The 57,671-nt window shown below is 66.4% G+C and carries 54 protein-coding genes (1 of these 54 running past the window's edge); 32 read left to right on the top strand and 22 right to left on the bottom strand.

All coding sequences use genetic code 11. From position 1 onward, the window contains the following. The 5 genes in view from NA5_RS09580 to NA5_RS09560 are tightly spaced (at most 21 nt apart) and all read right to left on the bottom strand, a layout consistent with a single transcriptional unit that may run on beyond the window. Positions 1 to 248, bottom strand: partial view of an FAD-dependent oxidoreductase gene (locus tag NA5_RS09580; RefSeq protein WP_062984164.1) — the 5' end (the start) only. It extends 1,219 nt beyond the left edge of the window; only the first 248 of its 1,467 coding nucleotides appear in the window; the start codon lies at positions 246 to 248; its stop codon lies off the left edge, out of view. A gap of 12 nt (positions 249 to 260) precedes the next feature. After that, positions 261 to 701: a carboxymuconolactone decarboxylase family protein gene (locus tag NA5_RS09575; protein WP_062984161.1), complete on the bottom strand. Its 441-nt coding sequence runs from the start codon at positions 699 to 701 to the stop codon at positions 261 to 263. Then, a complete protein-coding gene (locus NA5_RS09570; RefSeq protein ID WP_062984159.1) occupies positions 694 to 1,566 on the bottom strand; it encodes an NAD(P)-dependent oxidoreductase in 873 nt (290 codons plus the stop codon). The genes NA5_RS09575 and NA5_RS09570 overlap by 8 nt, the downstream gene beginning before the upstream one ends. After that, positions 1,563 to 2,315 carry an SDR family oxidoreductase gene (locus NA5_RS09565; protein WP_062984157.1) on the bottom strand — a complete coding sequence of 251 codons (753 nt, stop codon included), beginning with the start codon at positions 2,313 to 2,315 and terminating at the stop codon, positions 1,563 to 1,565. The genes NA5_RS09570 and NA5_RS09565 overlap by 4 nt, the downstream gene beginning before the upstream one ends. A 21-nt stretch (positions 2,316 to 2,336) precedes the next feature. Beyond that, positions 2,337 to 3,860: an aldehyde dehydrogenase gene (locus NA5_RS09560; protein WP_084483991.1), complete on the bottom strand. Its 1,524-nt coding sequence runs from the start codon at positions 3,858 to 3,860 to the stop codon at positions 2,337 to 2,339. 289 nt (positions 3,861 to 4,149) lie between these two features. Here NA5_RS09560 and NA5_RS09555 point away from each other — a divergent pair, with 289 nt between their 5' ends. The 9 genes from NA5_RS09555 to NA5_RS09515 all read left to right on the top strand — a co-directional run bounded on the left by NA5_RS09555 (position 4,150) and on the right by NA5_RS09515 (position 13,181). Further along, positions 4,150 to 5,355, top strand: a complete 1,206-nt coding sequence (locus tag NA5_RS09555; RefSeq protein WP_062984155.1) for a cytochrome P450 — start codon at positions 4,150 to 4,152, stop codon at positions 5,353 to 5,355. Then, on the top strand, positions 5,355 to 6,161 hold the full coding sequence (locus tag NA5_RS09550; protein ID WP_062984153.1) for an SDR family oxidoreductase: 807 nt from the start codon (positions 5,355 to 5,357) through the stop codon (positions 6,159 to 6,161). The genes NA5_RS09555 and NA5_RS09550 overlap by 1 nt, the downstream gene beginning before the upstream one ends. Continuing rightward, complete coding sequence (locus NA5_RS09545; protein WP_062984152.1) at positions 6,158 to 6,373, top strand: ferredoxin; 216 nt, start codon at positions 6,158 to 6,160, stop codon at positions 6,371 to 6,373. The genes NA5_RS09550 and NA5_RS09545 overlap by 4 nt, the downstream gene beginning before the upstream one ends. Next, the gene (locus NA5_RS09540; protein WP_062984146.1) at positions 6,373 to 6,924 is read left to right on the top strand and encodes a Cif family virulence factor; all 552 of its coding nucleotides are present in this window, start codon (positions 6,373 to 6,375) and stop codon (positions 6,922 to 6,924) included. The genes NA5_RS09545 and NA5_RS09540 overlap by 1 nt, the downstream gene beginning before the upstream one ends. Further along, the gene (locus NA5_RS09535; RefSeq protein ID WP_245672169.1) at positions 6,921 to 8,162 is read left to right on the top strand and encodes a hypothetical protein; all 1,242 of its coding nucleotides are present in this window, start codon (positions 6,921 to 6,923) and stop codon (positions 8,160 to 8,162) included. Before NA5_RS09540 ends, NA5_RS09535 begins: the two co-directional genes overlap by 4 nt. 12 nt (positions 8,163 to 8,174) lie before the next feature. Then, entirely contained in the window at positions 8,175 to 9,752 is a 1,578-nt protein-coding gene (locus tag NA5_RS09530) for an acyl-CoA synthetase (RefSeq protein WP_062984141.1), read from the top strand. Between the two features lie 99 nt (positions 9,753 to 9,851). Beyond that, complete coding sequence (locus NA5_RS09525) at positions 9,852 to 11,447, top strand: succinic semialdehyde dehydrogenase (RefSeq protein WP_062984139.1); 1,596 nt, start codon at positions 9,852 to 9,854, stop codon at positions 11,445 to 11,447. A gap of 25 nt (positions 11,448 to 11,472) precedes the next feature. Next, positions 11,473 to 12,699, top strand: a complete 1,227-nt coding sequence (locus NA5_RS09520; RefSeq protein WP_062984137.1) for a cytochrome P450 — start codon at positions 11,473 to 11,475, stop codon at positions 12,697 to 12,699. Continuing rightward, positions 12,696 to 13,181 carry a glutathione peroxidase gene (locus NA5_RS09515; protein WP_062984135.1) on the top strand — a complete coding sequence of 162 codons (486 nt, stop codon included), beginning with the start codon at positions 12,696 to 12,698 and terminating at the stop codon, positions 13,179 to 13,181. The genes NA5_RS09520 and NA5_RS09515 overlap by 4 nt, the downstream gene beginning before the upstream one ends. Positions 13,182 to 13,226: 45 nt before the next feature. Here the strand turns inward: NA5_RS09515 and NA5_RS09510 are convergent, their stop codons facing one another. From NA5_RS09510 to NA5_RS09490, 5 genes are all read right to left on the bottom strand, one after another. Continuing rightward, positions 13,227 to 13,808, bottom strand: a complete 582-nt coding sequence (locus NA5_RS09510) for a TerD family protein (protein WP_062984133.1) — start codon at positions 13,806 to 13,808, stop codon at positions 13,227 to 13,229. A 79-nt stretch (positions 13,809 to 13,887) separates the two neighbouring features. Then, positions 13,888 to 15,243 (bottom strand): lanosterol 14-alpha demethylase, encoded by a 1,356-nt coding sequence (cyp51, locus tag NA5_RS09505; RefSeq protein ID WP_062984131.1) that lies wholly within the window; start codon positions 15,241 to 15,243, stop codon positions 13,888 to 13,890. Between the two features lie 472 nt (positions 15,244 to 15,715). Beyond that, complete coding sequence (locus NA5_RS09500) at positions 15,716 to 16,561, bottom strand: isocitrate lyase/PEP mutase family protein (RefSeq protein ID WP_218020068.1); 846 nt, start codon at positions 16,559 to 16,561, stop codon at positions 15,716 to 15,718. A gap of 163 nt (positions 16,562 to 16,724) precedes the next feature. Beyond that, a complete protein-coding gene (locus tag NA5_RS09495; protein ID WP_062984126.1) occupies positions 16,725 to 18,548 on the bottom strand; it encodes a serine/threonine-protein kinase in 1,824 nt (607 codons plus the stop codon). Positions 18,549 to 18,720: 172 nt separating this feature from the next. After that, positions 18,721 to 19,884: a serine/threonine-protein kinase gene (locus NA5_RS09490; RefSeq protein WP_062984124.1), complete on the bottom strand. Its 1,164-nt coding sequence runs from the start codon at positions 19,882 to 19,884 to the stop codon at positions 18,721 to 18,723. 130 nt (positions 19,885 to 20,014) lie between these two features. Here NA5_RS09490 and NA5_RS09485 point away from each other — a divergent pair, with 130 nt between their 5' ends. From NA5_RS09485 to NA5_RS40230, 5 genes are all read left to right on the top strand, one after another. Beyond that, positions 20,015 to 20,785 (top strand): deoxyribonuclease IV, encoded by a 771-nt coding sequence (locus NA5_RS09485; protein ID WP_062984122.1) that lies wholly within the window; start codon positions 20,015 to 20,017, stop codon positions 20,783 to 20,785. Positions 20,786 to 21,251: 466 nt separating this feature from the next. Next, positions 21,252 to 22,181 carry a TauD/TfdA dioxygenase family protein gene (locus NA5_RS09480; RefSeq protein WP_062984302.1) on the top strand — a complete coding sequence of 310 codons (930 nt, stop codon included), beginning with the start codon at positions 21,252 to 21,254 and terminating at the stop codon, positions 22,179 to 22,181. A gap of 135 nt (positions 22,182 to 22,316) precedes the next feature. After that, positions 22,317 to 23,525, top strand: coding sequence for a CaiB/BaiF CoA transferase family protein (locus tag NA5_RS09475; protein ID WP_062984301.1), 1,209 nt, complete (start codon positions 22,317 to 22,319; stop codon positions 23,523 to 23,525). A gap of 377 nt (positions 23,526 to 23,902) precedes the next feature. Further along, positions 23,903 to 24,835, top strand: a complete 933-nt coding sequence (locus tag NA5_RS09470) for a hydroxymethylglutaryl-CoA lyase (protein ID WP_157110311.1) — start codon at positions 23,903 to 23,905, stop codon at positions 24,833 to 24,835. Between the two features lie 85 nt (positions 24,836 to 24,920). Further along, on the top strand, positions 24,921 to 25,103 hold the full coding sequence (locus NA5_RS40230) for a hypothetical protein (protein ID WP_157110305.1): 183 nt from the start codon (positions 24,921 to 24,923) through the stop codon (positions 25,101 to 25,103). Here NA5_RS40230 and NA5_RS09465 read toward each other — a convergent pair. Beyond that, positions 25,070 to 25,921: a GNAT family N-acetyltransferase gene (locus NA5_RS09465; RefSeq protein WP_062984117.1), complete on the bottom strand. Its 852-nt coding sequence runs from the start codon at positions 25,919 to 25,921 to the stop codon at positions 25,070 to 25,072. The genes NA5_RS40230 and NA5_RS09465 overlap by 34 nt on opposite strands. 66 nt (positions 25,922 to 25,987) lie before the next feature. After that, positions 25,988 to 26,329, bottom strand: a complete 342-nt coding sequence (locus tag NA5_RS09460) for a hypothetical protein (RefSeq protein ID WP_063813270.1) — start codon at positions 26,327 to 26,329, stop codon at positions 25,988 to 25,990. 224 nt (positions 26,330 to 26,553) lie between these two features. Here NA5_RS09460 and NA5_RS09455 point away from each other — a divergent pair, with 224 nt between their 5' ends. Next, the gene (locus NA5_RS09455; RefSeq protein WP_062984116.1) at positions 26,554 to 27,030 is read left to right on the top strand and encodes a superantigen-like protein SSL4; all 477 of its coding nucleotides are present in this window, start codon (positions 26,554 to 26,556) and stop codon (positions 27,028 to 27,030) included. A gap of 51 nt (positions 27,031 to 27,081) precedes the next feature. On the opposite strand, the gene NA5_RS09450 is transcribed toward NA5_RS09455, so the two are convergent. Beyond that, entirely contained in the window at positions 27,082 to 28,203 is a 1,122-nt protein-coding gene (locus NA5_RS09450) for an acyl-CoA dehydrogenase family protein (RefSeq protein ID WP_062984114.1), read from the bottom strand. A 9-nt stretch (positions 28,204 to 28,212) separates the two neighbouring features. Beyond that, positions 28,213 to 29,385, bottom strand: a complete 1,173-nt coding sequence (locus tag NA5_RS09445; RefSeq protein ID WP_062984112.1) for an acyl-CoA dehydrogenase family protein — start codon at positions 29,383 to 29,385, stop codon at positions 28,213 to 28,215. 198 nt (positions 29,386 to 29,583) lie between these two features. Here NA5_RS09445 and NA5_RS09440 point away from each other — a divergent pair, with 198 nt between their 5' ends. Further along, positions 29,584 to 30,342: a hypothetical protein gene (locus NA5_RS09440; protein ID WP_062984110.1), complete on the top strand. Its 759-nt coding sequence runs from the start codon at positions 29,584 to 29,586 to the stop codon at positions 30,340 to 30,342. Here NA5_RS09440 and NA5_RS09435 read toward each other — a convergent pair. Beyond that, the gene (locus NA5_RS09435; RefSeq protein WP_062984107.1) at positions 30,310 to 31,482 is read right to left on the bottom strand and encodes an epoxide hydrolase family protein; all 1,173 of its coding nucleotides are present in this window, start codon (positions 31,480 to 31,482) and stop codon (positions 30,310 to 30,312) included. The genes NA5_RS09440 and NA5_RS09435 overlap by 33 nt on opposite strands. Positions 31,483 to 31,571: 89 nt before the next feature. Between NA5_RS09435 and NA5_RS09430 the strand changes: the two genes are divergently transcribed. Both NA5_RS09430 and NA5_RS09425 read left to right on the top strand, forming a co-directional pair. After that, positions 31,572 to 32,531, top strand: coding sequence for a helix-turn-helix transcriptional regulator (locus NA5_RS09430; protein WP_062984105.1), 960 nt, complete (start codon positions 31,572 to 31,574; stop codon positions 32,529 to 32,531). A gap of 58 nt (positions 32,532 to 32,589) precedes the next feature. Next, positions 32,590 to 32,919: an MmcQ/YjbR family DNA-binding protein gene (locus tag NA5_RS09425; RefSeq protein ID WP_062984103.1), complete on the top strand. Its 330-nt coding sequence runs from the start codon at positions 32,590 to 32,592 to the stop codon at positions 32,917 to 32,919. Between the two features lie 9 nt (positions 32,920 to 32,928). Here the strand turns inward: NA5_RS09425 and NA5_RS09420 are convergent, their stop codons facing one another. After that, entirely contained in the window at positions 32,929 to 33,777 is an 849-nt protein-coding gene (locus NA5_RS09420; RefSeq protein ID WP_245672168.1) for an SMP-30/gluconolactonase/LRE family protein, read from the bottom strand. A 189-nt stretch (positions 33,778 to 33,966) separates the two neighbouring features. Between NA5_RS09420 and NA5_RS09415 the strand changes: the two genes are divergently transcribed. From NA5_RS09415 to NA5_RS09395, 5 genes are read left to right on the top strand one after another with little or no spacing between them, the layout of a single operon-like run. After that, positions 33,967 to 34,689: an alpha/beta hydrolase gene (locus NA5_RS09415; protein ID WP_062984099.1), complete on the top strand. Its 723-nt coding sequence runs from the start codon at positions 33,967 to 33,969 to the stop codon at positions 34,687 to 34,689. Positions 34,690 to 34,736: 47 nt separating this feature from the next. Next, positions 34,737 to 35,114 (top strand): hypothetical protein, encoded by a 378-nt coding sequence (locus NA5_RS09410; protein ID WP_062984097.1) that lies wholly within the window; start codon positions 34,737 to 34,739, stop codon positions 35,112 to 35,114. Further along, positions 35,107 to 36,399, top strand: a complete 1,293-nt coding sequence (locus tag NA5_RS09405; RefSeq protein WP_157110304.1) for a PPE domain-containing protein — start codon at positions 35,107 to 35,109, stop codon at positions 36,397 to 36,399. The genes NA5_RS09410 and NA5_RS09405 overlap by 8 nt, the downstream gene beginning before the upstream one ends. Next, on the top strand, positions 36,381 to 37,253 hold the full coding sequence (locus NA5_RS09400; protein WP_245672167.1) for an ESX secretion-associated protein EspG: 873 nt from the start codon (positions 36,381 to 36,383) through the stop codon (positions 37,251 to 37,253). The genes NA5_RS09405 and NA5_RS09400 overlap by 19 nt, the downstream gene beginning before the upstream one ends. Before the next feature lie 25 nt (positions 37,254 to 37,278). Next, entirely contained in the window at positions 37,279 to 37,809 is a 531-nt protein-coding gene (locus NA5_RS09395) for a gamma carbonic anhydrase family protein (RefSeq protein WP_062984091.1), read from the top strand. Positions 37,810 to 37,815: 6 nt separating this feature from the next. On the opposite strand, the gene NA5_RS09390 is transcribed toward NA5_RS09395, so the two are convergent. Then, the gene (locus tag NA5_RS09390) at positions 37,816 to 38,439 is read right to left on the bottom strand and encodes a phosphoribosyltransferase (RefSeq protein ID WP_062984089.1); all 624 of its coding nucleotides are present in this window, start codon (positions 38,437 to 38,439) and stop codon (positions 37,816 to 37,818) included. An 11-nt stretch (positions 38,440 to 38,450) separates the two neighbouring features. Next, positions 38,451 to 39,305: a carbon-nitrogen hydrolase family protein gene (locus NA5_RS09385; RefSeq protein ID WP_062984087.1), complete on the bottom strand. Its 855-nt coding sequence runs from the start codon at positions 39,303 to 39,305 to the stop codon at positions 38,451 to 38,453. Between the two features lie 62 nt (positions 39,306 to 39,367). On the opposite strand from NA5_RS09385, the gene NA5_RS09380 reads away from it, so the two are divergent. Both NA5_RS09380 and NA5_RS09375 read left to right on the top strand, forming a co-directional pair. After that, positions 39,368 to 41,161 (top strand): DEAD/DEAH box helicase, encoded by a 1,794-nt coding sequence (locus NA5_RS09380; protein ID WP_062984085.1) that lies wholly within the window; start codon positions 39,368 to 39,370, stop codon positions 41,159 to 41,161. Between the two features lie 160 nt (positions 41,162 to 41,321). Then, the gene (locus tag NA5_RS09375; protein WP_245672176.1) at positions 41,322 to 44,717 is read left to right on the top strand and encodes an AAA domain-containing protein; all 3,396 of its coding nucleotides are present in this window, start codon (positions 41,322 to 41,324) and stop codon (positions 44,715 to 44,717) included. Positions 44,718 to 44,836: 119 nt separating this feature from the next. Here NA5_RS09375 and NA5_RS09370 read toward each other — a convergent pair whose 3' ends face one another. Together NA5_RS09370 and NA5_RS09365 are read right to left on the bottom strand one after the other, a co-directional pair. After that, positions 44,837 to 46,024 carry an amino acid deaminase/aldolase gene (locus NA5_RS09370; RefSeq protein WP_157110303.1) on the bottom strand — a complete coding sequence of 396 codons (1,188 nt, stop codon included), beginning with the start codon at positions 46,022 to 46,024 and terminating at the stop codon, positions 44,837 to 44,839. Positions 46,025 to 46,063: 39 nt separating this feature from the next. Further along, positions 46,064 to 46,543 (bottom strand): TetR family transcriptional regulator, encoded by a 480-nt coding sequence (locus tag NA5_RS09365; protein WP_084483990.1) that lies wholly within the window; start codon positions 46,541 to 46,543, stop codon positions 46,064 to 46,066. 418 nt (positions 46,544 to 46,961) lie between these two features. On the opposite strand from NA5_RS09365, the gene NA5_RS09360 reads away from it, so the two are divergent. Then, entirely contained in the window at positions 46,962 to 47,708 is a 747-nt protein-coding gene (locus tag NA5_RS09360) for a tyrosine-protein phosphatase (RefSeq protein ID WP_062984081.1), read from the top strand. Between the two features lies 1 nt (position 47,709). Here NA5_RS09360 and NA5_RS09355 read toward each other — a convergent pair whose 3' ends face one another. Together NA5_RS09355 and NA5_RS09350 are read right to left on the bottom strand one after the other, a co-directional pair. After that, the gene (locus tag NA5_RS09355) at positions 47,710 to 48,978 is read right to left on the bottom strand and encodes a class I adenylate-forming enzyme family protein (RefSeq protein WP_062984079.1); all 1,269 of its coding nucleotides are present in this window, start codon (positions 48,976 to 48,978) and stop codon (positions 47,710 to 47,712) included. Between the two features lie 95 nt (positions 48,979 to 49,073). Next, positions 49,074 to 49,868 carry an enoyl-CoA hydratase/isomerase family protein gene (locus NA5_RS09350; RefSeq protein WP_062984077.1) on the bottom strand — a complete coding sequence of 265 codons (795 nt, stop codon included), beginning with the start codon at positions 49,866 to 49,868 and terminating at the stop codon, positions 49,074 to 49,076. A gap of 102 nt (positions 49,869 to 49,970) precedes the next feature. Here NA5_RS09350 and NA5_RS09345 point away from each other — a divergent pair, with 102 nt between their 5' ends. The 6 genes from NA5_RS09345 to NA5_RS39165 form a co-directional block, all read left to right on the top strand. Beyond that, complete coding sequence (locus NA5_RS09345; RefSeq protein ID WP_062984075.1) at positions 49,971 to 50,996, top strand: glutathione S-transferase family protein; 1,026 nt, start codon at positions 49,971 to 49,973, stop codon at positions 50,994 to 50,996. Positions 50,997 to 51,108: 112 nt separating this feature from the next. Continuing rightward, positions 51,109 to 51,840, top strand: coding sequence for a hypothetical protein (locus NA5_RS09340; protein ID WP_062984074.1), 732 nt, complete (start codon positions 51,109 to 51,111; stop codon positions 51,838 to 51,840). Beyond that, a complete protein-coding gene (locus NA5_RS09335; protein ID WP_062984072.1) occupies positions 51,837 to 52,802 on the top strand; it encodes an ABC transporter ATP-binding protein in 966 nt (321 codons plus the stop codon). The genes NA5_RS09340 and NA5_RS09335 overlap by 4 nt, the downstream gene beginning before the upstream one ends. After that, the gene (locus NA5_RS09330) at positions 52,799 to 53,581 is read left to right on the top strand and encodes an ABC transporter permease (protein WP_062984070.1); all 783 of its coding nucleotides are present in this window, start codon (positions 52,799 to 52,801) and stop codon (positions 53,579 to 53,581) included. Before NA5_RS09335 ends, NA5_RS09330 begins: the two co-directional genes overlap by 4 nt. Positions 53,582 to 53,655: 74 nt before the next feature. After that, on the top strand, positions 53,656 to 57,330 hold the full coding sequence (locus NA5_RS09325; protein WP_062984068.1) for an ABC transporter ATP-binding protein: 3,675 nt from the start codon (positions 53,656 to 53,658) through the stop codon (positions 57,328 to 57,330). Positions 57,331 to 57,444: 114 nt separating this feature from the next. Then, positions 57,445 to 57,671 (top strand): 2-oxoglutarate dehydrogenase E1 subunit family protein (locus tag NA5_RS39165; RefSeq protein WP_169811276.1); only part of this gene is annotated, 227 nt, incomplete at its 3' end.

Below are 57,671 nucleotides of genomic sequence, written 5' to 3'. Positions count from 1 at the left end.
TCCTCGAAGCCGAGCGCCTGCTGCAAGGGCGTGCCGCCACCGAGGTAGATGAATCCGCCCGCCATGGCCGCCGCACCACCCCACCCACCGGTGCGTTCCAGGATCAGCACGTCCGCGCCAGCACGTGCGGCCTCGATGGCGGCGCAGACACCGGCGATGCCGTATCCGGCGACGACGACATCGGCCTGGTAGTCCCACTCGGCGACCGCGTCGGCACGCAGCGGCCGAATCTTTGCGGCATCAGACATGTTTCGTGTTCCTCACTTGCTCGCGTCCTCGGACAACACAGACGATTCGGACTCGCCCACCTGTTCGGACTGCTTGCGCGCCGCCTTTTTCTGTTGGGCGACAATAGTTCCCACCAGCAGGTCGAGTTTGGTGCCGTTCGGCCAGCCGACGTAATAGCAGAGGAACAGCGCGATCTCGTGCAGCTGCGCCTCGGTCAGCTCCTCATTGCGCAGGGCCGCGCCGATCTGGATACCGGCCGTATCCATCGCCCCCTGGGCGGCGAGCGCGCCGAGCAGGAGCAGTCGGCGGTCCCGGATGCTGAGTCCGGGGCGCGACCAGATTTCGGCGAAGAGATGATCGGCCGTCACGGCGAAATGGTCGCTGGGATAGTTCTGGAATTCGGTGCCGTAGACCTCGGCCATCTTGGCCAGCCCGCGCTGACGCAGGGCATCAGCAGATCCGTTCTCACTCATGGGATTCCCTTTCCTTCGGCACACCGAGCCCCGGCCCGAGGCGGTCGAGAGCCAGTTCCGCCAGCGGCAATTCGACGCCGAGTCGCGCGCCGAGATCCAGGGCCAAGCTCAAATCCTTTTCGCCGAGATCGCGCACATGGCTCAGGATCGGCAGCCAGAAATCATTCGGTTCGATAGGCGCCGTGCGGTCGCGCAGCATGATCGCGCCGGGACCGCCGGTCACCGCGTCCGAGTGCCGGACGACATTGCCCAGCACGGTGATATCCAGATCCGCGGCCTCGGCGAGCCGCTGCGCCTCGGTGGCCGCGGTGAATGCGATGAAGTGCAAGAGGTTGCGCGCCAACTTCATTCGGGTGCCCGCGCCGACCGGTCCGGCATGCACGACCAGATCGGCGAAGCAGCCGAAAGGTTCGCGCACCCGCTCGAATGCCGTATCGCTGCCGCCGACCATCACCGCGAGCTTGCCGCGCGTGGCCCCGGCCGCACCACCGCTGATCGGCGCGTCCACCAATTCGACGCCGTGCTCGGCGCATTCGGCCGCCAACTCTTCGGCGGTGCGATCGCTGATGGTGGAGTGCACGGCGATGACGGTGCCAGGGGCGGCCGTCCGCAATACCCCGTCCGGCCCGGTGACCACGGCCCGCACCTGCGCGTCGTCCAGTACGGTCACCGAAATGACGGCCGCCTTCTCGGCGATCTCCGCGGCCGAACCGGCCGATGCCGCACCGGCTTCGGTGAGCGGTGCGACGGCATCTGGTCGCATATCGCAGACGGTGAGTCCGCCGGGCCAGGACAGCAGGCTTTTGGCCATCGGCGCGCCCATATTGCCCAAACCGATAAAGCCGACCGGCAATTCGCTACTCATGATCGGAACACTTGTCCGCCGTCGACATTGAAGATCTGCCCGGTGACCCAGCTCGCCTCGTCCGAGAGCAGATACAGGCAGGCGCCGACCAGATCATCCGGAGTTCCCATTCGCTTGAGCGGCAACCGTTTCACCATATCGTCGACGATGACGCTCGGTGTCACGGTTTTGGTGGCTTCGGTATCGATGGGACCGGGCGCGATGGCATTGATGCGGATATTGGAACCGCCGAGTTCGAAGGCGAGCTGCTGGGTCAGGCCGTTGATGCCGACCTTGGCCAGGCCGTAGAAGCTGGAGTAGGTCCATGCGGCGGTGGAGGATTGGTTGACGATCGATCCGCCGCCCGCCTTGACCATGTGCTGCCATACCGCGCGGGTCATATTCAGCGCGCCGTCCATATTCACGCTCATGAACTTCTTGTAGTAGTCCCATGGCACGCTGAGCAGCAGGTTGAGTTTCATATCGCCATAGATGGCGGCATTGTTGACCAGATGGTCGATCGCACCGAACTCGCGGACGGTCAATTCGGCCAGTGCGGTGGCCGATTCCGGATCGGCCACATCGACCTCGCCGAAGATGGCGCTGCCGCCGTCGGCGGTGATCGCGGCCGCGACGGCTTTACCTCGTTCGGTATTCAAGTCGGCGACAACGACATTGGCACCTTCGTTTGCCAGCGCCTTGGCGTAGGCCGCGCCGATGCCTTGGGCGGCGCCGGTGACGATGGCGGTCTTTCCCGGGAATCGAGTCATGAAATCAGCTCCTGTTGTGGTCTAAACGGCGGTCGCGACGAGCTTGGTTTCCAGGTATTCCTCGAATCCCGCGAGACCCATTTCCCGGCCGATGCCGGATTGTTTGTAGCCGCCGAACGGTGCGTCGGCCGAGTACCAGATGCCGCCGTTGACGCCGATCGTGCCGGTGCGAACGCCATTGGTGACATGCCGAATCCGGTCCGGGTCGGTGCCCCATACCGAGCCGGAGAGTCCGTACGGTGAATCGTTGGCGATCCGGATCGCATCGTCGTCACCGTCGTGCGGGATCACCACGAGTACCGGTCCGAAGATTTCCTCACGGGCGACCGTCGCGGTATTCGGCACGTCTGCGATCAATGTCGGTTCGATGAAATACCCGCGCTCGCGGCCCGCCGGTCTGCCGCCGCCGACCACGATCCGGCCGCCCTCGGCGCGCGCGATCTCCAGGTACCGCTCCACCCTGGCCCGCTGCCGCTCGGAGATCAGCGGTCCGCAGACGGTGCGCGCATCGGCCGGATCACCGGGCACAATGCCCGACAGGGTGGCCGCGGCGGCCTGGATCGCCTCGTCGTATGCCGCGCGCGGCACCAGCAGTCGGGTCGTGAGGGCACACCCCTGTCCGGCGTGCACGGCAACCGAAAACGCCGCCACCGAACAGGCTCCCGCGATATTCGCGTCGTCGAGCACGATGAATGCCGATTTGCCGCCGAGTTCGAGGAAGGTCTTCTTCAAAGTCGTTGCCGCACCGGCCATTACCGATCTTCCGGTCTGCGTCGAGCCGGTGAAGCTGATCATGTCGACGCGCGGATCGGTGGTGAGTTGCGCGCCGAGACCGTGGTCGGTGGAGGTCACGATATTGACGACGCCGGGCGGAATATCGGTCTGCTCGGCAATGATCGTGCCGACCGCCGCCGCACACCACGGGGTATCCGGCGCGGGCTTGAGCACCACGGTATTTCCGGCCGCGAGCGCGGGACCGAGTTTGGCGAAATTGATCTGGTGCGGAAAGTTCCACGGTGTAATGGCGCCTACCACGCCGACCGCCTCGCGGCGCAGCACCCGGTGGCTCTTGATGCCCATGGGCGTAGCGGTGCCGAGATCGGTTTCCCAGCTGTAGGTTTCGGCCAGCGATGCGGAGTAGGAAAGATCGGCGACCGGACCTTCCAATTGCGGCCCTCTGGTCAGCATGGTCGGCGCGCCCGCCTCGGCGACGGTGATCTCGCGCAGCTCATCGACATTGGCCTGCAATGCGCTGCGCAACTGTGCGAGGCAGCGGGCGCGGAAGGCGTGATCGCGCGACCAGTCGGTGTCGTCGAAGGCGGTGCGCGCGGCCGCGATGGCCGCGTCCATATCCGCGCCGTTCGCATTCGCGGCCTGACCGATGACCGCTTCGGTCGCCGGGTTCACGGTCGTGAAGACGCCGTCCCCGCCGGTGACCAGTTTTCCGCCGATCAGCAGGCGCGAACCGTCGGCGGGCAGCAGACCGCGCCCGACCGTCGCCCGACCGTCACCCCTCGTCGAATCGCTGCGCGATGCCGCATCCATAAAAGCTCCGATACTGTCTGGACAGGTGTACGGAATATAGTCTCGGTCTGCTTCCAGGCGCAAGAACTCGTTTCAGAACTGCGCCCGCCAATCAGTCCGACGAGACCAACAAGGGCTACCGGCCATCAATCGCCCCCATGCCACCCACACCCAGATTGTTCAGGGAAACCTCTGTCGAATCCGCTAGGCCGGTGGTACCGTCCAGACACATGTCCAGCTATGTGTCTCCCATCGATGACGCGACACCGGTCACCGATGAGAACTGGTTCTCGAATTCCGGGTTATCGCGATGACGGCCGCCTCACTGGAGCCCCTGACCTTCGACCCCTACGACTACGCGTTCCACGAGGACCCGTACCCCACCTACGAGCGACTGCGCACGGAGGCGCCGCTCTACCACAATGCCGACCTGGATTTCTGGGCGCTGTCGCGGCACGCGGATGTCACCGCGGCCTTCCGCGACAGTGTCCGGCTGTCCAGCGCCAATGGCGTCTCGCTGGATCCGGCGGCCTGGGGTCCGCACGCGAGCCGGGTGATGTCGTTCCTGGCCATGGACGATCCACGGCATATGCGCATGCGCCGACTCGTCTACAAGGGCTTCACCCCCAAGCGGGTGGCCGAGATGGAAGACCGGATCAGGGCACTGACGGTGTCCTACCTCGAACCGGCTCTCGCGACCGGCGAGTTCGACTGGATCGATGAGGTCGCGGGCAAACTCCCGATGGATGTCATCTCCGAACTGATGGGCGTCCCCGAGGCCGATCGCGCGGAGATCCGCAGGCTGGCCGATCTGGTGGTGCACCGCGAGGACGGCGTCCTCGACGTCCCGATGGCCGCCGCGCAGGCATCGATCACGCTGCTCACCTATTACACGGATATGGTCGCCGCGCGAAGGCGCTCTCCGACAACGGATCTCACCTCGGCGCTGTTGGATGCCGAAATCGACGGCGACACGCTGTCCGACGAGGAGATCATCGGTTTCATGTTCCTGATGGTGGTGGCAGGTAACGAGACCACCACCAAGCTCCTCGGCAATGCGCTGTACTGGAGCGCGCGCAATCCGAGCGAATACGCCAAGGTCGTCGCGGAACCCGAGCTGGTCACCGACTGGGTCGAGGAGACGCTGCGCTACGACACCTCGAGCCAGATGGTCGCCCGCTGTGCCGCGGTGGATATCGACCAGCACGGCCGCACCATCCCGAAAGGTTCGAAGGTGCTGCTGCTGATCGGTTCGGCCAATCGGGATCCCGAGGTCTTCGCCGACGGCGACAGCTACCGCATCGGACGCGCCGATAAGGCCGGACTCGCCAGTTTCGGTGCGGGCGTGCACTTCTGCCTCGGCGCGCACCTGGCCCGGCTCGAGGCGGGCGTCGCGCTGCGCGAATTCACTTCGCGCGTCCGGTCTTATGACATCGTCGACGCCGGAATCAAGCGCGTGCACTCGAGCAATGTCCGCGGGTTCGCCAACCTGCCCATCATCGTGGAGGCGAAATAATGCCACGGTTCGAACCGAATCCGGTGCGCCGACCGGCGATTGTGGCCGGAGCGTCCTCCGGTATCGGCGCGGCGACGGCCGAGGCGCTCGCCGAACTCGGACACCCGGTCGCGCTCGGGGCGCGCCGGGTGGATCAGTGCGAGGCGCTGGCGGCCAAGATCCGCGCCAATGGCGGCGAGGCCTTCGCCCACCAACTCGATGTCACCGACCCGGCATCCATCGACGATTTCGTCGCCGCGGCCGAAGAGACCCTCGGACCGACCGAAATCCTGGTCTCCGGTGCGGGCGATATCGAGTTCTCGCTGGTGCACGAGATGGAGCCGGAGCGGTTCCTGCAGCAGGTGCAGGTGCATCTGGTCGGCGCGCACCGGTTGGTGCACCGGGTGCTGCCGGGCATGATCCGCAGGCAGCGTGGCGATTTCGTCCTGATCAGCTCCGACTGTGCCGAGGAACCGCGCCCGCGCACCGGCGCCTATAGCGCGGCCAAGGCCGGGCTGGAGGCGATGGTCCAGCAGATGCGAATGGAGCTGGAGGGCAGCGGAGTTCGCGCCTCGCTGGTGCGTCCGGGTCCGACGCTGACCGGCATGGGCATGAATTCCACTCCCGAGGTGGTCGGGCCGATGCTCGAGGACTGGAAGGCCTGGGGTTTCGCCCGCCACCCGTACATGCTGCGCGCCAGCGATCTCGCGGCTGCGGTCATTGCCGTGGTCTCCGCACCGCGCGGGGCACATCTCGTGCTGGTCGAGGTCCAGCCCGAGGCCCCGCTGCGTCCGTTACCGAATGCCGAGGAAGGGAGCCGACCGTGAGGGTCGTCGCCGATCTGGATCTATGTCAGGGGCACGCCGTCTGCCAGGACGAAGCGCCCTCGGCCTTCACCGTGCCCAAGCGCGGCAAGGTCGAAATCCTCGACCCGACACCGGGTCCCGAAGCCCGCGCCGATATCGAACGCGCGGTGCGCTACTGCCCCACCCAAGCGCTGTCGATCCGCGCGGACGACCCCGCGAAAGGAACACGGTAATGCCAGATTTCGACCGCGCCGAACTCGACGAGATGGTTCGGCGCTGGGTGCTGGAGAATCAGCGCTGCGAGGAAAAGGGCGATTGGAAGCCACTCGCCGAGATGTATACCGAGGACGCCACCTACGGCTGGAATTACGGCCCGACCCAGGAATTCATGGCGGTCGGACGGGCCGAGATCAGGGAACTCGCGCTGGGTCAGGAGATGGAGGGGCTGGAGGGCTGGTCCTATCCGTACCAGCAGTTCGTCATCGATGAGCGCAGCGGCGATGTCATCGGCTTCTGGAAGCAGATCAGCGATAACAAGCGACCCGACGGCCGCAACTACAGTCCCGAGGGCATCGGCGGCAGCTGGTTCCGCTACGGCGGCAATTACCAATGGTCCTGGCAGCGTGACTTTTTCGACTTCGGCAATGTCTCGCAGTTGTTCGTGGAGATGATCCAGAACAATGCGCTCACCGCGGGTATGCAGAAGCGCATCCAGCGGTCGGTCTCCGGAAAGACGCTGCCGGGCTGGTATCGGATCGGCGAAGCACCGGTTCCACTGTGGTGAGCTCGAGCTTCGACCGGTTGTCGCGGGCCCAGCTCGCGACGCTGGTGCCCGAACTGCTGCTGTGCGGTCATCTGATCGACCGGTCCGGAATGGCACACTCCATCGGGGCATTCGGACGCGAGGGCATGGCGGCGGTCGCCATCGAGGAGTGGCAGCTGGCCAGTCCGGTCTATACCCGCCGCATGCGTCGCGCGCTCGATTTCGAGGGCGATGACGTGCCGACGATCTTCAAGGGGCTGCAGCTGGATATCGGTGCGCCGCCGCAGTTCATGGACTTCCGGTTCCGCGTCGACGATCGCGATCACGGCGAGTTCTGGCTGGATCACTGTGGCGCGCTTGCGGATGTGGAACCGCTCGGCGAGGAGTTCGTGGTGTCGATGTGCCACGACATCGAGGATCCGACCTTCGACGCCACCGCCCTGGCCACCAATCCGCATGCCCAGGTCCGGCCGATCCATCGGCCGCCGCGCCATCCGGCGGACCGAAAGCCGGTGTGCGCGTGGACCGTCATTATCGATCCGGCCCATATCCCACCGCCTACGCCGCCGAATGCCGAGGTAGTGGCCAACTCCCGAGCCGCGCTGCTGGAGTTGTCCGCGATCGATAGGAACGATCCAGGCCACAGCGATTACGCGGGCCCTCTGCTCAGTGACCTGCGCTTCGCCGACTTCTCCAAATCGGCCCTCGTGCGCATCGCCGACGAGGTGTGCCTGCAACACCATCTGCTCACCATCGGCTTCATGACGGCCGTGCGCGCCAGGTCCGCCGACACCGCAACCGATATCGGCCGCAAACAATTCACCGGCATTGCTGGAATCACCTCCGAGCGGATTCGCAACGCACTCGGGCTCGGTGACGATCCGGCCGCGCTGGCCCAGGTCCTGCTGCTGCATCCGGCATGGAATCCACTGCCGTACACCAGCATCGACGTATCTATCACCGACGGTGCGGTACGACTGCGGCTGCCGTGGCGCAGCGACGCCGATACCGACCGCGCTTGGCCTTCGATGATCGATCCTGACCATCTCGCGCCGCTGGAAGCCATGGCGCGCGGCGTGAACCCACGGTTCGAGGTGCGCTCCACCAGCTCCGACGAGCACGGCTGGACCGCTGAAATAGCCCTCGCCGCAACGCCGTTCAAGGAGGCGACCGAGGTGGCCATCACCCGGATCAGCACCGGCGCCGCCTTCACCTTCACCGACCGCGGCACTCCGCTGCCGCTCACAGTCATTCACTGAGAGTGAATTGCCATGTCCCACAACTTCGCCGACCTGTTCGAGCATGCCGTCGACGCGATGCCGCAGCGCACCGCGCTGATCGAGGGCGACCGCGAACTCACCTACGCCGAACTCGACGCCCGCGCGAATCGGCTCGCCGATTATCTCGGCTCTACCGGTGTCGGCCCCGGAACGCACATTGGTTTCCAGATGCACAACGGCATCGAGACCATGACCACGCTCATCGCCTGTTTCAAGGCGCGAGCGGTGCCGATCAATATCAACTACCGCTACGGCGTCGAAGAGCTGCGCTACCTCTATGACAATGCCGACCTCGAAGTGCTTGTCTGCCATGAGAAATACGCAGCCACGGCGCGGGAAGCACTCGCCGACGCGCCGTCGATCCAACTGCTCATCGTCAACGGCGACACAAGCACCTACGCGCGGGCCATGCAATCGGGCTCCCCCACCCGCCGCACCATCGACCGCAGCCCAGATGACCTGTTCATGATGTATACCGGCGGCACCACCGGCCGCCCGAAGGGGGTCATGTGGCGGCAAGAGGATATGTGGCGGGTACTCGGTGGCGGCATCGACTTCTACACGAACGAACCGGTTTCCGACGAGTATCAACAGTCCCGTGTCGGCGCACAGGGGGAACCGAGCACCTGGTACGTCCTCCCGCCGCTGATCCACGCCGCCGCGATGATGCCGTCCTTCACCGCCCTGTGGTCCGGCAATGCCGTGATCTTCCAACCCAAATTCGACGCCGACCGAGTATGGCAGGTGGTGCAACAGCGTCGCCCGCAAATCATGGTGATCACCGGTGATGCCATGGCGCGTCCGCTGATCGATGCCTACCGCGCCGCCCCGGTGGACGCATCCTCGCTCGTCGCCATCGGCTCCGGCGCCGCGCTGCTGTCACAACCGGTGAAAAACGCACTGCTGGAACTGTTTCCGTCGACCGTGGTCTCCGATTCCATCGGCTCCTCCGAAACCGGTTTCGGCGGTATCGGTTTCGCGCAAAAGGACGACAATCCGGGCCGCGGTCCGCGGGTGCAGAGCGGGCGCGGCGCGATCGTGGTCGATGATGCGGGACGGCCGGTCGAACCCGGTTCCGAGGGCTGGCTCGCCAAGACCGGCTCGGTGCCGATCGGCTACTACAAGGATCCCGAGAAGACTGAGCGGCTTTTCAAAACAGTCGACGGCAACCGGATCGTGGTGACCGACGACCGCGCCAGGGTCGAGCCGGACGGCTCGGTGACCCTGATCGGCCGCGGCAATATGGTCGTCAATACCGGCGGCGAGAAGGTCTTCGTCGAAGAGGTCGAGAGCGTGGTCAAGGCGCATGACGCCGTCTATGACGCGGTGGTGATCGGGGTACCGCACGAACGCTGGGGGCAGCAGGTAGCTGCGGTCGTATCGGTGGCGGGTGCCGAGATGGATTTCGCCGCGCTGGAGCGTCATGTGCGCAAGCACCTGGCGGGGTACAAAGTGCCGAGGCAGATCTGGCTCGCCGACGTCGTCACGCGCGCCCCGAGCGGCAAGCCCGACTACCGCTGGGCGCGGGAATTCGCGGCGGGTCGCGCACCGGATCATCAGGCCGATTGAATATGCATTCGACCAGGTCATCCCTACCAAGGCCCTAGCAGCCGCGATGAGAACGTGTTCTAATTCGGGGGCAGGTACCGTCCGCACGGAGAAGGTCTGATGAATACAACCGAAGCCAAGAAGAATTCCGCACCGACGCTGCCCGCCCGGATCACCGAAGCGTTGATCGGCAGGCTGACCGAAATGGTCGCGGCCTCGGGTGCCGCGGACCCGTATTCGATGGTCGAGGTCTACACCGGCGCCGTGGTCGGCGAGTTACCGCAGTCGACCCCCGAGGATGTCGCCGCCGCCTACGCGACCGCACGCACGGCCCAGAAGGAGTGGGCCGCCTGGCCGTTGCAGCGCCGTCTCGAGGTCTTCCAACGCGCACACGACCTGATCCTCGCCGAATACGAAACCATCGCCGACCTGATCCAGATCGGCTGCGGTAAGACCCGCCGCATGGCCTTCGAGGAATCCTGCGATGTCCCGATGGTCATCAGCCACTACCTGAAGACCGCACGCCGGGTATTGAAGCCGAAGCGGCGCGGCGGCCCGGTGCCGCTGATCACCACCTCGACCGAGGAGCACCGCCCCAAAGGTGTCGTCGCGGTGATCGCGCCGTGGAATTTCCCCTTCGCCATCGCGCTCTCGGATTCGATGCCCGCGCTGATGGCGGGCAATGGTGTCGTGCTCAAGCCCGATAACAAGACGGCGCTCTGTGCGCTGTTCGGGGTGGAGCTGCTGTATCGGGCGGGTCTGCCGAAGGGGCTGTTCCAGGTCGTCTGCGGTGAGGGCCCCGATGTCGGCCCGACCTTGATCGACAATGCCGACTTCGTCATGTTCACCGGCTCGACCGCGACCGGACGGGTGGTCGGCGAAGGCGCGGGCCGCAATCTGATCGGCTGCAGCCTCGAACTCGGCGGCAAGAACCCGATGATCGTGCTGGACGACGCGAATCTCGACGAGGTCATTCCCGGTGCGTCATTCGCGGTCTTCGCGAATTCCGGCCAGGCCTGTATGCACATCGAGCGGATCTATGTCCAGGACAGGTTGTATGACGAGTTCGTACGCCGATTGGTCACTGCCGCAGAGGAATTGAACGCCGAGATCGGCGCGGCCTACGACTTCACACCGGAATTCGGTTCGCTGGTCTCGGTGCAGCATATGGAACGGGTCGCGGCGCATGTCGAAGACGCACGCGCGAAGGGTGCGACGGTGCTGACCGGAGGCAAGGCGCGACCGGATATCGGCCCGGCCTTCTATGAACCCACCGTGCTCACCGATGTCACCCCCGAGATGACCCACGCGACCGCGGAAACCTTCGGTCCGGTGGTGAGCGTCTACCGGTTCACCGACGAGCAGGAAGCCATCCGGCTCGCCAACGACACCAGCTACGGTTTGAATGCCAGCGTCTGGAGCCGAGATCTGGCCCGCGCCAATCGAATCGGCGCCCAGCTCGAGGCCGGGAATATCAATATCAACGACGGCTTCGTGACCACCTACGCCGCCAAGGGCACCCCGTCCGGCGGCGTCAAACAATCCGGCGTCGGCACCAGGCACGGCGATCAGGGCCTGCTCAAATACACCGACACCGTGAATATCGGCGTGCAGAAGCGTCAGGTGATGGCCGCCCGCGCGGGAATGCCCTACGAGAAGCAGCTGAAGACGACGCTGACCACTCTACGACTCATGCGCCGACTCAGGCTGCGCTGAAACACTTTCACCCCAGGAGGTAACTATGGCAGCGCCCGCGTTCCCGGCAGGCTTCGATTTCACCGATCCAGGGCTGTGGGAAAACCGCATGCCGGTCGAGGAATTCGCGACCCTGCGCCGTACCGCACCGGTCTGGTGGTGCGCGCAGCCGGATGCGACCTCGGGCGGCTTTCGCGACGGCGGGTACTGGGTGGTCAGCAAACATGAAGACGTAAAGGAGATTTCGCGCAGCCCGGAAATCTATTCCTCCGCCGAGAAGGGCGCGATCATACGGCTGCCCGACGATGTCACGCCGGAGCAGATCGAACTCACCGGTGCGCTGCTGGTCAATATGGATGCGCCCAAGCATGCCAAGACCCGACGGATCGTCTCCAAGGGATTCACCCCGCGCGCAGTGGAGGGTCTGCGCGCCGCGCTCACCGAACGCGCGGCGCGAATCGTGCACGAGGCCAAGCGAACCGGCGGCGGCGATTTCGTCCAACAGGTCGCCTGCGAACTGCCGCTGCAGGCCATTGCGGAACTGCTCGGCGTGCCGAATGACGATCGCCACAAGCTGTTCGAATGGTCCAACCAGACGCTGAACTACGACGATCCGGAATACGGCGACGCCACTACCGCCTTCACCGAAATCCTCGGTTATGCCTGGAATATGGCCGAAGAGCGGCGCGCATCTCCGGTCGACGACATCGTCAGCCAATTGGTGCACGCCGATGTCGACGGCGAGGCACTCGGTTCGGATGAATTCGGCTTCTTCGTCATCCTGCTCGCCATCGCGGGCAATGAGACCACCCGCAATGCCATCACCCACGGCATGAAGGCCTTCGTGGACCATCCGGAGCAGTGGGAGCTGTACCGCGAGCAGCGACCGCGCACCGGGCCCGATGAGATCGTGCGCTGGGCGACCCCGGTGAATGCCTTCCAGCGCACCGCGACCCAGGACACCGAACTCGGTGGGCAGCAGATCAAGCAGGGTCAGCGACTGGGAATCTTCTACAGCTCGGCCAACTTCGACGAGGACGCCTTCGAAAATCCGTTCACCTTCGACGTATTGCGCGATCCGAATCCACATGTCGCATTCGGTGGCACCGGTGCGCATTATTGTGTCGGGGCGAATCTGGCACGACTGGAGATCGACCTGATGTTCAATGCGATCGCCGATGTGATGCCCAAGATCAGCCAGGTCGCCGATCCGGTACGGTTGCGATCGGGGTGGATCAACGGAATCAAGAACTGGCAGGTGCGATACGAATGAATATCCGCAACATTCCCCTACGTACGCTCTCCGGCGACCCGGCAACTCTGGGCGAATTGGTCGGAGATAAGGCGGTACTGCTGGTCAATGTGGCCTCCAAGTGTGGGCTGACCCCGCAGTACACCGGACTCGTCGAACTCCAGAAAACCTATGGCGACCGCGGTTTCAGCGTGGTCGGGGTGCCGTGCAACCAGTTCATGGGCCAGGAGCCGGGTACCGCCGAGGAAATCGCGGAATTCTGCTCGACCACCTATGGCGTCGACTTTCCGCTGCTGGAGAAGACCGATGTCAACGGTGACGACCGGCATCCGCTCTATCAGGCACTGATCGAGACCGCGGATGCCGAGGGCACGGCCGGTGATATCCAGTGGAACTTCGAGAAATTCCTGATCGATCGCGAAGGTGCGGTGGTCGGCCGGTTCCGTCCGCGCACCACCCCCGATGACGCCGCGGTCGTAACGGCCGTCGAATCGGTTCTTTAGCAATCGAAGCCGGAGCTCGTCCGAGCTCCGGCTTTCGCTGCCTGCCTACGCCATCGCGAAGCGCAGCAGGGCCTGCTTATCGCCCTGCTTGATCTTGCCCTTGCGGTTGAGCACCTCGAGCTGCCAGCTCGCACCGTTGCGGAACGCCTTGGCCACCGCATTGGCGTTATCCGTGCCGAGCAGCGACGGCCAGATATCGGCCACCTGCTGGGCGCTGCCGCCGGTCGCGTCGTAGACCTTGAAACTGATGTTGTTGGCCTTCTCGAAGGACGAGCCCTTCTTGAATGCCGCGGCCACGAAAATGATCGCGTCGATGGCCTCGGGCACATTCGCGAAGGTGACGTGCACCGATTCGTCGTCACCGGAGGCGGCGCCGGTCTGTTCGTCGCCGGTGTGCTGGACCGAACCGTTGCCGAGCGGGTCGAGGGAGTCGAGTCCGGCGAACCGCACCGGCTCGGAACCTTGCATGAGGATGGCGATCAGATCCAGATCAACACCGCGCTTGCGGCGCAATAATCCGACCGCGCCGCCGCTGGTGCCCCCCGACGGGTCCCAGCTCACCCCGACCGTCAGCTTGGTGATGCCGTTGAGATCAGCGGCGCCATCTTCCTTTTTGAGCGTGATCATGTCTTCACACTACAAGCGAATCCGGAAGTCCATGTGGCACACAATCTTCCCGCTCACGCTCTCGTAACCAGGCGTTTGCCTATGCCTTTCGCCGCCTGCGGTAGCGGACGGCACACGGCTGTTGCAGTTGCACCACCATCTTGCTGTGATCGTTGCGGTAGCTGTCGGATGGTTGCGCCATCTCGAATTCCCAGTCCCGCAGCAGTATCGAGAAAATCGCCTTGAGCTGCATGAGCGCGAAGGCCGCGCCGACACAGCGATGTCGGCCCGCGCCGAAGGGAATCCAGGTCCAGCGATTGACGATATCCGCCTGATTCGGATCGATATAGCGGTTCGGGTCGAACAGATCCGGATCCGGGAAGTCCTCCGGGATCCGGTTGGAAATGGCCGGAGTCGCCGCGACGAGATCGCCCGGTTCGATCCGATGTCCGCATACCTCGAATTCACCCTGAGCGACCCGCATCAGAATGATCAGCGGCGGATGCAGCCGCAATGTCTCCTTGACCACCGCCTCCAGATTCGGAATTCGGCGCAGCGCACCGAAACTGATATCGGAACCGTCGGCGTACAGCTCGTCGAGTTCATCGACCACCCGGCGCAATTGCGCCGGATTCCTGAGCAATTCGATGACCGTCCAGGCCGCGGTGCCGGACGTGGTGTGGTGGCCCGCGAACATCATCGAGATGAACATTCCGGTGATTTCGCTCGCGCTGAATCGGGGCTGGCCCTGCTCGTCCTTGATCGAGATCAGGATGTCGAGCATGTCCCGCTCTTCCTTGTGCACCGGCGGATTCGCGGCACGGCCGTCCATGATGCCCTGCACCAATTCGACCAGTTCGGCGCGGGCGGCATCGCGGCGGCGGAAGCTTTCGATCGGCGCGTACGGGTCCACGTAGGCCAGCGCGTCGGTACCGCGCTCCAGATCGTGATAGAGGTGGGCGAAGCGTTCGTCGAGTTCATCGCGGAATCGTTTGCCGATCAGGCAGGCCGATGAGGTGTAGATGGTCAGCTCGGCGAAAAAGTCGAGCAGATCGATCTGGCCCTCATCACCCCAGTTCGCCAGCATGCGTTCGACCTCGCGCCCGATGGTCGCCGCATGCCCGCGCATTTGCTCCGCGCGCAGCGCCTGATTGTGCAGCATCTCCTTGCGCCGCTCCGGACTGGCGTCGAACACCACGCCCTCGCCGAATATCGGCTTCATGAACGGATAGGCGGCGGCCTGATCGAGATCCTCGTCGCCGGACCGGAAGAAGAACTCATTGGCCTGCGCGCCGGACAGCAGAATCACATGCCGCCCCGCGAGATCGAATGCCCCGACATCCCCGCATTCCGCCCGCACTCGCCGCATCAAAGCCACTGGATCGGCGCGGAATTCCTCGAGATGCCCGTGCTCGTGATCGCCTCCGGACACCCGCAACGGCTTGACCAGGGTCATGAAAATCCTCCTGGGATATCTGTCCACACACGTGATGGACACGTGTCTGGACAGTACTACGAGCGGTGTGGCGCAGGCAAGGTTCAGCGTCGGACTTGGGAGCTGTGCGCGCCGGGGAATGCGCTGCCGCAACAAAACGCATGGGCCGGGGTTTCCGAACCCGGGCAGTCAGACCGCTGTCGCGCATTCCAGCTGTGAACGCGTCCCACTCGTCGGGGTGAAGATCAGCAATGGGCCGGTGCGGTTCTCGGATACGCGCACACCGTTCGAGGAAGCCCACCTCGACGCATTCCTCCCACCCCGATGTGCGTCAGCTGGTGAACTAGCGCGCCGCCTTTGCCTGGGGCGCTGATCAGCGACGGGCCGGTGCGGGGCTTGGAGACGCGGACCGACCAAGCCCCGTTCGAGGAAGCCCACATCGACGCGTTCCTCGACGTGCGTCACCAACGAAACACTGTCACTGAAGCGCTGATCAGCGGCGGAAGAGGTTGTTGAGGTCGGTCTGGGTGAGTTGGTCGGCGGCGTAGGTGAAGGTGCCGAGGTCGGCCAATTCATGTGCGGTGCCGAGCAATTGGCGGTACATGGCGCGGAAGATGCTGCCGCCGACCGTAACTCGACGCACGCCGAGCTCGCGCAGGTCGTCGAGGGACAGTGCGTTGCCGGTCAAACCCATGACGACGTTGAGCGGGCCGTCGAGTTCGCGCACCAGTGTGCCGATGGTGGTCGCGTCGCTGGCACCCGGAACGAACGCGCAGTCGGCACCTGCCGAGAGGTAGGCGTTGGCCCGGCGGACGCATTCATCGAGTGAGCTGTCGACCAGGAGTCCGTCGGTGCGGCCGACCAGGACGAACGGCTCGCCGCTGGCGTCGACGGCGGCGCGGGCAGCGCGAATGCGGTCCGAGCACAACTCCAGGTCGAACAGCGGTCGGGTGCTATCGCCGGTGAAGTCCTCGATATTGCCGCCCGCCGCACCGGCATCGAGCGCCAACGAGATCGTGGTCGCCACCGTCTCGGGTTTCTCGCCGTACCCCTCTTCGAGATCGGCGCTGACCGGCACCCCGACCGCGTCGACGATCTCGCGAACCCGACCCAGCATGGTCTCCCGATCGACCCGCCCGTCCTCGTGCTCGGCGAAGAAGTCGTGATCCGGGCGTCCGAGCGAGAACGCGATACCAGCGCTGGTGGTGGCCACCGCGGGAAAGCCGACCGACTCCAGAATCCGGGCACTACCCGCATCCCACGCATTCGGCAGCAGGAAGCAACCTTCCCTGTGCAACTCGACAAACCGCTGCGCCCGTTCCCGCCGATCGCCGACCACGTCGTCTTCCTCCCTCTCCCGTGTTCCTTCGTCCACCGCGAAGGCCATCGAAGCGCCGCATAAGTATCGACGACCTCACACAACGTATAGCTTGTGCGCCGTACGCACGGCTTATGCGCTAGCTTCCGGCGGGGTCGAGTTGTTTTCGCGCCCGGTTCGGCTGTCAGTTCAGTGGGGCCGAGCGCCACCAGCGCAGGACTTTTTCCTGAGCGCCCGCCAAACCGTCTGCGTACATGAGGAATTGGGCCCGCTTGCTGTCGCCGGTGAAGGCGGTGACGATCTTGGGGCCGTCGTTGACGAACTTGTAGTTGGTGTAGGTCTTGCCGCCGTTGGTGTCGGTCGACTTGGTGGCATCGGAAGGCAGATTGCTCAGCGCCTTCTGCACGTCGGAGGCGTTCTTGTAGACGTAGATCGTGTAGAACGGGTCGTCGTTGTCACCGCCGCCGTAGCAGTCCCACTGCGCGGCCCAGGCGCCGAAGTCCGGCGTGCCCGGCGTCGGCAGGGTCAGGTCGCCGGTCTTGTGGGCATTGCATTTCGCGCCGTTGTAGCCGACCGAGTCGGATTCGCTGGCGGGCACCATGCGCGGGAACTCTTTGCTGATCGCTGCCGCGGTGGCATCCACCGCACCGCCGCCGCCACCATAGGACGAGCTCGACGAGGTCGTGGTGCTGCCGCCACTGGAGCTCGACGAACCGCCGCCGGATACCGCGCCGATGATCGCGACCACGATCACCAGCAGAATCACCAGACCGACGCACAGTGCGACGATCAGTCCGACATTCGATTTGCGCTGCGGCGGTGCGGGCGGGCGCGGTCCGCCCATCGGCGGCGGCGCGAAGCCGAGCGGCTGCTGGTTGTACGGATTGCTCGGATGCGGTTGCTGTTGGGTCGGCGCGGTCTGCATCGGCTGCGGATGTGGGGCGACCTGCGATGCGGGATTGACCGTCGTCGGCGCCAATGACTGCGCCGCGTGCGGTGCGCTCGTCTGTGGATATGGGCCGCTGGTCTGCGGGTACGGTCCGGCGGTCTGCGGGTACGGCCCGTTCGTCACCGGCATCGGCTGCCCGGTGACCGGACGTGGCGCACCCGTCACCGGAATCGCCGGGCCGGTGCCCGGACGCGGTCCACCGACCACCGGCATCGACGGAACGCTCGGATTGGTCAGTGCGTGCTTGGCGGCCTGCGCGAACTCCGAGCAGGAGGCGAACCGGTCGTCGGGACGCTTGGCCATGGCCTTGGCCATCACCGCGTCCAACTGGAAGGGCAAGCCGGGACGAACGCTGCTGAGCGCCGGGGGCGCGGCCTGCAGATGTCCCTGGATCACGGCCGCCGGATTGGTCGCCGCGAACGGACCGGACCCGGTGAACAGCCAGAACAGTGAGCAGGCCAGCGAGTACTGATCCGATCGGTGATCCAGCGAGGCACCGGTGAGCTGTTCGGGCGAGGCGTAGGCCAAGGTGGCGGTGAAGGTGCCGGTCTGGGTGAGGTGGCCGGTGTCGTCACGCAACCGCGCGATACCGAAGTCGGTCAGATATACCCGCTCACCGCGCCCGCCGCCGGAGCGGGCCAGCAGAATATTCGCGGGCTTCACATCGCGGTGCAGTACGCCCATGCCGTGCGCGTAGTCGAGCGCGTCGGCGGTCTCCTTGATTATTTGGACCGCCCGCTCCGGGGGCAGCGACTTGGGATCGACCGATGCGGCATCGATGCCATCGATGTACTGCATCGAGATCCACAGCTGCTCATCCTCGAGGCCGCGGTCATAGACGGTGACGATATTCGGGTGATCGAGCTGGGCGACCAGATCCGCCTCCCGCTCGAACCGCGCCCGCACCTCCTTATCGAAGAACATCTCCCGATTCAGCAGCTTCAGCGCCGTCATCCGCGGCAGCCGCGGATGTTTTGCCAGGTACACCGAACCCATGCCACCGCGACCCAATTGCCGATCGATGACATAACCGGCGAATACGTCACCGCTGGCCAGCATGTCTGCTCCACTTCCCGCCGCCACCGGGACCCACCGATGACAGGCGTACAGCATAAGAATGCGCGATCAGGACCTCCTGACCACGGAAAACATCGAAACCTTAGCAGGATTCGCTTAAGCCCTGGTTATCGTCGACTTATCGGCATCGCATGCGATATCCGATTATTTCCGGCTATGGCGGCGGACGCGGTGCCGGTCCGGGCGGCGTTCTGCCGGGCCGACGTGGGATATCGGGCAGGGCAATGGTGCCGGGTCGCGGTGCACGGCGCGGCGGCAGCGGCAGGCGCGGCTGGGACGTCCGCGGTGGCACGGGGGCGGATCGGTTGGGCGGCTCGGTCGGCCCGGAGGTTCTGGCGCTGCCGACGCGCTCGGAAGTGTTGGGGGGCAACGGGTTTCCAGACGGGACCGGATCGGCGCCGCGAGGCGGTTCGGTATCGGGACGTGATCCGGGCCCCATGCCCATCGGCGGCCGGTGCTGCCCGTTTCCCTGCTGCGGGCGCGGCGCGGACATCACCAGCGCTCGCCGAGCCGCCACGGCGAATTCGGTGCAGCTGACGAAACGATCCGCGGGCCGTTTGGCCATCGCTCGCGCCAGCACCGCATCCAAACCCGGTGGCACATCCGGCCGATACTGGCGCAGCGACGGAATCGCGCCGTACAGATGGCCGTTGATGATCGCCATCGGATTCGCACCGTGGAAGGGCGCGGCACCGGTCAGCATCCAGAACAGCGAGCAGGCCAGCGAGTACTGGTCGGCGAGGTAGTCCGGCGTACCGGTCAGTTGTTCCGGCGCGGCGTAGGCCAGCGTGGCGGTAATGGTTCCGGCCGAACTCAGCGTGGACTCGCCATCGCGCATGCCCGCGATGCCGAAGTCGGTGAGCAGCACCCGTTCCGGCTGTCCGATCGGGGCCTTGGCCAGCAGGATATTGGCCGGTTTCACGTCGCGGTGCAGTACGCCGTTGCCGTGTGCGAAATCCAGGGCGGCCGCCGTATCGGCGATGATCTGCACCGCGCGCCCCGGCGCGAGCACATTGACATCCGCGCAGGACGCGTCCGCGCCGGGCACGAATTGCATCGAGATCCACAGCTGTTGGTCCTCGGCGCCGCGGTCGTAGACGGTGACGATATTCGGATGGTCGAGCTGGGCGACCAGATCGGCCTCCCGCTCGAAGCGGCGCCGGATCTCGGCATCGAAATACAGTTCGCGCTTCAGCAATTTCAGCGCGGTCAGGCGCGGCAGCCGCGGATGCTGGGCCAGGTACACGGTGCCCATACCGCCCTGGCCGAGCACGCGTTTGATCGTGTATCCAGCGAAAACATCGCCAGTTCTCAGCACAGTGGATTCACCCCCCGTATCGGGTCGAGCACCTGGATCCTACCGATGTATCTGCACGCACGGCCCGGACGCAACATGTTCGTTGCGGTGGGCGAAGACGTTGTCGGTGGCAGTCGTTAGGCTCGCCCCCATGCGCATTGGAGCACACGTCCGGCTCGACAGCGATCCGATCGGCTTCGGTGAAAAACTCGGCGCCGATGTCATCCAACTGTTCGTCGTCGACCCGCAGAGTTGGGACAAACCGACCCCGCATCCGCGGACCGAGGAGATCCTCGCCAGTCCGATTGATGTGGTGGTGCATTCGTCCTATCAGATCAATGTGGCCAGCCTGAACAATCGCTTGCGCATGCCATCGCGCAACGCGGTTGCGCAGCAGGCGAAGGCGGCCGCCGATATCGGCGCGTTCGGTCTGGTGGTGCACGGCGGACATGTCCGCTCCGACGGCGAACTGGAAACCGGAATCGACAACTGGCGCAAGCTGTTCGAACGTCAGCAGGACAAGGGCGGCTTCGCGGTGCCGATCCTGATCGAGAACACCGCGGGCGGTAACCACGCCATGGCCAGGCATTTCGATTCGATCGCCCGGCTATGGGACGCGGTCGGCGATTTCGGCGCCGGCTTCTGCCTGGACACCTGCCACGCCTGGGCGGGCGGTGAGGATCTGGTCGGCGTCGTCGAACGGATCAAGGCCATCACCGGCCGCATCGACCTGGTGCACCTGAACTCCTCGCGCGACGAATTCAATTCCGGCGCGGACCGCCATGCCAACTTCGCCGACGGGACGATCGATCCACAGCTGCTCGCGGAGGTCTGCCGGACGGCGGATGCGCCGGTGGTTCTGGAGACCCCCGCTGAGGGCGTCGCCGAGGATCTGGCGTACCTGCGCGAGCACGTCGGCTGATCCGCCCCGCCTTCCGCCTGCGTCCAGGCGCCGAGGGCCGAGGCCAAGGCGGAGGCAGGGGGCCGAGGCAGAGGCAGGGGGCCGAGGCAGAGGCAGGGGCAGGGGGCCGAGGGCAGAGGCAGGGGCAGGGGTGTATCAGCAAACCCAACCGACAGCCCACCGAGAGTAGTCGAATGGTTGCCCAAACTCCGATCACCAGCCGCCACTCAACTACCCTCGGCGAACTCTCGACAACGCCACCACAGCCAGTCGACCGCGCTGACAGCCGCAGGCCTGGCCAGCTGGGCGCGGAAGCCCCATCGAGGGCAGTCGAATGGCGGCTCTGCGACATGCATTGAGCCGCCATATAACTCCGCTCGGTGGGGCGTGGGTTGGGATCAGAGCGACGAAAACCCTGGTTGGGCTGGGTGTTTCGGTGATGTGCTCGGGGAGCATCAACCGATTCGATCCAGCGAAGGTGACTCTCATGACGGTCGACTACGCCCAGACAACCGCCACCGTGACCAAAATCGGCGCTCGTATCGGCGCCCAGGTCGACAATGTCCGGCTCGGCGGCGATGTGGACGCGGCAACCGTCGCGGTGATCCGGCGCGCGCTGCTCGAGCACAAGGTCATCTTCTTCCGCGGTCAGGACCATTTGACCGAGGACGGGCAGTACGAGTTCGCCCAATTGCTCGGCACCCCGACCACCCCGCATCCGACGGTCACCTCGCACGGCGTCAAGAGCCTGGCGATCGACTCCGAGTACGGCCGAGCCAATAGCTGGCACACCGACGTCACCTTCGTCGACCGGATCCCGAAGGCCTCCATCCTGCGCGCGGTCACCCTGCCGACCTACGGCGGCTCGACCACCTGGGCCTCCACCGTCGCCGCCTACGACTCGCTGCCGGAGCCGCTCAAGCGCCTGGCCGAGAGCCTGCGCGCGGTGCACACCAATCTCTACGACTACGCCGCCACCGACGTGGACCGGAGCAACCCGAATACCGACGCCTACCGCGCCGAATTCCAGTCTGATTACTACGAGACCGAGCATCCGGTGGTGCGGGTGCACCCGGAGACCGGTGAGCGCGCACTGCTGGTCGGGCACTTCGTCAAGCGTTTTGTCGGGGTCTCCACCAGTGAGTCCCAAGCCCTGTTCCGCCTGTTCCAGGACCGGGTGACCCGGCTGGAGAACACCACCCGCTGGAACTGGCAGCCCGGTGACGTCGCCATTTGGGATAACCGCGCCACCCAGCACTACGCCGTCGACGACTACGACGACCAGCCGCGCAAGCTGACCCGGATCACCCTCGCCGGGGATATCCCGGTCGGTGTCGACGGCGTCACGAGCACCTCGCATCACGGCAATGCCGAGCACTACTCGATCATCGAGGAAGCTTCCCCGCTGGAAGTGTGACGGTGATCGCACGGCTGCCGCAGTATCGCCGATTGTGCTGCGGCAGTTGAGGGGCCGTGCGGTCGCGATACCAGCACTCGCCGATGTACCAGGTCGGGCCGCTGCCGGGCGGCGCGATAGTACAGACTGATGCCCATGAGTATCAGCCCGCTGGACGGGGTTCGCGTCCTGGAACTCGGCAATTACATCGCCGCGCCGACCGCTGGGCGCATCCTCGGCGATTTCGGGGCCGAGGTCATCAAAGTGGAGCGGCCGAAGGCCGGGGACGAGCTACGCAACTGGCGGCTCTACGGCGGCGATACCTCGATGCTGTACCGCACCATCAACCGGAACAAGAAGTCGATCACGCTGGATCTGCGCACCGAGGCGGGCCGCGGCGTCGTCCTTGATCTGCTGCGGCACTGCGATGTGCTGTTGGAGAATTTCCGCCCCGGGATGCTCGAGAAGTGGGGCCTGGGGCCTGAGGTGCTGAACGAAGTCAATCCGGATCTGGTGATCACCCGGATCTCCGCCTACGGGCAGACCGGGCCGCTGGCCGCGCGGCCCGGTTTCGCCGCGGTCGCCGAGGCGGTCGGCGGGCTGCGCGAGCTGGTCGGGGATCCGGATCGGCCGCCGGTGCGGGTCGGGGTGTCCATCGGTGATTCGATCGCCGGGATCTACGCGGCGTTCGGAACCGTGATGGCGCTGTTCCAGCGGGAACGCACCAACGCATCGATTCCGCTGGGGGAACGCGTCATCGATGTGGCGTTGAACGAGGCGATCCTGTCGGTGATGGAATCGCTTGTGCCCGACTATCTTGCGTACGGCATCAACCGCGAGCGGGTCGGCGGGCGGATGGAGGGCATCGCGCCGAGCAATGCCTACCCGACCAGCGACGGTACGAGCATCATTATCGGCGGCAACGGCGATGCCATCTTCCAGCGCTATATGGAAGTGATCGGCCGCCCTGATCTGGCCGCCGATCCGGAACTGCAGGACAATGCCGGACGCTGGCGCAATCGCGAACGGCTCGACGCGTCGATTGCCGAATGGACCGTGCGGCACACCCGCGACGAGGCGCTGAAACTGTTGGAAGCGGCCGCGATTCCGTGCGGCCCGATCTACACGGCCGCCGATATCGTCGTCGACGAGCAGTACAAGGCGCGCAATATGATTCAGCCGTTCCCGGTTGATGTCGGTGCGCCGCAACCGAAGACGGTCGGCTTTCCCGGCATCGTGCCGGTGATCGGTGAAAAGTCGCTGCCGATCCGCAATGTCGGACCGGACCTTGGTGAGCACACGCGAGAGGTGCTGTCGGAATTGCTCGGAATGAGCGATGCCGATATCGCCGGATTGGAGGCGTGATGCGCGCCGGTATCAATGGAGTGGAGGCGGTATGACGCGACGGGTATACGGCAGGCGTCGACCGCCGGGGCGCAGTGCGCGCGAAGTGAGTGCGCCCGGACACGCGCGTCCGACGGTGCACCCCACCCCCGCTTCGAATGAAAAGCCCTGCGGTGGTGTGATGTGTGTCCCCATGCACGTGCGCCAGGCCCACCCGGTTCGGGACGCGCGGGAGGAAGAGGGATGAGCCCGGCATCGCGTGGCGACTCGACCCAGGGCACCGAAATGATGTGCGTGCGACCGCACGTGAGCCAGGCACAACCGGCCCGAGACGCGCGGAACGAGGAGTGATGAGCGCGGCATCGCATAGCGACTCGACCATGGGCGGCGGTCGGGCGATGAGTCGGGAGTCCATCTTGCGTGATGTCACGCTGCGCGACGGGCTGCAGCTGACCGGCAAGGTATTACCGGTCGAGCGCAAGGTGGATATCGTGCGCCAGTTGCTCGCCGTCGGCGTGCCCACATTGGAGATCGGCTCGATGGCGCGGCCCGATCTGGTGCCGCCGATGGCCAACACCATGGAGCTCATTGCCGCGTTGAGTCCAGAAGAGCTGCAACGCTGTTGGGTCTGGGTGGCCACACCGCGTCATGTGGACAAGGCCGCCGCCGCGGGCGTGCGCAACTTCCAGTACTGCTTCTCCGCATCGGACGCGCACAATAAGGCCAATATCGGCCGCAGCACCGAGGACAGTGTCGCCGCCATGCCGGATGCCGTTCGGCTGGCGCGAGAGGCGGGCGGCGAAATCCAGCTCTGCCTCGCTACCAGTTTCACCTGTCCGTTCGACGGTCCCGTGTCTCCCGAGCGAGTTCTGGCCATCGCCAACGACCCGCGCACCGAGGGCGCTTCCGACATCGTCATCGCCGACACCCTCGGCCAAGCCCACCCCACCCAGGTTTCCGAGCTGATCTCGGCGGTGCGCGAGCGAACCCCACACCGCCGCATCGTCTTCCACGGTCACGACACCTGGGGCATGGGCGTGGCCAACACCCTCGCCGCCCTACAGGCCGGAGCCACCATGGTCGACGGCTCGCTCGGCGGCCTCGGCGGCTGCCCCTTCGCCCCCGGCGCCAGCGGCAACACCTCAACCGAAGACATCCTGTTCGCCACCCGCCCGACCTGGTTCACGCCACCGGTCCTGGCCACCCTGGTAACCCTCACCGAATCCCTACTCGCCGACCTGAACGAACCCAACCGCTCCCGCACCGCCGAAGGCACCCGCTCCAAGGCCTCCGCCTTCGAATGGGTCGCCCCGACCCCTGGCACCGCATAAGCACTGCGAACCTCGCACAAGCAATAGCCTTTGCGAGGTTGCCACTCCTTATGCGAGACCGGATACGCATGGCGGATGCCACGCCGTGAGGAGCCCGTTCGTCCAGCGCGTCACGTTGACTGCTGGCCACCCGCGCCCGCGGCCACCCCTGGCCGAGACCAGCCGCATCGCCGAGGAGCGCGCGGTCGTCGAGGACTTCTTGCAGGCCGTCCGAAGCGCAGGTGGGCCGCCCGGCTACGAATTGGTTGTGGCCGGGGTGAATTGGTAGTGGGTGAAGTCGCGGACTGGTTGGAAGCCGATGGTGCGGTAGATGTGGTTCGCGGTGGGGTTGGCGGTGTCGGCGAAGAGGCAGACGTTCAGGTTTCTCCAGCGCAGGGTGCGGGATACGTGGGCGGTGAGGATGCTGGCGTAGCCGTGGCCGCGCTGGTCGGGTGGGGTGTAGACCGGGCCGATTCGGGACCAGCCGAAGACCGGGACCTGGTGTGCGGCAAGGGAGACGGGCTCACCATCGCATTCCCACAGCCACCAGCGGCCGGTCGCGATGCGGTTGCGGATGGCGATGGCGGTCAGGCCCGGCGGCGGCATACCGGATTCGCGGCGCATGGCTTCGGCCCAGTCGACGCACAGCCCGACGTCGGAATCGGTTGCGCGACGGGCTGATCCGGTGACATTCGGAAAGTTCAGGTCCGCGAGCCGGTAGAGGCGGGTCGAGTACGCCTCCCGATAGCCGACACCGTGCCGTTTGCCCCAGTGCTCGGCGAATTCGGTGGCGTCATCGGTCGTGCCCTCGACTCCGCCCGCGTCCGCGGCGACATCGGCCAGCGCATCCGCAACGGGCACAACACTTCCCGCGGGCAGCTCACCGAGATACACCCCGCGTCCGGCCGCGCGCATGGCGACACCGACCACCGTCGCATCGTCATCATGCACCGACAGGAACCGCGACCGGTCGGCATCGACCTGCATGCCGGTCAGGTGGTTGGCGATTCCGGTGGTGATCACCGTGTGCCGCAACGGATCACGCAGCAGAAACGGCTCGGTCAGTGACCGGAACCGCGCGGCGTCGGCGGTGATCTCGATCCTCATACCGAATCACGCTAGAGCCCGAAAGCCCTGTGCGCTCGCGATTTCCCGCGCCACCGCGGGCGCGGTTCAGCTGGTTCGATCGGCGCGTAGCTTCAACAGCACCAGACCGGCAGTGCACGCCAGAATCAGTCCGGCGACAGTGATTTCGACGTGCAGTCCGGCGATACCGAGCACGGCTCCGACAATGCCGCCGATGAAAATCAGCCAGGCCGCTATCCGCGACAGAATCGTGGACAGGGTGCGCACCGGCGGGTTCGACACGACTTGCTGCGAAGTTCCCTTGGCCGCCGAATCGTCGGCCGTGGCGGAGGCTCGCAACGGAGTTGTCGAGTAAGCTCCCATCATCAACTCCTCGATGACGCCGATCAGAGTGTTGCCGTCGCCCGATTTGCACCGCGCGTCTCTCATCTAGGTACTGGCGTCTCACGCGTAACTTTGATCACACACGCTACGGCCCAGAACGTGGTTCGACCACGACACGTGCCCGCGACACGCCGAAGAGACCAATTCGATATCTGAATCATCACTGTTTAATCCACGCTGGTACCGCGCATGCCCGGCGAGTTCGCTCATCTGGCCGGGTCGACCGGCCTCGATTATTGTGAGCCCACGAACCACGAGGAGTGTCACCGATGGAGAGCAGCAGGGCCAAGATCGCCGGTCCGGTGATCGCCGCGGGCGCGGTCTCACTCGGACTCGTTCTCATCGGCGCCTGCGGACTCGGCAAGCACGACACCTACGTCGCACCCCCGCCGATCAAATCCGCCAATGACGCTGTCCCGGCGGTGCGCTACGGCACCACCACCTCGGCGGCGGCGAAGGTGTTCATCCCGCCATCGCCGAGCTGGCAGGTCGCACCCGCGGGACCGCCGCGCAAAGCGGTCGGATTCACCGTTCCGCCAACCTCGGATCCCACCCCCCGCGGGTCGCGGACCTCTACACCGTCCGCCACTCCGACGGCCGTGCCGCCGCCCGGCTTCACCACCGAGTTCGAGCTGCCCCCCACTCAGCCGCGTCCGACCACCGTCGACCAGCCCACCGAAGAGCAGCCGCCCACGACGCGTCGCGTGCCGACGGCCACCTCGCCGGGCGTGAGCGAGGACGAATAGCAAAACGGCGGCGCGTAACTCGAACGCGCCGCCGTTTCGAACTTCCGGGCCCTACAGCTCCGGCAGGTCGTAATCACCGACCTGTGCACTGAGCACTCGCAGATGCTCCAGCCCACCACCGAGCGTGCGCTCGATCGCGGTGAGCCGCGCGACATAATGGCTCACCGGGTACTCCGCGGTGACGCCGATCCCGCCGTGCATCTGGATCGCCTCCTGGCCGATATGCCGAGCCGAACGGCCGACCTGCAGCCGCGCCCGCGATGCGACCACCGGATCGTCGGCACCGTCGGCGAGCGATGCATTCGCGTACAGGCTCATGCTGCGCGCCAGTTCCAGCGAGACGTACATATTCGCCGCCCGCTGGGTCAGCGTCTGGAACTTCGACAGCGTGACGCCGAACTGCTTGCGCGTCTTCAGATAATCCGTGGTCAGGCGCAGCGCCTCTTCCATCGCACCGATGGACTCGGCGCACAGCGCGGCTTGGGCGTGCCCGATCGTGACCTGCACCGCCTCGGCGGCATCGACATTGTCACCGAGCAACTCGCCGGGGACATTGTCGAATTCGATCTGCGCGCCACGCTGGCCATCCAGCGTCCGGTACGACTTGCGCTGCACCCCTGCGGCATCCACCAGGAACAGTCCGATACCACCGCTCGGCAGCACCGCGCTGACCACCAGCTCATCGGCGCTGTCACCGTGCGGAACCGGATTCTTCAGACCCGTCAGCACCCACGAATCCCCCTGCTGCACAGCGGTGGTCGTGAGTTCGGTGGACGGCCAGCGCACACCGGGCTCGGCATGGGCGAACGCGAGCAGCCTGGTGCCACCGGCCACCTCGGGCAGAATCCGCTGGCGCTGTTCGGCACTGCCGACCCGGGCGACCAGACCGCCCGGCACCAGCACCGCGTCCAGCAGCGGTTCGGGCGCGAGCCGACGCCCGATCTCCTCGAGTACGACCATCGTTTCGACGGGACCGGCGCCGACGCCGCCGTCCTCCTCGGTGAAGCTCAGGCCGAGCACGCCGAGTTCGGCCAGCTGGCTCCAGACATCGCGGCTCCAGCCGAGCTCGGTGTCGGTGATCTTCAGCCGGGTCTCGGGATCGTAGTTACGGGCAAGCAGCTCGCGAACCGTGTCGCGCAGCATGACCTGTTCATCGGTGAGTTCGAAATCCATGGCGGCGCCTCACAATCCGAGGATCGTGGAGGCGATGATGGTGCGCTGCACCTCGCTGGAGCCTCCGTAGATGGTGGTCTTGCGGTAGTTCAGATAGCTCGGACCGCTGCGCTGCGCCCAACCGGGCGAGGCGATATCGGCGGCATCGACCGGGAGTGCGTCCTGTCCCGCGATATCGAGCAGCAGCTCGGTCGCGGCCTGCTGCAGTTCGGAACCGCGCAGCTTGAGCACCGACGAGGCCGGATTCGGCTTACCGTCCGAGGAGTTGGAGACCACACGCAGCTGGGTCAGTTCCAGTGCGAGCAGTTCGTTCTCCAGTTCGGCGATGCGCGCGGCGAAGATCGGATCCTCGAGCAGGGTGCCCGAACCCGACTTGGTCTGGCGCGCGTAATCCTTGGCGACACCGAGCTTGACCTTGGTGCGCCCGACACCGGTGATGCCGGTGCGCTCGTTGCCGAGCAGGAATTTGGCGTAGGTCCAGCCCTGGTTCTCCTCGCCGACCAGCTGATCGGCGGGCACCCGCACATTCTCGAAGAAGACCTCGTTGACCTCGTAGCCGCCGTCGATGAGCTTGATCGGGCGGATGGTGACGCCGGGAGACTTCACATCGAACAGCAGGAAGGAGATGCCCGCCTGCTTCTTCGGTGCGCTCGGATCGGTGCGGACCAGGCAGAAGATCCAGTCCGCGTACTGGCCGAGGGTGGTCCAGATCTTCTGGCCGTTGACGATGTAGGAGTCACCGTCGCGCACCGCGGTAGTGCGCAGCGAGGCCAGATCGGATCCGGCGTCGGGCTCGGAAAAGCCTTGACACCACCAGATATCCAGCGCGGCAGTCGGCGGCAGGAAGCGCTCCTTGATCTCCTGCGAGCCGAACTGCGCGATCACCGGACCGACCATCTGGGCATTGAAGGTCAGCGGCTCGGGCACCGAGGCCAGCTGCATTTCGTCCTGCCAGATATGACGCTGAATCGGCGTCCAGTCCTTGCCGCCCCACTCGACCGGCCAGTTCGGCACGGCCAGACCGTGGTCGTTGAGGATCTTGTGCGAAGTGACGATGTCCTCGCGGGACAGTTCGTGCCCGTATTTGACGCGGTCACGGATGTCGGCGGGGATCTCGGTCCGGTAGAAGTTCCGCAGCTCGTCGCGGAAGCTCACCTCGTCGGGCGTCAGACTTAGTTTCATACACATCTCCCGGTGTGTCTCGTACGTCCGAGTAGAACCTACCCCCCGGTAATTTCGCACTGTCGAGTGGGTCACAGGGACAGGTCGGCTGCGTGTCGCGCGCCGGGCCGCGGCGGTCGGTCGGGAGTCCCTGGGCGGCGTGGGCGGCGAGCTGGTACGTTGCTGCACTATCCCGGTGTTCGGTATCGAGGAGAACGAGTGAACGGCAGATCCATCACACGCGCCGCCGCGGCAGTGACATCTCTGGGCATCGGCGCGGTCCTCGCCCTCACCGGCACGGCGGTCGCCGAGCCGTCCCCGGTCGACACCGGACTAGAGCAGCTCACCACCGATGCGGGAGCCGATCCGACCGCGCAGGCGGGCGTCGGCGCGCTAAGCCAGTTCACCAAGATGGTGGATATCGCCGAACTTCGCAATGTCTCGGCTGCCTTCACACCGTTCGCCTATGCCGCGCCGACCTTCGGCTGCGGCAGCGTCGGCCCGGTCACCACGATCATCGCGGCGGCCTCCACCGACGGTTCCAATCCCTATGGCGCCGCGGATCCGCTGCCCGGCACCCTGCGGTTCAGCGCGACGCCCGCGCATTCGGGCGCGCCGCTGTCCTCCGGTCTCGTCGTGGCCTGGCTGAATGTCAATACCGGCGCGAGCGGCCTGACCACCCTCGACGACCGCACCGAATACAACATGCCGACGCTGTCGAAGACCGTGACCAGCGGTGCCGGCACGGTCATCGCCTCGATGTGGGGCATGATCGACTACCCGTTCGCGCACTGCGTGATGACGCCGACAGTCGGGATGTTCTACGTCCCGGATCGGCCGGTGCTGCCAGCTCCGGCACCGGCCCCCGAGAACCCGGCACCGGCACAGCCAGCCTCGACGCAGGCCCCGGTGGCACCGGCCGACCCGAACCACGCGGGCTCGGTATCACAGGACGAGATCGCGCATCAGAACAACTGAGTCTCGAGCCACCTTGCCGAAGAACGCTCGGATATCGGCGACGTGCATATCCGGCAGTTCCATCGGCACGAAATGGTTTCCGGTATTGCCCTCGGGCCAGTGCGCAATGGTGTTGTCGCGCTCGGCGAGTCGCAGCATGAGTGCGGAGCCGCCCGCGTAGACGCCCGTCGGCACCGCCTTTTGTCCGGTAGGCCAGACGAATCCGCCATCGCCGAGGCCGTCGTACATCGGCCAGGATGAGGTGCCCGCCGTATTGGTGAACCAGTACAGGCTGATATTGGTCAGCAGATGATCACGGTCCATGACATCCTCGGCCAGGTCCGCCAGCGGGGTGAACTCGTTGAATTTCTGCATCAGCCAGGCGAGCAGGCCCACCGGCGAATCGGTCCAGGCGTGCGCGAAAGTCTGTGGCGCGGCACGCAATAGCACGTGGTGGTTCACGCCGCCGGACATCCAGCCCTGCATCTGATCCCATTCCGCGCGTTCCTCCGGCGTCATGGTCGGCACATCGGCCTCGGTCGGCATGCCGATACCGCCATCGATATGCACGCCGACCACTCGATCCGGTGCGATACGGGCGATTTCGGGTGCGACATAGGCTCCGAGATCGCCGCCCTGGGCCCCGTAGCGCCGATAGCCGAGCCGGTCCATCAGCTCCACCCACATCGCGGCGACCCGACGCACCGTCATCCCGGTCTCCTTCGGCCCCTCGGAGAATGCGAAACCGGGGACCGAGGGGACCACGACATGGAAGGCCTGCGCCGGATCGAGCCCGTTGGCACGCGGATCGGCCAGCAGGCCGATGGTCTTGCTGAATTCGACGAATGAATTGGGCCAGCCGTGGGTCAGGATCAGCGGCAGCGCATCCGGCTCGGGCGAACGCACATGAAGGAAATGCACGTCGAGATCGTCGATTTCGGTGATGAACTGCGGGAATTCGTTCAATGCCGCTTCCTGGGCCCGCCAGTCGAATCCAGTGCGCCAGTACTCGGCCAGCTCCCGCAGATAGTCGACCGGAACACCGCGCTCCCAGCCCTTGCCCGGCAGCTGCGCCGACCAGCGGGTGCGGGCCAGCCGGTCGATCAGATCGTCGATATCGGACTGCGGAATATCGATGCGGAAGGGGCGAATCTGGTTCATCGGGATGGCTCCTAGCTCTCGGGGACAGCAGCCACGTTAGAAGGCAAGTAGGACCATTCGTGTCCTAGTTATCTGGAATCCTGAAAATCATGAACGACACCCCCGCTCGCCTGCTGCGCCTGCTCTCCCTGTTGCAGACACCACGGGAATGGCCGGGCAGCGAACTCGCCGACCGCCTCGGCGTCACCGACCGCACCGTGCGCCGCGATATCGATCGGCTGCGCGAACTCGGCTATCCGGTGGAGGCGACGATGGGTGCGGCGGGTGGCTACCGACTGGTGGCCGGTGCCGCGATGCCGCCGCTGCTGGTCGATGACGAGGAGGCGGTCGCCATCGCGGTCGGGCTGCGTGCCGCCGCCGGATCGGCCATCGTCGGCATCGAGGAGGCCTCGGTTCGCGCGCTCGCCAAGCTGGAGCAGGTGCTGCCCGCGAAATTGCGTCGCCGGGTGCGGGTGCTCGGTACCGCCCTGGTGCCGCACACCGACGACGCTCCGGCCGTCGATCCCGAGGTACTGACCGCACTCGCCGCGGCCGTAACCAACAGGGAGCGGGTACGTTTCGCGTATCGCAGCGAATCCGGCGCCGAAACCCGTCGGCATATCGAACCGGTCGGGCTGGTGCCGTCGCGGCGTCGCTGGTACCTGGTCGGCCACGATGTGGACCGCGATGACTGGCGGATCTTCCGCGTCGATCGCATCGACCGACCGCAGCCGACCGGCGCTCGGTACCGCCCGCGAGGCCTGCCCGCCGCGGATCCGGCCGCCTATGTGGCGGGTCGCCGAACGGATTGGGGCACACCGTCCTTCCGTGTCCGTGTCACGATCCACGCCCCGATCGGCCGGGTCGTCGGCCGTCTCGGCGACTCCCCCGGCGATATCGCCCGCATCGACGACCACTCCTGCCGCCTGGACGCCACCCGCGACGACGACCCTACCTGGTTGGCGTACCGCCTGATCGACCTGGGCGCGGACTTCCGAGTCCACGAGCCGCCGGTCCTGGTGGACCGGTTGCGTACGATCGCGGCGCGCGTAACCGAGGCCGTCACTTGATGGCCGAGGTAGCAATGTGCACGATAGGAGTCCGATTTCCGAACCGGAGGCCTGAACCGTGCTCGACGCCGACGATGTGCGCCGCATCGCGCTGTCCCTTCCCAAGACCGTGGAGAAGGAACGCTGGAACCATCCCACCTTCGATGTGGCGGGCAAGATGTTCGTCACCATCCCCGACGATCAGACCTCGTTCGCCATCCGCTGCCCGAAACACGATCGCGAAGAACTCATCGCCGCCGAACCGGACAAGTTCTGGGTCCCGCCGCACGAGGCATCCTCGTCCTGGGTCCGGGCCCGGCTTTCCGCCGTGGAAGATATCGACGAGTTGTACGACATGCTGCTGGATTCCTGGCGTCAGGCAGCACCACCCGACCTCATCGAGGACTGACCGATCGGCTCAGTGCGGCAAGCGAATCCGCAGGATAGTGCCGCTCTCGGTGCCAGCGAGGAGTTCGTCGGAACGGCCGGGAACGGCGACCACAGATGTCATCGGTTCGCCGGTGAGTACGGCGCATGCGGTATTCGCGGCCGGGTCGACCCGGACCAGCTGGCCGGTCAAGGTAGTCGCGTAGAGCACGCCCGCGTCATCGATGACGAAATCGTCTACGAAGTCCGGTATTCCGGGTGCCAGCGTCAAGTCGGCGATCACTACGACGCGGGCCGGATCGTCGATCGGGAAACGCACGATCCGACCGAGTGGATTGCCGTTCATGCTGACGTAGATCGAATTATCCCGCACCACAATGCCATTGGCGCCGGTGTAGTTCGCCCGCGCCGTCCAGTCCGCATCGACGCCGCCGTCCGGACGGATCCGGACCACGCCGACGCTGGATGCGACGTACAGATTGCCCCGCGCATCGAAGGCGGCACCGTTGGGCATGGTGAATCCGGAGGCGAATACCGCTGGCCGAGGATCGTCGGGGTCGAAGCGCATCACCCCACCTGGGCGCACCACACTCGTCGGTGAATCGCCGAAGACGACGTAGAGCAGGCCATCCGGGCCGAGCCGGATCGCGCCCGGGAATTCGATCGGCACCCTCGCGGTCAACCGGCCCGCGCTGTCGTAGCGCTGCACCTCGTTGCGGTACAGCCGCGATACCCACAGATTGCCCTGCGCGTCGTAGCCGATGTTCTCCGACCAGTCGAGCACCGGCAGGCCGGCGGGCACAGCCGCCGTCGCCTTGGCCGACGCGCATGCGGCGACCGTACCCGGCTCGGGCTCGGCCATGGCTGCCGATGCGTCCACACCCGCACAACTCAGTGCAAAAGCGACCGCCCACACCCGTACATTCGGACGATAGAGCTTTCTCAAAGCGAACCTCGACTCCTCCGGGCCGACCCTCGCCCGGAAGTCTAGCCACGTTGTCAGTTATGAACTGACAAGTAGTTATGTCAGGAACTCGACTACACCTCAGCGACTTGCCAGTATTTACGGATGCCCTTCTTCGACGGCGTACGCGGACGGATGCATTATCGGCGGTGGCCGGTCGGCAAGCCGATGGCAGTTGCGATGCTCTTGCCCGGAATGGGCCAGCACAGCGGCCACTACCACCGGTTCGCCCGCACCGCGACATCCGCGAGAATCGAAGTGTGGGCGCTGGACACCTCGGGGCACGGGTTGAGCGAGGGCGATCCGAATAATCCCGGCACGCTGGTCGAACTGGTGGCCGATGCGATGCGGCTGATCGAGTTGGTCCGCGCGGAATTACCCGGTACGCCGCTGATCCTGATGGGCCATTCACTCGGGGCGGTCACCGCCTTGGGCATTCTGGGCGCGGCGGTGCCGGATCAAACCAGTGCGACCGATGACTTGCACGGCCTGGAGGCCAACTACCCGCTGCGGCCCAGTCTTGCGCCGAGCGAGTTGGTCGGGTTGGTGCTGTCCGGAGTACCGAAGCGCGCGCTCGGCGGCGGCGCGCCCGGTGCACCCGGCACGCCGTTGCCGAGCACACTGCCCATCCTCGCGGTGCACGGTATCGAGGACCGACGGGCGCCGATCGATGCGATGAGGGGCTGGACTCGCCGCCACTATTGGGTAAGTTTGCGTGAGTACGCCGACGCCGGGCACGACCTGTTGCACGAGCCGGTGCACGCGCGGGTCGCCGCCGACATCGCGGACTGGATGCAGGGTGTCGTCGTGGGGTTGGCGCACCGGTGAGTTGATCACGGCTGCGCGGGCAGCACGACGAGGAAGGGGGCGGCGAGATGTCGGACGTGACAGCGCTGAATCAAGCGATCGACGATGGCCAGCTCTGGATCGATGGGGTACTGGTCGCCGAGGGTGCGCACGAACAGTGCGCCAAGCGCTATGAACAACTCGCCGATGAGGTCGAGGCCCAGATCGCCGTATTGAGCGGTGCCACATCGCTTCCCGGCTTCGGCGGCTTCGATTCCGGCGCTGCGCTGCGGCGTGGTTTCGAGGACAAGGCCGACGGGGCGATCACCCGTTTGCGCGCGTATGCCGATGCCGCACGTGGTCTCGCGCAGACCTTCCGCGCTGCCGGAGCGGCATACACCCGGGCCGATACGGATCTGGCTGCCGCGGTCGGTCAGGTCGAGGTGGCGGGAGCCGCGCATGCGTAAGATGCCGCACTCCGGTGAGAAGACGCCCATTCGGTACGCCGACCCCAGCTACACCGACCCCAATTACGCGCAGACCGTCGAGATCTTCGACAACCTGTCGCATCGGGAAATCCACGACGGTGTGCGACTGATGAATCCGGTTGTCCTGTCAGCCGGACAGCAGGCGTGGCAAGGCAGTTCCACCGGACTGGCCGCCGCGGTCGAGCAGGCGCACAGCGAGATTCGGGCCGCGATGGCCGACGGTTGGCGCGGTGCCGCGGCGGATTCCGCCGCCGCCGCGGTGCGCGAATTCGAAAGGCACGGACAGCAACTCGCGGATGTCATGGCCGCGGTCGGTCAACGGCTCGGCCAGGCGGGCGATGCCGCCGAGGCACTGCGCGCGGCCGTGGTCGAACCATCCAGTCGGACAACGGATCTGGCTGGCGCACTGCTGGATCCGGCCAAGGCGACCGAGAACACCACCACGCAGAAATCCGCCGATGGCACCCGCCAGGACGTCGTGCAGGCGATGGACAGCATCTACACGAATGTGTTCATCTCGACCGGAGCCGGTGTGCCCGCCTTCCCGGATACGGTGACCGCCGACGTGCCGCAGTCGTCCGACACCACACCGGCCGCGCAAATGTCCACTGCGCCCGTCATCGATCCTGATGCGCAAACCCTCACCACCCCAACGGTTTCGACGACCGCGCCGGTGCCGACCGCACCGCAGACGACCGTCGAGCCAGCCGCGACGACTCAACCGGCGAGTGCGCCGACCACCGTCACTCCGGTGAGCAGCGCCACCGACATCGCACCTGCTGCCGCCAAATCCGTTGCGACAATGGCTGATTCGCCCGCTGCGACTACCCCGGCCGCAACCACCGCATCGACGACGACACCGGATCGCTCGGTGCGACCAGGTACCGCCGCACCGGTGACCACCGCCGCATCCACCTCGGTGGTCGCCCCGACGGTTCCCGGCACCTCCAATACCGACGACGAACGCAAACGCGATGAGCGCAAGCGCGATGCCAGTGGCGATGCGATCAATGGTGTCGGCGCGGGCGCGGTCGGCGGGCTCATGGGCGGTGCGATGGTCGCGGGTGACAGCCCGCGCTCCGGCATGAGCACCGGTGCGGCCGCCGCCCGCGCGGCCCGCGAAGAGGACGAGTACGACGACGATTACCACTTCTTCGACGACGATCTGACCTTCCTGGAACCGGCCGATGACGGCGGTGAGCTGATCGGCGATATGGATCCGACAACACCTCCGGTCGTCGGCGAATGGACCGAACTGGAGTGAACTGGACGCTGACCCCGGACCAGTTCGCCATGGCCTGGGCCCGCACCGATGGCGACCGCATCCCCTATCCACTCGCCGTCCGCCTCTCGGCCCGCGATACCGCCGAGCGCACCGCACAACTCCCCGCGCTGAACCGTTGGTGCGACGAGTCTCTCGACGCCGACCTCGAAGGTGCACTGCGGGTGCTTGCCCGCCCCACCGTGCGCATCGAGGTCTTCGGCGAGCGCGGTACCGCCGAGCCGTCGGCGGTGGTCGATAGTCGGGCGGACGGCGCGGTCGAGGCGACGGGTCTGGTCGAACAGACCGGTCCCGTAGCCGCCCAGCCGGGCATCGCGACGCAATCACGTCCGGTGCGTGTGCTCGGTGCGATCGCCGGGGATATCGCGGTGGTCGCGGCGCAACGCGCGGGCGCGACCGCGGATCGCGGCGGCGATATCCGACTGTTCGTCGATCGCGCGAAAAACCTTTCCGCACGGGTCATTTCGGTGCTGCCGGAGAACACGCCCGGCACCACACCGCAACTGACCGCACCGCTGGCCCGGGTCAACGAGGACAGCCGGGATCTGGTGACCGTGCCGGTGGCCGGACCTACCACGCCGACCCGAATCCGCAAGCTGCTCAGACAATTCCGCGACGGCATCGGCCAGATCGTGGTCTCGGTGCGACGAGCCGACGGCGACCTGCACCCGTTCGGAGTGCTGTGCTGGATCGACGTGATCGGCGACGGCCGATACTCGGTGCGCACCGGGGTCGATGTCGATATCGTGCCGGTCACCGCGCAGCGGTTCACCGCACAGCTGCGGCCGATGGTCACCGCGGCCGAACGCACCCTCACCTTGGCCGAGCGCTGGTGACCTACCGCTGGGATACCGTGAGTCCGTGCCACTCTACGAATTCGAAGGCAAACGGCCCACCGTCGATCCGACGGCGTTCGTCGCGCCGACCGCGACACTGATCGGAGATGTGCGGGTCGAGGCGGGCGCGTCCATCTGGTACGGCGCGGTGCTGCGCGCGGACCTCGCGCCGATCATCATTCGGGAACGCGCCAATGTCCAGGACAATGCGGTCCTGCACGTGCCGCCGGACGTGCCGATGGAAATCGGGCCCGGTGCGACCATCGCGCACAGCGTGGTCTTCCACGGTGCGTCGGTCGGCGCGCAGGCCATTGTCGGCAATGGCAGCACGGTGCTCGATCTGGCCGAAATAGGCGCGGGCACAATGATCGCCGCGCACTCGCTGGTCCCGCCGCACGCCAAGATCCCCGCTGGCGTCCTCGCCGCGGGTGCCCCCGCCGAGGTGAAGAAGTCCATCGAAGGCACCCAGGCCGAGGGCTGGGTCAAACTCAACCCGGGCTTCTACACCGAACTCGGCCAGCGCCACCGCAAGGGCATCACCGAAGTCCAGGCCTGATCTCGCTCACGCAAGGAGCGCGGTGACCTCGTCGTCCTCCAGCTGATGGAAGTCGCGGTACGCCATCCCGACACCGCCGAGCGAGCGCGGCACCCATGGGCAGACCACCTCGTCCGCCTCGGCGGCCACCCGGCGCAGCGCCTCGGAGGACGACACCGGAACCGCGACCACGATCCGCGTCGGTTGGTGCAGCTGGGCGACCCGGCAGGCGGCGGCCACCGTCGCCCCGGTCGCCATGCCGTCGTCCACGATCACCGTCGTGCGGCCGGAAATCGGGATCGGCTTGGCATCGCCGCGCCACACCTCGCGTCGGCGCTCGAGTTCGGCCCGTTCCAAATCCTCGATCTCGGCGATCTGCCCCGTCGTTATCCCGGTGTGCGACAACACATCCTGATTGAGGACCCGGATACCTTCCTCACCGATGGCGCCCATCGCCAACTCCGGCTGCCACGGCACACCGAGCTTGCGGACCAGCATGATGTCGAGATCGCCCCCGATGACCTCGCGCACCGCGGCCGCCACCGGAACCCCGCCGCGGGGCAGTCCGAGCACCAGCGGTTGCATCGCACGCAGGTGGCCGAGTTCCAAACCCAGCGCGCGACCGGCCGCTGCCCGATCGGAGTAGGTCATCCTAATTAACGCTACTCCGGTGCGCGCGCGGTGATCGCGAATCGCCGCAATGCCAGGCTGGGATTGGTGCGGCGGACCGCGGCCAGCTGTTCGAGGTCGATATCCGCGGTGAGTACACCGGGTTCGTCGCCGAGTTCGGTGAGGACGGCACCGGTCGGGTCGATGATCATCGACGCACCCGCACCGCGCGGGGCGCATTGATCGGCGGCGGCCACGTAGACGGTGTTCTCGATGGCACGCGCGCGCAGCAGCGTCGTCCACTGATCGACCTTCGCCGGACCGGGAATCCACTGCGCGGGCAGCACCAGCACCTGCGCTCCGGCAGCCGCGACGCGACGGCACCCTTCCGGGAACCGAAGATCGAAACAGGTCTGCATGCCGAATGTCACATCGCCGACCGTGAAGGTGGCCGGAGCCTCGATCGCACCCGGCTCGACGACATCGGATTCGAGATGTCCGAACGCGTCGTAGAGGTGCACCTTGCGGTACTTGGTCACCAGGTTCCCATCGGGTCCGAGCACGACGAGGGTATTGCGGATCCGACCCGCCTCCGGTGCCACCCGCTCGACCATTCCGGCCACCAGATACACCCCGAATTCGCCCGCGATATCGCCGAGGCCGGTGACGAACGGCCCGGTCAGCGGTTCGGCGACGGCCATGACCCGCTCGTCGAGCCGGGTCACGGCAAACATCGAGTATTCGGGCGCGACCACCACCTTCGCACCCCGTTCGGATGCCGCGCGAACATGCTCGCGCAAGGTTCGCAGATTGGCGGACGGATCGGTTCCCGGTGCGAATTGGACCACCGCCACAGCCACCGCCAACACCTTCGGATCGTGATGCGCGGACACGCTTTCGGGTTGCATACGTCTCACCGTATTGGCCCGGTGGCCGGGACGACCACCGCGAGGCAGTAAACTGCTGGTCAATGAGTACCAATCAGGTCGACAGCGTTCCTGGCGACAACGACAGGGACAACGACGGCCCGACCTTCGCCGATCTCGGCATCGATGAGCGCGTTCTCGCGGCCATCGCCGATGTGGGCTATGAGTCGCCGTCTCCCATCCAGGCGGCGACCATTCCACCGCTGCTCCAAGGCGCCGATGTGGTCGGGCTGGCCCAGACCGGCACCGGCAAAACGGCGGCATTCGCCATTCCGATCCTCATGGGTATCGAGGCGACCGGCAAACTTCCGCGCGCCCTCGTGCTGGCCCCGACGCGTGAACTCGCGATCCAGGTCGCCGAGGCATTCGGCCGCTACGCCACCCACATTCCCGGACTGCATGTGCTGCCTATCTACGGCGGCCAGGCCTATGGCGTCCAGCTCTCCGGACTGCGCCGCGGTGCGCATGTCGTGGTCGGCACGCCGGGCCGGGTGATCGACCATCTGGAGAAGGGCACGCTCGACCTGTCGCAGCTGCAGTATCTGGTGCTCGACGAGGCCGACGAGATGCTGAAGATGGGGTTCCAGGAGGATGTCGAGCGCATCCTCGCCGACACCCCGCGCGAGAAGCAGGTCGCGCTGTTCTCCGCGACCATGCCCGCGGCGATCCGCAGCATCTCCAAGAAGTATCTGCGCGAACCGGTCGAGATCACCGTCAAGTCGAAGACCTCGACCGCCACCAACATCACCCAGCGCTGGGTGCAAGTTTCCCATCAGCGCAAGCTCGACGCACTCACCCGGATCCTCGAGGTCGAGTCGTTCGAGGCGATGATCCTGTTCGTACGCACCAAGCAGGCCACCGAGGAGTTGGCCGAAAAGCTGCGCTCGCGTGGTTTCTCGGCCGCGGCGATCAATGGCGATATCGCGCAGAACCAGCGTGAGCGCACCATCGGGCAGCTGAAGTCCGGTGCGCTGGACATCCTGGTCGCCACCGATGTCGCCGCCCGCGGACTCGATGTCGATCGCATCTCGCATGTGGTCAACTACGACATTCCGCACGACACCGAGTCCTATGTGCACCGCATCGGCCGTACCGGCCGGGCCGGGCGCAGCGGTGAGGCACTGCTTTTCGTCGCGCCGCGGGAACGTCATCTGCTCAAGGCGATCGAGCGCGCCACCCGGCATCCGCTGACCGAAATGCAGCTGCCGAGCGTCGATGATGTGAACACCCAGCGCGTCGCCAAATTCGGCGATTCGATCACCGAGAATCTCAGCTCGACGAATCTGGCGCTGTTCCGCAAGCTCATCGAGGATTACGAACGCGAGCACAACATTCCGCTGGTGGACATCGCGGCGGCGCTGGCGGTCAGCGGCTACGACGGCGACAACTTCTTCATGGAGCCCGAGCCGGAGCCGGTCGAACGCCCGCAGCGCGAACGCATGCCGCGCGGGGATCGGCCCGCCCGCCGGTTCGAGGGCGAGGATCGTGGTCCGTCGCATCACCGCGGGACGGGAGCCGAATTGGCGACCTACCGGATCAGCGTCGGCAAGCGGCACCGGGTGGTGCCCGGCGCGATCGTCGGCGCCATCGCCAACGAGGGTGGATTGCGCCGCAGCGATTTCGGCCATATCAGCATCCGGCCGGACCACAGCCTGGTCGAACTGCCCGCCGACCTATCCTCGGAGACGCTGGAAGCGTTGCGGCGGACCAGGATCAGCGGCCAGCTCATTCAGCTGCAACTCGATTCCGGCCCGCCGAGCGGACGCCCGTTCCGTGCCGGACCGCGTCGCGATCGCGACGGCGGCAAGCGACCCGAACGGCGTAAGCCGCGCTCCTGAACCGGGACGGGTAAACCGCCGGTGGGAGCGACGGGCCCGGAGGCGGTAGCTTGCGTAACCACGCAGGGCCCCCGCGGACACCGAGTTCAACGCGGTCGAATCGGCTAGCTACAGTGTTGCCGTCCGTGTCCGGCGAAGACACAGGAGGCCGCGTTTGATCGTGTTCGGTGATCGTGTCGTCTGTTCCGCCGTCGACCTGGTGCGTGCGGCGCACTGTGAATTCCAGTTGCTGCGTGCCCTCGATACCGAACTCGGCATCATCGCGGGCACGGCGGATGTGCTGCCGGATCATGCGTCGCGCAGCGCATTCGACGATGCGCGCGCACGCAGACTCGCGGACTTCCGTGATCGGTTCGGCACTCAGATGGTGGAGATCCATTGCGCCGCGCACGATCCGGCGGCCGACGCCGAGGGATATATCGCCGCGCTGCGGGCCGCCAATGCTGAGACGGTCGCGGCGCTGCGGGCCGGTGCGCACGTAATCCACGGTGCCACCTTTTTCGACGGAAAATTCGTCTGTACCAGCGATTTCCTGGTTCGGGCCGGTCATCGGGTGCGCTATACCGCGCACGGCACCGCGGCGGGTGCACCGGATCGGATCGACGCGGCACTCGAACTCGCCGCCTGCGCCGACGCTTTGGACCGCAGCGGCGCGCTCACCGCGCCCCTGGTCCGGTTGTACCTGGACGAGGACAGCGAGACCTTCGCGCTCACCGATCTGCTGCCGGTGTATCTGGCTCGGCGCGGCCGGGTGGAGCGGATCCTGGAAGACAAACTGAGCGAGTTGCTGCCCGTGCAGTGGGGCGATCCGCGCTATCTCGCCTGCGGCCACTGCCGCACCTGTACCACCGCCATCTCGGCGGCACGCGATCTGCTGCTGGTCGCGGGTATGCCGCGCACGGCGAGGGCCCGACTGCGCGAGGCCGGGGTGAGCACCATCGATCGGCTGGCAACAACTAGCACCGCTACTGTGCCCGGCCTGCCGCCGCGCACTTTTACCGCATTGCGTCGCCAAGCCGAAATCCAGCTGGCCCGAGAAGATTCCGGACAACCGACCCACACGCTGGTCGACCCGATCGCATTGGGCGCGCTGCCGCCGCCGTCACCGGACGATCTCGCGCTCACCATCGAGGAGGAGCCATCGGGTCGGCTGCTCGCTATCGAGGTGGGCGGCAACGGCACGGTCCACCTGGCCTTCCGTGCCCCCTTCGGCGCCACTCCCGCACCGTATCGCGCGCTGACCGATAGCACCGACGAGGAGGCCGGGCAGCGGCGCGCATTGGACGAGGTGCTCGACTTCATCGCGCAACGGCTGCGGATGTATCCGGATGCGCGCGTGTACCACTACACCTCCGGCGTGCGCTCGGCGCTGCTGCGGTGGACGGGTCGGTACGGCGTCGGTGCGGAGACTGTCGAGGATCTGCTGCACGCCGGTGTGCTCGTCGATCTTTATCCGATCGTGCGCAATGCCTTGCTGATCGGGGAACGCTCCTACCGGCTGAGCCGGTTGCGGCGGCTGTTGCCGAATGCGCCGGGCCAGGAACGCGATTGCGTCACCGTGCTGCGGCTGCGCGACTGGTTGCTGGATCGGGTGGCCGAAGGGCGGGTGGATCCGGATGCGGTGCTACTGGACCAGGCGAGTTCGTGGTGCCTGGTGCCGAGCCCGGAGCAGCCGGACCCGCCGCCGCCGTCGCGGCCCTCCTCGATCGAAGCCGCACTCGCGGAATTCGCGGCGGCACAGGGCGAACCACGTCATCCCGCGGCATTGATGGCGGCGGCGCTCGGTTATCACCGACGCGAACGCCAGCCGCTGTGGTTGGCACATGCCGACCGGCTCAGTCATCCGGTCGACGAATGGGCCGACGCGCCAGGGGTATTGGTCGCCGATTGGGGCACGGTCGATACCAAGTGGCATCGCAGCCCGCATCAGCCGACCATGCGCAGATACCTCACGCTGACCGGACGGATCGGCATCGGCTGGGGCGGTAGCGAGACCCCGGGCGGGGCCGCGAACGGCACGGTGCTGACACCGGGCACCACCGTCTACACCTTCTACGATCAGCCGGTCGCCGCCGGGATGATCACCGCTGTCGGTCGGCGCGCGACCGCCACCGCGACCGTGCTCGGCTGTTCGGTGGACGCGAACTTCGACGACACCGTGCGGCTGGAAGAACTATTGCCGCACGCCTGCGAACCCTATGACGAACTGCCGATCGCGATCGCACCCGGCCTGCCTGCCTGGGACGAGAACATCGAGACCGCGGTCGAATTCGCCGCCCAGCAACTGCTGATGGCCCTACCGGAGATCCCGGCGGGCGCGGTCTTCGACATCCTCGCCCGCCGACCACCGCGCCTACGGCGTGCCGAGCGGCTACCGGATGTGCACGGTGACCATGCGGCGGCCATCACGGCCGCGCTGCGTGATCTCGACGATTCCTATCTCGCGGTGCAGGGACCGTCGGGCACCGGCAAAACCTCCACCATCGCAAGGGCGATCGAACGTCTGGTCACCCGGCACAAGTGGCGCGTCGGCATTGTCGCGCAGACGCATGCGACGGTGGAGAGTCTGCTCGACATGATCGTCGCGATGGGCGTGCTACCGGAACTGGTGGCCAAGAAGGATGTGCAGGCAGTGGCGCCGGAGTGGTCGGTGATCGACGGCACGCGCTATCCGCGGTTCCTGGACAATGCGGTCAACGGCTGCGTAATCGGCGGCGTACCTGCCGATTTCGCCGATGACGATGTGGTTCCCGGCGACAGTCTGGACCTGCTGGTGATCGCCGATGCGGGCCGCTTCCCACTCGCCGACACCGTCGCCGTCGCGGTGAGTGCGCGCAATCTGCTACTGCTCGGTGATCCCGCGCCGTCGGCGGCACGCAGCGCGCATCCCGAGCCGGTCGACGAATCGGTGCTCGGCTGGCTCACCGAGGGCCGCCACACCCTGCCCACCGAGCGCGGCTACTTCCTGGATCGCACCTGGCGGATGCATCCGCGGGTCTGTGATCCGATCTCCCGGCTGTACTACGACAACCGGCTGCGCTCCAATGAAACCGTCACGCTCGCACGGCAACTGGATGGCATCGAACCAGGCCTGGAGACGGTGCTGGTGCCGCACAGTGGTGATTCGACCGAATCGGTGGCCGAGGCCCGCGAGGTGGTCCGGCGGGTGCGTGCCCTGCTCGGCGTTTCCTGGACGACCGGTGCGATGACACGACGGCTGCATCCGCACGACATCCTGGTGGTCGCGCCCTACAGCGCCCAGGTCGGCCTGATCCGAACGCTGTTGGCCCGGGCCAAGATCGAGGATGTGCTGGTCGGCACCGCCGAGCGATTCCGCGGCCGGGAGGCGGCGGTGGTGCTCATGTCGATGACCACCTCCAGCCCCGCCGACGCGCCCTACGGTATGCGATTCCTGCTCTCGCGCGGCCTGGTTCAGGCGACGCTGTGCCGGGCCATGTGGAAGGCGATGATCATTCGGTCCCCACTGCTCACCGAATATCTGCCGAGTACGCCGGACGATCTCTCGGATCTGGCGACATTCCTGCGACTCAGCTGAATATTTCTTTCATCATTTGTTCGGTTCGTGACCGAAATAATCAATCCGAACCGGTTGGTTCTTTTAGCGGAATTCGATCTTGAAATTGCCATCCAACGCAATTCGCAATTGGCGGCGGCTCAGCCGAAGCAGTTGCCCTCACCGCGATAAGTGGGCACGGTCGTCCGCGTGCCGTCGCCATCGATCAGATGAACTTGGTCGAACCGCTCGCACAACTCGCCCGCCTTGGCATGCCGGAACCACACCCGGTCGCCGATCCGCAGTTCGGCGGCCCCGGACAGCGGCGTCTGCACCTCGCCGGCCCCCTCGGTGCCGAGCAGCTTCAAACCGGTGGGCCACACCGGCTTCGGCACCCGCGACGCCCCGGTCGGACCGGAGGCGATGTAGCCGCCAGCGAAAACCGTTGCGATGGACCGGGTCGGCTTGCGCAGCACCGATGTGGCGAAGAACAGTGCCGGGCGCGGGGTGAAGGCGCGGTAGTGATCGAAGAGCGTCGGCACATACAGCCCGGAGCCCGCGGTCGCCTCGGTGACATCCGAATCGGCGACGCTGACCTCGATGGATCCCGAGCCGCCGCTATTGACGATCTCCAACGTGCCGACCACCGAGCGCACAGCGTCCAGCACCTGCCTGCGCCGCTTGCCGATCTCGGCCGCCGAGGCCCGCTTCACCAGGCGCACAGCGATATTGGCGTCGGGCAGCCCGGCGATCTGCGCCTCATAGGTCATCACGCCGATCACGTCGAACCCACGGCGCACCGCCTCGCGCGCCAGCACGGCGGCCTGTTCGGGGGTACGTACCGGCGAGCGTCGAACGCCCAAGTGCAGCGGTCCGATTCGCAGCGATGCGTCCACGTCGAGGCAGATCCTCGGCCGCACCAGATCGGTGCCGACCGCGGCGCGGATCAGGTCCAGCTGCGCGAGGTCATCGATCATCAACGTAATGGATCGGCGCAGCGTGTCATCGGCGGCGAGTTCGGCGAGCGCCGCGCGGTCGACGGTCGGATAGCCGAGCAGCACATCGCGCGCACCGAGGCGGACCAGCCAGATCGCCTCCGCCAACGAATAGGACATGATGCCCGCGAAGCCGCCGGATGCGGTGAGCCCGGTGCCGAGCACCTCTTCGAGCACCGCGCGACAGCGCACCGATTTACTCGCCACCCGGATGGGCACGCCACCCGCGCGACGGACCAGGTCAGCGGCATTGGCGCGCAGCGCGGGCAGGTCGAGGGCGGCAAGCGGCGGGTCGAGCTCGGCCGTGGCCGCGTGCAGGGCGACAATCGGCGACGTGTCGGTCACCGGACCCACTCAACCACCAAACTGGTCAGGCGTCCAGTACTGCCGGAATCAGACTTCGGCGGCCCGGCTCGCCAGGCTGCTGACCAGGTCGTCGAGTACCACCAGCATCGTTTCGTCATTGCAATCGGCGAGCCAGCGCAGCACCGTGCCCTGCAGCACCGAGACCGCATAGGCCGCGATGGCATCGGTCGGCTCCAACCACTGCGCGCCGGAACGGTCGGCACACAGGTCCAGGAAGCTCGCGACCTCGGAATCCATTTCGCGGAACAGGGCCGTGGTCTGCGGGTCGGCGACACATTCGGTCTGCGCCTCCCACCGTTCGGCCAGCTGATGCGCGGTCGCCTCGTACCTGCGGGCCTGCTTGGCCGGTGCCGCCTTGACCAGCGGCCAGTACGCGCTCACACCGGCATGCAGCAGCACCCGAAGCGCTCGCACTCCGGTGAAATCGAGCGAGGCGGCCGCCTTCTCGACGGCCTCGCAGATGGTCGGCCGCAGCCTGACCGCCGCTATTTCTCCACGTACGCTCAACGACGACTCCCTCGAGGAAAGAACTCGCGCACCTTCGTCGGCGCGACTCGCTGAACATGACAGGCCGCTCTCACGAATCCCCCGCTAGGGAATTTCCTGGATGCCCAGTCCAACATTCACCAATGGTAAGGGGTTTCCGGGGTTTAAGAACGGCTTCGGCGGGTATTTCCAGACTGGAAGAATGTTTTGTTACCCAACCGGAATCGCGCTGCGATCCAGTGGTGTGCACCGGAATCGCCTCCCCGGGCGTCATTCTCGCGTCTGCCCTACGCAAGAAGACCATCGACCAGACTACGGTGTCAGCCGGTCCCGCCCCGGCATTCTGTGGCGGATCCCACACAAAGACCTCGCAAACTGGACTACCGACGGTTCCGCGATCGACACCGTGCCGACGCCGCGGGGTAGCTAGCCTGGACCGGTGACTCTCTCGCCCTCCGCCGACCAGTTCTATCTGACCGGCACGTTCAACTTCCGCGATCTCGGCGGTCTGCGCACCGTCGACGGCGCGCGGATCCGTCCCGGCGTACTGTTGCGCTCGGCCCAGTTGAGCGGCCTCGATCTGCCCGGCCACGCGATCCTGCGCGAACTCGGCGTCACCGATGTCTTCGACCTGCGCGGGCCGCGCGAGATCGAGCACATCGGCCACGACAATCTGCCCGAGGGCGTGCGGCTGAATGTCACACCGTTCGACTCCCGGATGACCGAGGCGCCGCCGCACGATGCGCAGACCGATTCGGCGTTCACGCACATGCTCGAGGTCTACCGGTACTTCCCGGCCCTGCCCGAGGCCAATGCCGCGATCATCACCATCGCCGAGACGATCGCCGCCGGCGACGGCGCGGTGCTGGTGCACTGCGCGGCAGGTAAGGACCGGACCGGCTGGGCGATCGCGACACTGCTGCGCGCCGTCGCGGTCGGCGAGGCCGATGTGCTCACCGACTTCATGGCCAGCAATGACGCCGTCCCCGCCCTGCGCGCCATGATGGCGCCGAAACTCACTGCGGGAGTCGAACTTTCCATCGATATCCTCGGTGTGCGCGAGGACTACCTGCGCATCGCGACGGATGCGGTGCACGAAAGCCACGGTGATTTCGAGACCTACCTGACCGCCATCGGGTTCACCGCGGACCTGCGCGCACGGCTGCGCGATCGCCTGCTCGAGTGAGTCACCCCGCCTGCGCCTGCTCGCGCCGGACCAGACCGTCGGCGTCGATGCTGACCTGATCGCCGGTATGGAACCAACTTCCGGTGAAGCGATCGGCGGTGGTCTCCGGATCGTTCCAGTAGCGGTGGGTGACATTCGGTCCGCGGCACAGCAATTCGCCGTGACCGGTCTGCGCCCGCGGCCCCCACAGCGCCAATTCGGTTCCACCGAACGCGAATCCGAGCACCGGATCGGCACCGGGCGCGGTGTCGGTGGAGTCGTCCATCACCAAGCCGATGCCACTGGTCTCGGTCGCGCCCCAGACCGACCACTGCCGCGCGGCCGGGAACATATCCCGCAGCGGCGCCACCAGATCCGCCGGATCGGTGCGATCGGCGGCGCGTTCGCCGCGATGTCCCGCATTGCTGACCCGGACGATGCCCTCGGTGCGCAGTCCCTCGGTGCGCAGTCCCGCGAGTTCGGGCAGCAGGCGGGCGAAGATGCGCGGTGTCGCGGAAACCATATCGATCCGTTCGGAGACAATGGTTTCGGCGAGACTGCGACCGTCCGGCGCGAGGACGACGGTGCCGCCGACCGCGAAGGTCGGCAATAGCTGGTCCACACAGCCGCTGGCATGGGCCAGCGGTAACAACACCAGATTGCGCAGTCCATCGGTCGGCAGATCCATCGCCGCGACGACGGAACGGATCGCCGACAGCAGATTTTCGTTGGTCAGCTCGACGCCTTTGGGCGCGACGGTGGCATTGGCCGGACAGACCCCGGTGCCGCTGGTGTAGCAGAGCAGTGCCAGATCGCTCAGGGCCGCACCGTCATCGATGAAGGCGGCGCCGTCGGGCAATTCGTCGCTGCCGCCGCCGAGCACGAAATCGGTACTGCTGTCGGCCATCACCCGCTCGGCGACCGCATCGGGCAGTCCATCGTGGACCAGCACCGGGACCGCGCCGCTGAGCAGCGCCCCGAGAAAGGCCTGTACCCAGCGCACGCCCGTCGGCATGTGGATGGCGACCCGGTCGCCGTAGCCGATGCCGTGTTCCTGCAGACCACCCGCGATGCGGGAGGCGGAGTGCCACAGCTCCCGATAACTCAGCCGGGGGCCGCCGATCTCCACCACGGCCTCCCTGGCCGAGAAGGCATGCACCTGCAGATCCAATAGTTCGGTCAGCGCCGGGGTGAGGTTGCCGTAGCGCAGCACCCCATCGGCGCCGCGGGCCAGCGGGGCATCGCAAGCATCCGGACGGTTGAGTGGATATTCGACCAAAAACTGCGACATGGGTCCTCCGCACGCGCCTCGAGCCTGCAGGCTCCTGCGACTATATGACGCGAGTCACACTTTCGCTGGCATAGGCGAGGAACGTGTCCTTGCTGTCACCGGCCGGTGTATGTCGCCTTCCCCGGCCCGACCTCCAGGAAGCTGCGCACCGCGCCGCGCAGATCCGCGGTATCGAACAGTGCGCCGGACACCTCCGGCGTCACCGAATCCGCGTGCGCCACACCACCGGAGCGCCACGCCTCGATGATCTGTTTGGTCGCGGCATGCGCCCGGGTTGGGCCCTCCGCCAGGCGAGTCGTCAGTTCCCGTGCGGCAGCGTCGACATCGTCGTGGACCGCGTTGACCACGCCCCATTCGGCCATGGTCGCGGCATCGTAGAGGTCACCGGTCATCACGAATTCGCGGGCGCGGCCCGAACCGGCGCGCTCGGCCAGTCGCTGCGGACCGCCCATCGACGGCGTCAGGCCGACGACCGTCTCCACCAGGCCGAATTTCGCCTTCGGCGCGGCCAGGATGATGTCGCAGGCCAGCGCCATTTCGAAGGCGGCGGTCAGGGTGAGGCCGTGCGCGGCGAAGACCACCGGACACGGCAGCGCCTCTAGCGGATGGATGATCTGCGCGAACAGGGCGCGCCACAGTTCAGCGCCCTGCTCGATCGTCAACCCGTCGAAGACGTGCACGTCGACGCCACCGGAGACCAGTTTGCCCTCGGCCCGCAGCAGCACCGCGCGCGGCGGATTGGCCGATAGCTCGGCGAGATCCTCGACGAGCGCGTCGAGCATCGACCGGTCGAACAGATTCAGCGGCGGATTGGCCAGGGTGAGGGTCGCGACCTCGGCGCCGCCGTCGGTGGTTTCCCGGGTCAGCCTGGTGGCCTTCGTATCACTCATCCGGCAAGACTAAGCTGACCCACTCCACCCGCTGCCGTCCCCCGATGCTCGTGCACACCGCTCGCAGCCCTCATTCCGGCGAAGATCTGCCAGACTAGGCAAGTGACCAAGGCGGTATCGGAAACCGGCTCCTACGTCGAAGCCGGTGAGTTCAAGCGGGATACGAATTACATCACCACACGCATTACTGCTGATGGCCGCGACGGGTATCCCGTCGAGCCTGGCCGGTATCGGCTGGTCGCGGCGCGGGCCTGTCCGTGGGCCAATCGCACACTGATCGTGCGCAGGCTGCTGGGGCTGGAAGACGTCATCTCGCTCGGTTTGTGCGGGCCGACGCACGACAAGCTCAGCTGGACCTTCGATCTGGATCCCGGTGAGGTGGATCCGGTGCTCGGCATCCACCGGTTGCGCGATGCGTACCTGGCACGGTTCCCGGACTATCCGCGCGGCATCACGGTGCCCGCACTCGTGGACATCCACACCGGACAGGTGGTGACCAACGACTACGCGCAGATCACCCTCGATTTCTCCAGCGAGTGGACCGAATTCCATCGCCCCGGCGCGCCGCAGCTGTATCCGCAGGAGCTGCGGGCCGAGATCGACGAGGTGAACCAGGCGGTCTTCCGGGATGTCAACAACGGTGTGTACCGGTGCGGATTCGCCGGTACCCAGGAGGCGTACGAGAAGGCCTACGATCGGCTCTTCGGTCGGTTGGACTGGCTGTCGGAACGGCTCGCCGGCCAGCGCTACCTGGTGGGTGACACCATTACCGAGGCCGATGTGCGGCTGTTCACCACGCTGGTCCGCTTCGACCCGGTCTACCACAGCCATTTCAAGACCAACCGCTCCAAACTGAGCGAAATGCCGGTGCTGTGGGCGTATGTGCGTGATCTCTACCAGACACCCGGATTCGGCGACACCGTCGATTTCGGGCAGATCAAGACGCACTACTACGTGGTGCACCGCGACATCAATCCGACGCAGATCGTGCCCAAGGGGCCGGATCTGACCGACTGGCTGACCCCGCACGGCCGAGAAGCGCTGGGCGGCAGGCCATTCGGCGACGGCACCCCGCCGCCACCGCCACCGCTCACCGAGCGGGTGCCCGCCCTGCGCGAACCGGCGTGATCGAACCGACATGCTGGGAACCCGGCCGACCGGGTACATCGTTGTCATGACGAGTTGATGGCGGCCGGTGCAATAAGGTCGTTGCGTACGGGCGGAACAGGAGGATGTCGCCGTGTTCAAAGGCACGTTCGAGAAGACGGTGGTCCAGCTACTCGATACCGGGTCGCGCCTGCAGGCGCCCGCGGTCGCCAAGTACGTGGACCGGCTGCGGCGTTCGCATCCATCGGAGAGTCCCGCGCAGATCATCGAGCGGCTGGAACACCAGTACCTGCTCGCGGTCACCAGCAGCGGCGGCGCGGTGGGTGCGACGGCGGCGGTGCCGGGCGTCGGCACCATCGCGGCGCTCGCGGCGGTCAGTGCCGAGACCACCTTCTTCATGGAGGCGTCCGCGGTGTTCACGCTGGCCGTCGCGGCCGTGCACGGCATCTCCCCCGAGGACCAGGAGACGCGTCGGGCACTTGTGCTCGCGGTCGTGCTCGGTGAGAGCGGGATGGAGATCGTCGAGAAGACGGTCGGTCATTCGGCGAAGAACTGGGGCACCTTGTTCGCCAATAAGATTCCCGGCCTGTCGAGCATGAACGATTCGCTGCTCAAGCGATTCATCATTCGCTTCATCACCAAGCGGGCGGCATTGATGGCGGGCAAGGTGGTGCCCGCCGGTATCGGCGCGGTGATCGGCGGCGTCGGCAACCGGACCCTCGGCAAGTCCACGATCAACAACGCGCGCAAGGCATTCGGACCCGCGCCGGTGACCTGGCCCGCCGATCGACAGCTCGTCATCGACGCCGATCCACTGCCCGCCCTGGATCCGGCGAAGCCGCAACCCCCGACCACGCCGCGATGAGCGCTGCCCGACCGCTCGCCTGCTCCGTTCGTGGTCTGACCAAGCGCTACAACCTGGTCACCGCGGTCGAAGACGTGAGCTTCACCGTGCCGTCCGGGACCACCGCCGCCCTGGTGGGTCCGGCGGGCGCGGGGAAGACGACGATCCTGCGGATCCTGCTCGGTCTGCTCCAGCCGACCGCCGGAACCGCGGCGGTCGGCGCACCGGGCTCCCGGCGAGGCGAGGCAGCCGCGACGGTTGTCGTCGGCGGCATGTTGCAGCCGCGCGGGCTGCATCCGGCTCGAAGCGCGCGCGATCATCTGCTGGTCTATGCGGCGGCCGCCGGTGTCGAGGACGCGCGGGTCGACGAGGTGATCCAGGTGGTCGGCCTCGGTGACCTGGCGAAAACGCGGGCGGGCGAGCTGTCGGACGGCTCGCGGACCCGGCTGGCGCTGGCGACCGCGCTGCTGGGCGACCCGCAGTTGCTGATTCTCGACGATCCCCTGGCCGGTCTCGACGCGGCCGAACGCACCTGGCTGACGGACTTCCTGCGGCGGCACACCCGCCGCGGCGGCTCGGTCCTGTTGTCCAGCGAAAGCCTCGCGAATGTGATTCCGATGGCGGACAGCATCATTGTCCTCAGCGAGGGTTCGGTGGTCTATCAGGGCACGCCCGCCCGGCTACGGCGCGGACATCCCGATCGTCTGGTCGTCGCCGCGTCGACCCCGATCGCACTGGCCACCATGTTGGCCGCACAGGGCTTCACCGATGCGGTGATCCGTCCCGACGGTCGCCTCGCCGTTGCCGAGGCGACCGAAGCGCAGATCCGGGCGGCGGCGACGGCGGCCGGTGTGCGCGTGGACAATATCGCGGCCGACCAGATCCACCCCGACCGAGTGCTCGCCGCACTGGTCAAACCGGCCCGCCCACCCCAGCCCGCCCCCTATGCCGGGATCGCACCGCAGCAAGGGATTCCACGATGATCACCGTCCTGCCCGCGGACCTCGTTCCGGCCGTCAATTCCGAGGTCCGCAAGGTCGCCACGCTGCGCGCCAGCCGAATCCTGGCCGCACTGATCCCCGCGATCGCCCTCGTCGCGAGCACGGTGACCGCACTGCTCGCCGGACCCGCCGATCCGAAATCCAATCCGGCCACGGGCGCGGCGACCATCGGGCTATATATCGGTCTCGCGGCCGCGATCGTGCTGGCCGGTGCCTTCGGCGCGGCCGGTGCGGGAGCCGAATACCGTTACGCGACAATGCCGTCCACCGCGCTGTTCAGCCCCGACCGTGACCGGCTCGCAGCCGCGAAATTCCTGGTCACCGCTGGCTTCGCCCTGGCCGTGACCTTCGTTGTCGAACTCATCGCCTTCGCCTGCCTGCTCGGTTTCGGCCGCGGCAAATTCGATTTCGGAGTGCGGTTACTCGCCGTGCTCGGCGGCGGTCTGCTCGCCGCGGTCTGCTGGTCGCTGATCGGCGCCGGTCTGGGATTGCTGCTGCGCACGTCGACCACCGCGGTCGTGGCGATGCTCGGCTGGCTGGTGATCATCGAACCGTTGATCTGGGTCGTCGCCAAGGCAATCGGCCTCGCCGGAGTGGTGACCGTCCTGCCCGGCTCGGCCACCGTCAGCACCGTCGCCGTTGGTTCCTTCAAAGACAGCGACTTCCTGGCCCCCACCCCCGCCGCACTGGTGATCCTCATCCTCTGGACCATCGCCGCCGCGGGCGGGGCCTGGTGGTTGCTCCGCACCGCCGACCTCTGATCCGGTCCCGGCCGCGGGGAACAAATAGCGGTGCGGCACGTGTCATTACCGTCGGTACCAGCACGACAGACGGGATGAGCAGCGGAGTGACCGAGCGCGGTATGGGTTGGATGCGCAGACTGTGGACCGAGTGCTGGAGCCACCGGGGAACGGTCACCGGCATCGCCATCGCGTTGACGGCCGGAGCGGTGGTCGAGATCTCCGCGCCGCTGCTGACCAAGCGGGCGGTCGATGCGGCCGGGGTCGGTGACACCTCCGTCATCGGGACCATCGCGGCCCTGCTCGCCCTTGTCGCGCTGGGACGCTTCTCGGCGGCCTTCGGACGCCGCATGTTGGCCGGACGGCTATCCCTCGATGTGCAGCACTCGTTGCGTGTCAGCCTGCTCGCCTCGCTGCAGCGACTGGACGGTGTCGGGCAGGACGCGCTGCGCACCGGACAGGTGGTGTCGCGGTCGATCACGGATCTGCAGTTGGTGCAGGGCCTTTTGGCGATGACGCCGCTGTCTGGGTTGGCATTGCTGGAGTTCCTGCTGGCCGCCGTGGTCATGGTGTGGCTATCGCCGCCGCTGGCCGCTGTCGCATTGTTGGTGGTCCCCGCCATCGCGGTGCTGGTATATCGGATGCGGCCTCGCCTGTACGCGGCAACGTGGTCGGCGCAGCAGCGCGCGGCCGAGGTCGCGCAGCATGTCGAAGAGACAGTCACCGGCGTGCGGGTCGTCAAGGGTTTCGGGCAGGAAGCTCGGATGGTGCGCGTGCTGGAGGAGCACGGGCGCGTTCTCTACGCCGAGCGCATGCGCGCCGCCGGGATCAATGCGCGCTTCGCCCCCGGGGTGACCACGATTCCGCAAGCCGGACTGGTCGCGGTGATCGTTGTCGGCGGTCTGCTCGCCCTGCACGGCGTGATCGGTATCGGCACCTTTCTCGCCTTCTCCGCGTACGTCACGACCATGACCGTCACCACCCGAACCATGTCCTCTGTGGTGATCATGGCCCAGCTGACCAGGGCCGCCGCCGAGCGCGTCTACCAGGTCATCGACGCGGCCCCCGAAATCGCCGATCCGCCTGCCCCCGCCGAGCTCCCCGACGGACCCTTGGGCATCGACATCGATTCGCTCACTTTCGGATTCGATCCCGCGCAGCCGATCCTGCGTGACCTCGACCTGACCGTGCGGCCCGGCGAGACCGTCGCCGTCATCGGCCCCGCTGGCTCCGGAAAGTCGACGCTTTCGCTGCTTCTCCCGCGCTTCTACGCCCCGGATTCCGGCGCCATCCGCCTGTTCGGATCCACGGAAACCGCTGAGCGGGTGGATATCGCCGACCTGCGCGCATCCGATCTACGCAGCGCGGTGGGGGTGGTGTTCGACGACCCGTTCCTGTTCAGCGACACCGTCGCCGCGAATATCGCCCTCGGCCGCCCGGAGGCCACCGATGCCGAAATACGGTATGCCGCAAAGCTTGCCGCCGCCGACGAGTTCATCACCGAACTCTCCGATGGCTACGACACCGTGGTCGGCGAACGCGGATTGACGCTCTCCGGCGGCCAGCGGCAGCGAATCGCCTTGGCCAGAGCGCTATTGGCGCGCCCGCGGATTCTGGTGCTCGATGACGCGACCTCCGCGGTCGACGCGGTGACCGAGGCGGCCATCTTCGAGAAGCTGCCCGATGCCGGCGGGCGCACCACGCTGATCCTGGCGCATCGGGAATCCACACTGGCGCATGCGGATCGGGTGATCCGGCTGCCTGGGCCGGTCTCATATGCCACCGGCGAAGCCACGATTGTCGACACTTTCGCTCGCGCGGCCACACCGATTAGCGGCCCGGGCGGATTCTCCGGCGCAGCAGCCGATCTCAGCGAAACCCCCGAATTGCGCCGCACCATCGAAGGTCTGCCACCGGCCACCGAACAACCCGGCTTGGACGAGGAGGAGCTGCGGCAACCGGATCCCGGATTCCGGCTCGCTCGCCTGCTGCGTCCGGTGCGCTGGTTGGTCCTGACCGTCATCACGCTGCTCGCGCTGGACACCCTCATCGGCGTCGCCTTCCCGCCGATCGTGCGTTACGCCATCGATTCCGGTGTGAGCGGCCATGATTCGGGCGCACTCGGCAGAGCCGGAGTGCTCGGCGCGGTCTTGGTGGTGCTGGGTCTGGCCGTCGGCGCGGCGACCACCGTCCTCACCGCACGCACCGGCGAACGCGTCCTCTACGGCCTGCGCGTGCGCAGCTACGCCCATCTGCAACGGCTGGGATTGGACTACTACGAGCGCGAGCTGTCCGGTCGGATCATGACCAGGATGACCACCGACGTGGACGCCCTCTCGACCTTCCTGCAAACCGGCGTCGCGACCACGCTGATCGGCGTGCTCACCCTGGTCGGCATCGCGGTGGCGCTCTCGGTCATCGACGCCTCGCTGGCGGCGGTAGTACTGATCGCGCTGCCGCCACTGCTGGTGGCGACCGCGCTGTTCCGCCGCGTCTCCGCCACCGCATATACCGTCTCGCGCGAACACGTCTCGACCGTCAATGCCGATTTCCAGGAGAATGTCGCCGGTCTGCGCGCCGTCCAGGCCAACCGGCACGAGCCGATCGCCGCCCGCCGCTTCGCCGAATACTCCGATCGGTACCGCGCCAGCCGGATGCGCGCCCAGCGCGCGATCGCCATGTACTTCGCCATCGTCATCGCCTGGGCCGATCTGGCGCTGGCCGCGGTCGTGTATTTCGGCGCGCGCGAAGTCGCCGACGATACGACGACCGCGGGAACACTCATCGCCTTCGTGCTGTATCTGCAGCTGCTCTTCGGCCCGATCCTGCAGTTGTCCCAGGTTTTCGACGGCTACCAGCAGGCGCGCGTCGGCCTGCGCCGCATCGGCGACCTGCTGCGCACCCCGTCCGCCATCGCCGCCGATCCACCGGACGCGATCGCGATCGAGCACGGATTGCGCGGCGAGGTCGTCCTCGACGGAATCCGATTCCACTACCCGGGCACCGAGAAGCCCGCCCTCGACGGAGTGTCACTGCGGATTCCGGCCGGATCCACGCTGGCGTTGGTCGGACCGACGGGCGCTGGCAAATCGACCATCGTCAAGTTGCTCGCCCGCCTCTACGACCTACCGCGCGACAACCCGGGTGCGATCGAGGTCGATGACATCGACATCCGCGACTACCGCCTCACCGACTACCGCGCCCGGCTCGGCATCGTCCCGCAGGAAGCTCACCTCTTCACCGGCGATGTCGCCAGCAACATTGCATTCGGGAAACCTTGCGCGACCGAAGCCGAGATCGCGGCGGCCGCCACCGCGGTCGGTGCGGCCGACATGATCGCGGCGCTACCGCAGGGCATGCGCCATCCGATCGGCGAGCGCGGCCGTGGGCTCTCGGCGGGCCAACGCCAACTGATCGCCCTCGCCAGAGCCGAACTGGTGCGCCCGGATCTATTGCTGCTCGACGAGGCCACCGCCACCCTCGATCCGGAGACCGAGGCATCGGTGCTGGCAGCAAGCCGATCGCTGACGCGTGGCCGCACCACCGTCGTCGTGGCGCACCGCCTCGGCACCGCCGCGCGAGCCGATCGGATCGCCGTCGTCGAGCACGGACGAATCGTCGAAATCGGGACGCACGACACATTGGTTGCGGCCGGTGGCCGCTATGCCCAGCTATGGGCGGCGGCCAGCGAAACGGGGGGAATATTCTCGGGTGAGGACGGGTCGTCATCTTTGGGATCGGGTTTGTCCGGTGGTCAGTCGATCCACTGATTTGCTGCTGGGCCTATCCTCAGAGAGGGCGCATCGGCGCGCATCCGCTGATCCCCGTGCCGGGCACGTCACAAACGTCGCAGCGCGAAGAACGAAATGAGGCGAACACCTGCTGTGAGCAGCTCAACTTCCCAGTTCGGACAGAACCAGTGGCTAGTCGATGAGATGTATCAGAAGTACAAACAGGATCCATCTTCCGTCGATGAAAGTTGGCACGAGTTCCTCGCCGATTACACGCCCGAAGTCGCGGGTGATTCCGGTAACAGCGCCGCGCCCGCGGCCGCGCCCGCGCAGGTGGCCAACCCGGCACCGGCACCAGCGCCGGTGAAAGCGACCCCGGC

Source organism: Nocardia anaemiae NBRC 100462, from assembly GCF_001612725.1.
Taxonomy (GTDB): Bacteria; Actinomycetota; Actinomycetes; order Mycobacteriales; family Mycobacteriaceae; genus Nocardia; species Nocardia anaemiae.
Note: the sequence above shows the minus strand (reverse complement) of the source record. Positions and strands in the feature narration are given on the sequence as shown.

Coding starts and splice junctions, on each gene's coding strand:
- NA5_RS09430 (WP_062984105.1), top strand. CDS start 31,572: ATGAACGACACCCCCGCTCGCCTGCTGCGCCTGCTCTCCCTGTTGCAG.
- NA5_RS09385 (WP_062984087.1), bottom strand. CDS start 39,305: ATGCAACCCGAAAGCGTGTCCGCGCATCACGATCCGAAGGTGTTGGCG.
- NA5_RS09450 (WP_062984114.1), bottom strand. CDS start 28,203: ATGGATTTCGAACTCACCGATGAACAGGTCATGCTGCGCGACACGGTT.
- NA5_RS09465 (WP_062984117.1), bottom strand. CDS start 25,921: ATGAGGATCGAGATCACCGCCGACGCCGCGCGGTTCCGGTCACTGACC.
- NA5_RS09455 (WP_062984116.1), top strand. CDS start 26,554: ATGGAGAGCAGCAGGGCCAAGATCGCCGGTCCGGTGATCGCCGCGGGC.
- NA5_RS09330 (WP_062984070.1), top strand. CDS start 52,799: ATGATCACCGTCCTGCCCGCGGACCTCGTTCCGGCCGTCAATTCCGAG.
- NA5_RS09355 (WP_062984079.1), bottom strand. CDS start 48,978: ATGTCGCAGTTTTTGGTCGAATATCCACTCAACCGTCCGGATGCTTGC.
- NA5_RS09525 (WP_062984139.1), top strand. CDS start 9,852: ATGAATACAACCGAAGCCAAGAAGAATTCCGCACCGACGCTGCCCGCC.
- NA5_RS09460 (WP_063813270.1), bottom strand. CDS start 26,329: ATGAGAGACGCGCGGTGCAAATCGGGCGACGGCAACACTCTGATCGGC.
- NA5_RS09570 (WP_062984159.1), bottom strand. CDS start 1,566: ATGAGTAGCGAATTGCCGGTCGGCTTTATCGGTTTGGGCAATATGGGC.
- NA5_RS09575 (WP_062984161.1), bottom strand. CDS start 701: ATGAGTGAGAACGGATCTGCTGATGCCCTGCGTCAGCGCGGGCTGGCC.
- NA5_RS09520 (WP_062984137.1), top strand. CDS start 11,473: ATGGCAGCGCCCGCGTTCCCGGCAGGCTTCGATTTCACCGATCCAGGG.
- NA5_RS09515 (WP_062984135.1), top strand. CDS start 12,696: ATGAATATCCGCAACATTCCCCTACGTACGCTCTCCGGCGACCCGGCA.
- NA5_RS09335 (WP_062984072.1), top strand. CDS start 51,837: ATGAGCGCTGCCCGACCGCTCGCCTGCTCCGTTCGTGGTCTGACCAAG.
- NA5_RS09540 (WP_062984146.1), top strand. CDS start 6,373: ATGCCAGATTTCGACCGCGCCGAACTCGACGAGATGGTTCGGCGCTGG.
- NA5_RS09565 (WP_062984157.1), bottom strand. CDS start 2,315: ATGACTCGATTCCCGGGAAAGACCGCCATCGTCACCGGCGCCGCCCAA.
- NA5_RS09560 (WP_084483991.1), bottom strand. CDS start 3,860: ATGGATGCGGCATCGCGCAGCGATTCGACGAGGGGTGACGGTCGGGCG.
- NA5_RS09325 (WP_062984068.1), top strand. CDS start 53,656: ATGAGCAGCGGAGTGACCGAGCGCGGTATGGGTTGGATGCGCAGACTG.
- NA5_RS09485 (WP_062984122.1), top strand. CDS start 20,015: ATGCGCATTGGAGCACACGTCCGGCTCGACAGCGATCCGATCGGCTTC.
- NA5_RS09435 (WP_062984107.1), bottom strand. CDS start 31,482: ATGAACCAGATTCGCCCCTTCCGCATCGATATTCCGCAGTCCGATATC.
- NA5_RS09400 (WP_245672167.1), top strand. CDS start 36,381: ATGGACCGAACTGGAGTGAACTGGACGCTGACCCCGGACCAGTTCGCC.
- NA5_RS09415 (WP_062984099.1), top strand. CDS start 33,967: ATGCCCTTCTTCGACGGCGTACGCGGACGGATGCATTATCGGCGGTGG.
- NA5_RS09555 (WP_062984155.1), top strand. CDS start 4,150: ATGACGGCCGCCTCACTGGAGCCCCTGACCTTCGACCCCTACGACTAC.
- NA5_RS09410 (WP_062984097.1), top strand. CDS start 34,737: ATGTCGGACGTGACAGCGCTGAATCAAGCGATCGACGATGGCCAGCTC.
- NA5_RS09475 (WP_062984301.1), top strand. CDS start 22,317: ATGAGTATCAGCCCGCTGGACGGGGTTCGCGTCCTGGAACTCGGCAAT.
- NA5_RS09390 (WP_062984089.1), bottom strand. CDS start 38,439: ATGACCTACTCCGATCGGGCAGCGGCCGGTCGCGCGCTGGGTTTGGAA.
- NA5_RS09445 (WP_062984112.1), bottom strand. CDS start 29,385: ATGAAACTAAGTCTGACGCCCGACGAGGTGAGCTTCCGCGACGAGCTG.
- NA5_RS09480 (WP_062984302.1), top strand. CDS start 21,252: ATGACGGTCGACTACGCCCAGACAACCGCCACCGTGACCAAAATCGGC.
- NA5_RS09530 (WP_062984141.1), top strand. CDS start 8,175: ATGTCCCACAACTTCGCCGACCTGTTCGAGCATGCCGTCGACGCGATG.
- NA5_RS09495 (WP_062984126.1), bottom strand. CDS start 18,548: ATGCTGGCCAGCGGTGACGTATTCGCCGGTTATGTCATCGATCGGCAA.
- NA5_RS09510 (WP_062984133.1), bottom strand. CDS start 13,808: ATGATCACGCTCAAAAAGGAAGATGGCGCCGCTGATCTCAACGGCATC.
- NA5_RS09380 (WP_062984085.1), top strand. CDS start 39,368: ATGAGTACCAATCAGGTCGACAGCGTTCCTGGCGACAACGACAGGGAC.
- NA5_RS09470 (WP_157110311.1), top strand. CDS start 23,903: ATGAGTCGGGAGTCCATCTTGCGTGATGTCACGCTGCGCGACGGGCTG.
- cyp51 (WP_062984131.1), bottom strand. CDS start 15,243: ATGACCCTGGTCAAGCCGTTGCGGGTGTCCGGAGGCGATCACGAGCAC.
- NA5_RS09350 (WP_062984077.1), bottom strand. CDS start 49,868: ATGAGTGATACGAAGGCCACCAGGCTGACCCGGGAAACCACCGACGGC.
- NA5_RS09550 (WP_062984153.1), top strand. CDS start 5,355: ATGCCACGGTTCGAACCGAATCCGGTGCGCCGACCGGCGATTGTGGCC.
- NA5_RS09405 (WP_157110304.1), top strand. CDS start 35,107: ATGCGTAAGATGCCGCACTCCGGTGAGAAGACGCCCATTCGGTACGCC.